This window comes from Leifsonia sp. 10N434 (assembly GCF_056394405.1).
In genome coordinates this window covers 168,878-225,858 of sequence record NZ_JBFTHV010000006.1, presented here as the reverse complement: position 1 = coordinate 225,858, position 56,981 = coordinate 168,878, and the positions used below count along the sequence as shown (strand labels likewise).

Annotated in this window: 52 protein-coding genes and 2 tRNA genes (2 of these 54 running past the window's edge); 21 read left to right on the top strand and 33 right to left on the bottom strand. The window is 69.6% G+C overall.

Annotation, left to right across the window (positions count from 1 at the left end):
• Together AC1DB1_RS16100 and AC1DB1_RS16095 are read left to right on the top strand one after the other, a co-directional pair.
• Positions 1–26 (top strand) — tRNA-Leu (locus tag AC1DB1_RS16100) (it extends 56 nt beyond the left edge of the window).
• A 192-nt stretch (positions 27–218) separates the two neighbouring features.
• On the top strand, positions 219–962 hold the full coding sequence (locus tag AC1DB1_RS16095; RefSeq protein WP_477201522.1) for a DedA family protein: 744 nt from the start codon (positions 219–221) through the stop codon (positions 960–962).
• A gap of 20 nt (positions 963–982) precedes the next feature.
• Here the strand turns inward: AC1DB1_RS16095 and AC1DB1_RS16090 are convergent, their stop codons facing one another.
• The 4 genes from AC1DB1_RS16090 to murI form a co-directional block, all read right to left on the bottom strand.
• Positions 983–1,894, bottom strand: coding sequence for a cation diffusion facilitator family transporter (locus tag AC1DB1_RS16090; protein ID WP_477201521.1), 912 nt, complete (start codon positions 1,892–1,894; stop codon positions 983–985).
• 72 nt (positions 1,895–1,966) lie between these two features.
• Positions 1,967–2,566 (bottom strand): RdgB/HAM1 family non-canonical purine NTP pyrophosphatase, encoded by a 600-nt coding sequence (gene rdgB / locus AC1DB1_RS16085; protein WP_477201558.1) that lies wholly within the window; start codon positions 2,564–2,566, stop codon positions 1,967–1,969.
• Positions 2,563–3,303, bottom strand: coding sequence for a ribonuclease PH (gene rph, locus AC1DB1_RS16080; protein ID WP_477201520.1), 741 nt, complete (start codon positions 3,301–3,303; stop codon positions 2,563–2,565). Before rph ends, rdgB begins: the two co-directional genes overlap by 4 nt.
• A 95-nt stretch (positions 3,304–3,398) precedes the next feature.
• The gene (gene murI, locus AC1DB1_RS16075) at positions 3,399–4,220 is read right to left on the bottom strand and encodes a glutamate racemase (protein ID WP_477201519.1); all 822 of its coding nucleotides are present in this window, start codon (positions 4,218–4,220) and stop codon (positions 3,399–3,401) included.
• 56 nt (positions 4,221–4,276) lie between these two features.
• Between murI and AC1DB1_RS16070 the strand changes: the two genes are divergently transcribed.
• Entirely contained in the window at positions 4,277–5,587 is a 1,311-nt protein-coding gene (locus AC1DB1_RS16070; RefSeq protein WP_271178215.1) for a nicotinate phosphoribosyltransferase, read from the top strand.
• Positions 5,588–5,614: 27 nt separating this feature from the next.
• Here the strand turns inward: AC1DB1_RS16070 and AC1DB1_RS16065 are convergent, their stop codons facing one another.
• From AC1DB1_RS16065 to AC1DB1_RS16055, 3 genes are all read right to left on the bottom strand, one after another.
• Entirely contained in the window at positions 5,615–5,899 is a 285-nt protein-coding gene (locus tag AC1DB1_RS16065) for a DUF3039 domain-containing protein (protein WP_271178214.1), read from the bottom strand.
• Between the two features lie 78 nt (positions 5,900–5,977).
• A complete protein-coding gene (locus tag AC1DB1_RS16060; protein WP_477201518.1) occupies positions 5,978–7,555 on the bottom strand; it encodes a hypothetical protein in 1,578 nt (525 codons plus the stop codon).
• Positions 7,531–8,874: an ABC transporter ATP-binding protein gene (locus AC1DB1_RS16055; protein WP_477201517.1), complete on the bottom strand. Its 1,344-nt coding sequence runs from the start codon at positions 8,872–8,874 to the stop codon at positions 7,531–7,533. Before AC1DB1_RS16055 ends, AC1DB1_RS16060 begins: the two co-directional genes overlap by 25 nt.
• Positions 8,875–9,151: 277 nt before the next feature.
• Between AC1DB1_RS16055 and AC1DB1_RS16050 the strand changes: the two genes are divergently transcribed.
• From AC1DB1_RS16050 to AC1DB1_RS16035, 4 genes are all read left to right on the top strand, one after another.
• The gene (locus AC1DB1_RS16050; protein WP_271178210.1) at positions 9,152–9,844 is read left to right on the top strand and encodes a phosphocholine cytidylyltransferase family protein; all 693 of its coding nucleotides are present in this window, start codon (positions 9,152–9,154) and stop codon (positions 9,842–9,844) included.
• Positions 9,845–9,886: 42 nt separating this feature from the next.
• Positions 9,887–10,699, top strand: a complete 813-nt coding sequence (locus AC1DB1_RS16045; protein WP_477201516.1) for an ABC transporter permease — start codon at positions 9,887–9,889, stop codon at positions 10,697–10,699.
• Positions 10,700–11,434: an ABC transporter ATP-binding protein gene (locus AC1DB1_RS16040; protein WP_271178209.1), complete on the top strand. Its 735-nt coding sequence runs from the start codon at positions 10,700–10,702 to the stop codon at positions 11,432–11,434. It abuts the gene before it with no gap.
• Positions 11,435–11,550: 116 nt separating this feature from the next.
• A complete protein-coding gene (locus tag AC1DB1_RS16035; RefSeq protein WP_271178208.1) occupies positions 11,551–11,868 on the top strand; it encodes a hypothetical protein in 318 nt (105 codons plus the stop codon).
• Between the two features lie 60 nt (positions 11,869–11,928).
• Here the strand turns inward: AC1DB1_RS16035 and AC1DB1_RS16030 are convergent, their stop codons facing one another.
• Positions 11,929–12,228 (bottom strand): helix-turn-helix domain-containing protein, encoded by a 300-nt coding sequence (locus tag AC1DB1_RS16030; RefSeq protein WP_477201515.1) that lies wholly within the window; start codon positions 12,226–12,228, stop codon positions 11,929–11,931.
• Between the two features lie 154 nt (positions 12,229–12,382).
• Here AC1DB1_RS16030 and AC1DB1_RS16025 point away from each other — a divergent pair, with 154 nt between their 5' ends.
• Entirely contained in the window at positions 12,383–13,357 is a 975-nt protein-coding gene (locus AC1DB1_RS16025) for a hypothetical protein (protein WP_477201514.1), read from the top strand.
• On the opposite strand, the gene AC1DB1_RS16020 is transcribed toward AC1DB1_RS16025, so the two are convergent.
• From AC1DB1_RS16020 to AC1DB1_RS16005, 4 genes are all read right to left on the bottom strand, one after another.
• Entirely contained in the window at positions 13,354–14,235 is an 882-nt protein-coding gene (locus AC1DB1_RS16020; protein ID WP_477201513.1) for a glycosyltransferase family 2 protein, read from the bottom strand. The genes AC1DB1_RS16025 and AC1DB1_RS16020 overlap by 4 nt on opposite strands.
• On the bottom strand, positions 14,228–15,046 hold the full coding sequence (locus tag AC1DB1_RS16015) for a CDP-alcohol phosphatidyltransferase family protein (protein ID WP_477201512.1): 819 nt from the start codon (positions 15,044–15,046) through the stop codon (positions 14,228–14,230). The genes AC1DB1_RS16020 and AC1DB1_RS16015 overlap by 8 nt, the downstream gene beginning before the upstream one ends.
• A 2-nt stretch (positions 15,047–15,048) precedes the next feature.
• Positions 15,049–16,104 carry a glycosyltransferase family 2 protein gene (locus tag AC1DB1_RS16010; protein ID WP_477201511.1) on the bottom strand — a complete coding sequence of 352 codons (1,056 nt, stop codon included), beginning with the start codon at positions 16,102–16,104 and terminating at the stop codon, positions 15,049–15,051.
• A gap of 119 nt (positions 16,105–16,223) precedes the next feature.
• Complete coding sequence (locus AC1DB1_RS16005) at positions 16,224–17,933, bottom strand: S1C family serine protease (protein WP_477201510.1); 1,710 nt, start codon at positions 17,931–17,933, stop codon at positions 16,224–16,226.
• A gap of 165 nt (positions 17,934–18,098) precedes the next feature.
• On the opposite strand from AC1DB1_RS16005, the gene AC1DB1_RS16000 reads away from it, so the two are divergent.
• Positions 18,099–19,301, top strand: coding sequence for a pyridoxal phosphate-dependent aminotransferase (locus tag AC1DB1_RS16000; protein WP_477201509.1), 1,203 nt, complete (start codon positions 18,099–18,101; stop codon positions 19,299–19,301).
• Here AC1DB1_RS16000 and AC1DB1_RS15995 read toward each other — a convergent pair.
• Genes AC1DB1_RS15995 through AC1DB1_RS15965 form a run of 7 tightly spaced genes read right to left on the bottom strand, consistent with a single transcriptional unit; the run spans position 19,271 to position 25,262 of the window.
• Positions 19,271–20,095: a carbon-nitrogen hydrolase family protein gene (locus AC1DB1_RS15995; RefSeq protein ID WP_477201508.1), complete on the bottom strand. Its 825-nt coding sequence runs from the start codon at positions 20,093–20,095 to the stop codon at positions 19,271–19,273. The two genes, AC1DB1_RS16000 and AC1DB1_RS15995, sit on opposite strands and share 31 nt — an antisense overlap.
• 4 nt (positions 20,096–20,099) lie before the next feature.
• Positions 20,100–21,875, bottom strand: coding sequence for a sensor histidine kinase (locus tag AC1DB1_RS15990; RefSeq protein WP_271178199.1), 1,776 nt, complete (start codon positions 21,873–21,875; stop codon positions 20,100–20,102).
• Positions 21,872–22,264: a response regulator gene (locus AC1DB1_RS15985; protein WP_477201507.1), complete on the bottom strand. Its 393-nt coding sequence runs from the start codon at positions 22,262–22,264 to the stop codon at positions 21,872–21,874. The genes AC1DB1_RS15990 and AC1DB1_RS15985 overlap by 4 nt, the downstream gene beginning before the upstream one ends.
• Entirely contained in the window at positions 22,261–22,416 is a 156-nt protein-coding gene (locus AC1DB1_RS15980) for a hypothetical protein (protein WP_477201506.1), read from the bottom strand. Before AC1DB1_RS15980 ends, AC1DB1_RS15985 begins: the two co-directional genes overlap by 4 nt.
• 43 nt (positions 22,417–22,459) lie before the next feature.
• Positions 22,460–23,200 carry a PHP domain-containing protein gene (locus tag AC1DB1_RS15975; protein ID WP_477201505.1) on the bottom strand — a complete coding sequence of 247 codons (741 nt, stop codon included), beginning with the start codon at positions 23,198–23,200 and terminating at the stop codon, positions 22,460–22,462.
• Positions 23,197–24,198, bottom strand: a complete 1,002-nt coding sequence (locus AC1DB1_RS15970) for an ATP-grasp domain-containing protein (RefSeq protein ID WP_477201504.1) — start codon at positions 24,196–24,198, stop codon at positions 23,197–23,199. Before AC1DB1_RS15970 ends, AC1DB1_RS15975 begins: the two co-directional genes overlap by 4 nt.
• A complete protein-coding gene (locus AC1DB1_RS15965) occupies positions 24,195–25,262 on the bottom strand; it encodes a response regulator (RefSeq protein ID WP_271178914.1) in 1,068 nt (355 codons plus the stop codon). Before AC1DB1_RS15965 ends, AC1DB1_RS15970 begins: the two co-directional genes overlap by 4 nt.
• 166 nt (positions 25,263–25,428) lie before the next feature.
• Between AC1DB1_RS15965 and AC1DB1_RS15960 the strand changes: the two genes are divergently transcribed.
• A tRNA-Met gene (locus tag AC1DB1_RS15960) sits at positions 25,429–25,502 on the top strand.
• A gap of 57 nt (positions 25,503–25,559) precedes the next feature.
• Here the strand turns inward: AC1DB1_RS15960 and AC1DB1_RS15955 are convergent.
• A complete protein-coding gene (locus tag AC1DB1_RS15955) occupies positions 25,560–26,081 on the bottom strand; it encodes an isochorismatase family protein (RefSeq protein ID WP_271178194.1) in 522 nt (173 codons plus the stop codon).
• Positions 26,082–26,191: 110 nt separating this feature from the next.
• Here AC1DB1_RS15955 and AC1DB1_RS15950 point away from each other — a divergent pair, with 110 nt between their 5' ends.
• On the top strand, positions 26,192–27,331 hold the full coding sequence (locus tag AC1DB1_RS15950; protein WP_477201503.1) for an ROK family transcriptional regulator: 1,140 nt from the start codon (positions 26,192–26,194) through the stop codon (positions 27,329–27,331).
• Between the two features lie 54 nt (positions 27,332–27,385).
• On the opposite strand, the gene AC1DB1_RS15945 is transcribed toward AC1DB1_RS15950, so the two are convergent.
• From AC1DB1_RS15945 to AC1DB1_RS15930, 4 genes are all read right to left on the bottom strand, one after another.
• Positions 27,386–27,865, bottom strand: coding sequence for a hypothetical protein (locus AC1DB1_RS15945; RefSeq protein WP_477201502.1), 480 nt, complete (start codon positions 27,863–27,865; stop codon positions 27,386–27,388).
• Entirely contained in the window at positions 27,865–29,061 is a 1,197-nt protein-coding gene (locus tag AC1DB1_RS15940; RefSeq protein WP_373877154.1) for an ROK family transcriptional regulator, read from the bottom strand. The genes AC1DB1_RS15945 and AC1DB1_RS15940 overlap by 1 nt, the downstream gene beginning before the upstream one ends.
• Before the next feature lie 185 nt (positions 29,062–29,246).
• Positions 29,247–32,159, bottom strand: coding sequence for a UPF0182 family membrane protein (locus tag AC1DB1_RS15935; protein ID WP_477201501.1), 2,913 nt, complete (start codon positions 32,157–32,159; stop codon positions 29,247–29,249).
• A 137-nt stretch (positions 32,160–32,296) separates the two neighbouring features.
• A complete protein-coding gene (locus AC1DB1_RS15930) occupies positions 32,297–33,436 on the bottom strand; it encodes a YlbL family protein (protein ID WP_477201500.1) in 1,140 nt (379 codons plus the stop codon).
• Positions 33,437–33,571: 135 nt separating this feature from the next.
• Here AC1DB1_RS15930 and AC1DB1_RS15925 point away from each other — a divergent pair, with 135 nt between their 5' ends.
• Positions 33,572–34,915: a zinc-dependent metalloprotease gene (locus tag AC1DB1_RS15925; RefSeq protein WP_271178189.1), complete on the top strand. Its 1,344-nt coding sequence runs from the start codon at positions 33,572–33,574 to the stop codon at positions 34,913–34,915.
• Between the two features lie 80 nt (positions 34,916–34,995).
• Positions 34,996–35,853 (top strand): TOMM precursor leader peptide-binding protein, encoded by an 858-nt coding sequence (locus AC1DB1_RS15920; protein WP_477201499.1) that lies wholly within the window; start codon positions 34,996–34,998, stop codon positions 35,851–35,853.
• Here AC1DB1_RS15920 and AC1DB1_RS15915 read toward each other — a convergent pair.
• Positions 35,735–37,474: an ATP-dependent helicase gene (locus AC1DB1_RS15915; RefSeq protein WP_477201498.1), complete on the bottom strand. Its 1,740-nt coding sequence runs from the start codon at positions 37,472–37,474 to the stop codon at positions 35,735–35,737. The genes AC1DB1_RS15920 and AC1DB1_RS15915 overlap by 119 nt on opposite strands.
• Positions 37,471–38,475: an NAD(+) diphosphatase gene (gene nudC / locus AC1DB1_RS15910; RefSeq protein ID WP_477201497.1), complete on the bottom strand. Its 1,005-nt coding sequence runs from the start codon at positions 38,473–38,475 to the stop codon at positions 37,471–37,473. The genes AC1DB1_RS15915 and nudC overlap by 4 nt, the downstream gene beginning before the upstream one ends.
• A 62-nt stretch (positions 38,476–38,537) precedes the next feature.
• Here nudC and AC1DB1_RS15905 point away from each other — a divergent pair, with 62 nt between their 5' ends.
• The gene (locus AC1DB1_RS15905; protein WP_477201496.1) at positions 38,538–39,614 is read left to right on the top strand and encodes a phosphotransferase; all 1,077 of its coding nucleotides are present in this window, start codon (positions 38,538–38,540) and stop codon (positions 39,612–39,614) included.
• On the opposite strand, the gene AC1DB1_RS15900 is transcribed toward AC1DB1_RS15905, so the two are convergent.
• Both AC1DB1_RS15900 and AC1DB1_RS15895 read right to left on the bottom strand, forming a co-directional pair.
• The gene (locus tag AC1DB1_RS15900; RefSeq protein ID WP_477201495.1) at positions 39,551–42,868 is read right to left on the bottom strand and encodes a UvrD-helicase domain-containing protein; all 3,318 of its coding nucleotides are present in this window, start codon (positions 42,866–42,868) and stop codon (positions 39,551–39,553) included. The genes AC1DB1_RS15905 and AC1DB1_RS15900 overlap by 64 nt on opposite strands.
• A complete protein-coding gene (locus AC1DB1_RS15895) occupies positions 42,865–45,990 on the bottom strand; it encodes an ATP-dependent helicase (RefSeq protein ID WP_477201494.1) in 3,126 nt (1,041 codons plus the stop codon). The genes AC1DB1_RS15900 and AC1DB1_RS15895 overlap by 4 nt, the downstream gene beginning before the upstream one ends.
• Before the next feature lie 108 nt (positions 45,991–46,098).
• On the opposite strand from AC1DB1_RS15895, the gene AC1DB1_RS15890 reads away from it, so the two are divergent.
• Entirely contained in the window at positions 46,099–46,323 is a 225-nt protein-coding gene (locus AC1DB1_RS15890) for a DUF3107 domain-containing protein (RefSeq protein WP_271178182.1), read from the top strand.
• Between the two features lie 10 nt (positions 46,324–46,333).
• The gene (locus AC1DB1_RS15885; protein WP_271178181.1) at positions 46,334–46,636 is read left to right on the top strand and encodes a hypothetical protein; all 303 of its coding nucleotides are present in this window, start codon (positions 46,334–46,336) and stop codon (positions 46,634–46,636) included.
• A 17-nt stretch (positions 46,637–46,653) separates the two neighbouring features.
• Here the strand turns inward: AC1DB1_RS15885 and AC1DB1_RS15880 are convergent, their stop codons facing one another.
• On the bottom strand, positions 46,654–47,370 hold the full coding sequence (locus AC1DB1_RS15880; RefSeq protein WP_271178180.1) for a ferritin-like fold-containing protein: 717 nt from the start codon (positions 47,368–47,370) through the stop codon (positions 46,654–46,656).
• A gap of 125 nt (positions 47,371–47,495) precedes the next feature.
• On the opposite strand from AC1DB1_RS15880, the gene AC1DB1_RS15875 reads away from it, so the two are divergent.
• Positions 47,496–48,959 carry a DEAD/DEAH box helicase gene (locus tag AC1DB1_RS15875; RefSeq protein ID WP_271178179.1) on the top strand — a complete coding sequence of 488 codons (1,464 nt, stop codon included), beginning with the start codon at positions 47,496–47,498 and terminating at the stop codon, positions 48,957–48,959.
• Between the two features lie 115 nt (positions 48,960–49,074).
• Here the strand turns inward: AC1DB1_RS15875 and AC1DB1_RS15870 are convergent, their stop codons facing one another.
• Together AC1DB1_RS15870 and AC1DB1_RS15865 are read right to left on the bottom strand one after the other, a co-directional pair.
• Positions 49,075–50,232 carry an aggregation-promoting factor C-terminal-like domain-containing protein gene (locus tag AC1DB1_RS15870; RefSeq protein ID WP_477201493.1) on the bottom strand — a complete coding sequence of 386 codons (1,158 nt, stop codon included), beginning with the start codon at positions 50,230–50,232 and terminating at the stop codon, positions 49,075–49,077.
• 47 nt (positions 50,233–50,279) lie between these two features.
• Positions 50,280–51,152, bottom strand: coding sequence for a PHP domain-containing protein (locus AC1DB1_RS15865; RefSeq protein WP_477201492.1), 873 nt, complete (start codon positions 51,150–51,152; stop codon positions 50,280–50,282).
• A 33-nt stretch (positions 51,153–51,185) separates the two neighbouring features.
• On the opposite strand from AC1DB1_RS15865, the gene AC1DB1_RS15860 reads away from it, so the two are divergent.
• On the top strand, positions 51,186–52,694 hold the full coding sequence (locus AC1DB1_RS15860) for an aminopeptidase P family protein (protein WP_477201491.1): 1,509 nt from the start codon (positions 51,186–51,188) through the stop codon (positions 52,692–52,694).
• A 7-nt stretch (positions 52,695–52,701) separates the two neighbouring features.
• Here the strand turns inward: AC1DB1_RS15860 and AC1DB1_RS15855 are convergent, their stop codons facing one another.
• Complete coding sequence (locus AC1DB1_RS15855) at positions 52,702–53,367, bottom strand: YflT domain-containing protein (RefSeq protein WP_477201490.1); 666 nt, start codon at positions 53,365–53,367, stop codon at positions 52,702–52,704.
• A 57-nt stretch (positions 53,368–53,424) separates the two neighbouring features.
• Here AC1DB1_RS15855 and AC1DB1_RS15850 point away from each other — a divergent pair, with 57 nt between their 5' ends.
• The 3 genes from AC1DB1_RS15850 to AC1DB1_RS15840 are packed head-to-tail and all read left to right on the top strand — an operon-like array spanning position 53,425 to position 56,402.
• Positions 53,425–54,753: a magnesium transporter MgtE N-terminal domain-containing protein gene (locus AC1DB1_RS15850; protein ID WP_271178174.1), complete on the top strand. Its 1,329-nt coding sequence runs from the start codon at positions 53,425–53,427 to the stop codon at positions 54,751–54,753.
• A complete protein-coding gene (locus AC1DB1_RS15845) occupies positions 54,740–55,267 on the top strand; it encodes a DUF1003 domain-containing protein (RefSeq protein ID WP_477201489.1) in 528 nt (175 codons plus the stop codon). Before AC1DB1_RS15850 ends, AC1DB1_RS15845 begins: the two co-directional genes overlap by 14 nt.
• Complete coding sequence (locus AC1DB1_RS15840) at positions 55,260–56,402, top strand: Mrp/NBP35 family ATP-binding protein (RefSeq protein ID WP_477201488.1); 1,143 nt, start codon at positions 55,260–55,262, stop codon at positions 56,400–56,402. Before AC1DB1_RS15845 ends, AC1DB1_RS15840 begins: the two co-directional genes overlap by 8 nt.
• Positions 56,403–56,441: 39 nt before the next feature.
• On the opposite strand, the gene AC1DB1_RS15835 is transcribed toward AC1DB1_RS15840, so the two are convergent.
• On the bottom strand, positions 56,442–56,981 hold the final stretch of the coding sequence (locus tag AC1DB1_RS15835; RefSeq protein ID WP_477201487.1) for a pyridoxal phosphate-dependent decarboxylase family protein. It continues 954 nt past the right edge of the window; the window shows 540 of its 1,494 coding nt (coding positions 955–1,494); its start codon lies beyond the right edge, outside the window — the gene reads right to left on this strand; the stop codon is at positions 56,442–56,444.

Sequence of the window (56,981 nt, the reverse complement as noted above, 5' to 3'; positions counted from 1 at the left end):
TGAGGGTTCAAGTCCCTTCTCCCGCACTCCATTCGTTGAGGGGCGGCAAATGCGCCTAAACACGCCGGATGTCGATGTGTTCGCCACCCTTCGACGACGTTCGGGGGCCCGTCAGACCACGGGATGATCTTTCGGGCGGCGCACAGGATTCGCACCGATTCCGCAGGTCGGCGCGGCTAAACTCTGAGCATCCGTCGACCCATCCGCTCTGGAGAATTTTGATCCATCACGCTGCACTCATCCCGTGGCTCGATCCGCACACCATCATCACCGGTGCCGGACCCTGGGCCCTCGTCGTAGTCTGCGCGATCGTCTTCGCCGAGACCGGCCTGCTCGTCGGCTTCCTGCTCCCCGGCGACACGCTGCTCGTGATCTCCGGCCTGCTGACCAACACGGTGCTCGTGTTCGGACTCGACATCTGGTGGGTCGCCCTCGCGATCGCGTTCGCGGCGTTCCTCGGCGGCGAGGCCGGCTATCTCATCGGCCACAAGCTCGGCCCGCGCGTATTCGAACGCAAAGAGACCGGTCTGTTCAGCATGGAGAACGTGCGGCGCACCAACAAGTTCTTCGATCGCTTCGGCGCCCTCGCCGTCATCCTCGCCCGCTTCGTGCCGATCGTGCGCACCTTCGCGCCGGTCGCCGCCGGGGTCGGGCACATGAACTACAAGAAGTACTCGCTGTACAACGCGGCCGGTGCGCTCCTGTGGGGCGCTGGCCTGACCTACTTCGGCTTCCTCATCGGGTACATCCCGCCGGTGGCCGACTTCGTGCAGAAGTACATCGACGTCATCCTGCTCGGCGCCGTCGTGATAACGCTCGTGCCGACGCTGTACCACTACATCCAGACCAGCCGGAAGGCGAAGAAGAACGCCGCCGCCCGCGCCGAGGCCGACCACGTCCCCACCGACGACGAGGTCTCCCTCGACCCGGGCATCTTCCAGAAGAAGCAGTCCGAGAGCTGAGACGGGTCGGCGCCGCGCGGTCAGCGGTGCAGTTCGTCCTCGTGCGCGGCGTGCTCCGCCGGCTCGAGCTGGAAGGTCGAGTGCTCGACGTCGAAGTGGGCCGACAGGCATCCCGACAGCTCGTCGAGCAGCTCGCCGGTCTTCCCGGAGCGGAACACCTGCGGCTCCACGACCACGTGCGCCGTGAACACCGGAGCGCCGGACGTGATGGCCCAGACGTGCACGTCGTGCACCGCGACGACGCCCTTCGTGCCGCAGATGTGGTCACGGATCTCGGCGACGTCGGTGTCGGCGGGAGCGGACTCGCTGAGCACCCGCACCACATCGCGCAGCAGTGAGAAGGCGCGCGGCACGATGAGCGCCGCGATCAGCAGCGATGCGATCGCATCCGCTGCCACGAAACCGGTGAGCATGATCACGACGGCCGCCACGATGACCGCTACCGACCCCACCAGGTCGCCGAGGACCTCCAGGTAGGCGCCCCGCATGTTGATCGATCCGGATGCTGCGGGACGCAGCACGAGCAGTGCCACCGCGTTCGCGACGAGCCCGATGATCGCGACGATCAGCATCGGCGTGCTCTGAACGTGCACATCGCCGCCACCGACGAGCCTGCCGATCGCGCCGACGGTGACGCTGACGGCCACCACGACGAGGATCACGCCGTTGATGAGCGCACCGAAAACCTCCGCGCGCTGGTAGCCGAAGGTCTGACGATCGCTGGGCGGCCGGGCGGCGACGATCGTCGCCATGAGTGCCACGATGAGGCCCGTGACGTCGCTCAGCATGTGACCAGCGTCTGCGAGCAGGGCCAGCGAGCCGCTGAGCAGCGACCCGGCCACCTGCACGACGAAGACCGCCCCGACGATCCCGATCGCGATCAGGAGACGACGGCGGTTCGCGTGGTGCGCGTGGCTGTGGTCGTGACTCATTACTTCAACGGTAAGCAGTGCCGGTGCGGCGCGCCAGAGCGCGCGCCTAGATAGGAATGAGTGCCGTTCTCATCAGCCTTCCGCGACCAGCGCGCGCAGGGCGGGGACGACGGCTGCGAACGCTCGGGCACGGTGGCTCTCGGCGTTCTTCACGGCGGGGCCGAGCTCGGCTGCGGTCGCGTCGTAGCCGTCGGGGATGAAGATCGGATCGTAGCCGTGACCATGCTCGCCACGGGCCTCCGGCGCGATCCGCCCGGGCCAGAGACCCTCGACGATCGTCTCATCGCCCTCCGGGGTCACCAGCGCCAGAGTCGCCGTGAAGTGCGCGGCTCGCGACTCCTCCGGCAGATCGGCGAGCTGGTCGAGCAGCAACCGCAGGTTGGCTTCGGCGTCGCCGTGTCTGCCCGCCCAGCGCGCCGAGAAGATCCCCGGTGCGCCGCCCATCGCATCCACGCAGATGCCCGAGTCGTCGGCAAGCGCCGGCAGCGACGTGTGGGCGGCCGCGGTTCGAGCCTTGATGAGCGCGTTCGCGGCGAACGTCACACCGTCTTCGACCGGCTCCGGACCGTCGTACGCGACGATCTCCAGCCCCGGCACGGCATCCCCGAGGATCTGCTGGAACTCGGCCGCCTTGTGCCGGTTGTGCGTGGCCAGGACGACCTGCACGGTCAGCGCCCCTCCGCGAGCACCGAGGTCTGGATGCCCGCGAGCGTCTCGGCGCCGCCGAGCGCGAGGTCGAGCAACGAGTCGAGCTCGCGACGGTCGAACGGTGCGCCCTCGGCGGTCCCCTGCACCTCGACGAACCGGCCGCGGCCGGTGACGACAACGTTCATGTCGGTCTCCGCCCGCACGTCCTCGACGTACGCGAGGTCGAGCATGGGCGTGCCGTCGATGATGCCGACCGAGACGGCCGACACGGAGTCGATCAGCGGCGTCGCGCGCTGACCGATGAAGCGGTGCTCGCGACCCCACTCGAGCGCGTCCGCCAGGGCGACGTATGCGCCGGTGATCGCCGCGGTGCGCGTGCCGCCGTCCGCCTGCAGAACGTCGCAGTCCAGCACGAGGGTGTTCTCGCCGAGCGCCTTCATGTCGACGACGGCCCGGAGGCTCCTGCCGATGAGGCGGCTGATCTCGTGCGTGCGGCCGCCGATCTTCCCCTTGACCGATTCGCGGTCCATCCGGTCGTTGGTGGAACGCGGGAGCATGGCGTACTCGGCGGTGACCCAGCCCTTGCCCTTGCCCGCCATCCAGCGCGGAACGCCGTTGGTGAAGGAGGCGGTGCAGAGCACCCGGGTGTTGCCGAAGGAGACGAGGGCGGATCCTTCTGCCTGCTTGCTCCAGCCGCGCTCGATGGTGACCGGGCGGAGCTGGTCGGGGGTGCGCCCGTCGGCGCGGGTGATGTCGGTCACGGGATCTCCTTGGTGGGGGTCTGCGGTGGGCTGTCGTGGGGTCTGCTGGCTGTGGTGGGGTCTGCTCGGCTGTCCGGATGGTGCGGCGAGCGGGGTCAGAGTCGCGGCAGCTCGATGACACCGGTCTGGACGAGGTCGACACGCGACACCTCCGGACCGATGAAGCGGTGAGCGAGCCGGAGGAAGTCATCGGCGTCGATGCCGGTCGCCTCGTACCGGATGCTCGGGGGCGCCGTGACCGTGCGCTCGAGCCCCTGCCCGACCAGTGTGCGGTACACATCCTTAGCGGTCTCGGTGTCGCTGGAGACGAGCGTGACGCCCTCCCCCATCACGTACGAGATGGCGCCCTTCAGGAACGGATAGTGCGTGCATCCGAGCACGAGGGTGTCGACGTCGGCGTCGCGAAGCGGCCTCAGGTACTCGGCGGTCACCCGCAGCACCTCGTCTCCGCTGGTCACCCCGGCCTCGACGAACTCGACGAAGCGCGGGCAGGCCTGCGTGAACAGTTCGAGCGACGGCGCGGCGGCGAACGCGTCTTCGTACGCGCGGGAGTTGATGGTTCCAAGCGTGCCGATCACGCCCACCCGGTTGGTGCGAGTTGCCGCCACCGCGCGACGCACCGCGGGCTGGATGACCTCGATCACCGGCACCGAGTAGCGCTCGCGCGCGTCGCGGAGCATCGCCGACGACGCGGTGTTGCAGGCGATGACGAGCATCTTGACGCCCTGATCGACCAGGAAGTCGAGCACCTCGAGGGAGTAGCGGCGCACGTCCGCGATCGGCTTCGGACCGTAGGGAGAGTGCGCCGTGTCGCCGACGTAGAGGATGGACTCGTTGGGGAGCTGGTCGCGGATGGCGCGTGCGACGGTGAGTCCGCCGACACCCGAGTCGAAGATTCCAATCGGTGCATCGGTCACAAGAAGACACCATACAACGCCGCGCTGAGCCCCGTCCGCCGGGCTAGGCTGAGCGGGTGACCGGCTCATCAGCGCTCTTGACCGACCGTTACGAACTCACGATGCTCGATGCCGCGCTCCTGGCCGGCACGCACGATAGAGAGTGCGTCTTCGAGGCATTCACGCGACGCCTGCCCACCGGCCGCCGCTACGGCATCCTGGCCGGGACGGGGCGCCTGCTCGATCTCGTGCAGCGGTTCCGCTTCGAAGAACCGGAACTCGAGTGGCTGCGCAGCAACCACGTCGTGCGGGATGCGACGCTCGACTGGCTCGCGGACTACCGCTTCAGCGGCACCATCAGCGGCTATCGCGAGGGTGAGGTCTTCTTCCCCGGCTCGCCCTTCCTCGTCGTCGACGCCCCCTTCGCCGAAGGGGTCATCCTGGAGACGCTGATCCTCAGCGTGTTCAACTACGACTCCGCGGTCGCCAGCGCGGCCGCCCGCATGGTCACCGCCGCCGTCGGCCGCCCCCTGGCTGAGATGGGCTCGCGCCGCGCCAACGAGGGCGCCGCCGTCGCTGCAGCCCGCGCCGCCTTCATCGCCGGCTTCAGCGCGACCTCCAACCTCGAGGCCGGACGCACCTGGGGCGTGCCGACGATGGGAACCGCGGCGCACGCGTTCACGCTGCTGCACGACTCGGAAGAGGACGCGTTCCGAGCCCAGGTCGACGCACTCGGCCCGGGAACGACGCTGCTCGTCGACACCTTCGACGTGGAGCACGCCATCGACCTCGCCGTGAAGGTGGCGGGCCCGCAGCTCGGCGCCGTGCGGCTGGACTCCGGCGACCTGCCGAACCTCGTTCGCACCGTGCGCGCGCAGCTCGACGGGCTCGGCGCGACGAACACGAGGATCACCGTCACCAACGATCTCGACGAGTTCACCATCGCGGCACTGCAGGCGTCGCCGGTCGACTCCTACGGGGTCGGCACGTCCGTCGTGACCGGGTCCGGGTTCCCGGCGTCCGGCATGGTCTACAAGCTGGTCGCCCACCGCAGCCACAACGGCGACGGCGAGTGGATCCCCGTGGCGAAGAAGTCCGAGGGCAAGGCGAGCATCGCTGGTCGCAAGCATCCGGTACGGCGGCTGAACCCGTCGGGGACGGCGATCGCCGAGGCGATCCACATCGTCGAAAACGGAGCGGCTCCCGACGACAACGGACGCTCGCTCCTGGTGCCGTTGATGACGGACGGCGAGGCGCATCCGGAGTTCTTGGGCGCGGCCGGAACCATCGCTGCCCGTTCGCACCGCGAAGCTGCGATGCGGGAGCTGCCCGATCAGGCCTTCCGGCTGGGACGCGGGGATCCCGTGCTTCCGACGATCTACGTCTAGCGGTCGACGATCTACTGCGCGTGCGCGTTACTCGTCGCGCAGCTTCGCGTAGATCTCCTTGCACGTCGGGCAGACCGGGAACTTCTCCGGGTCGCGGCCCGGCGTCCACATCTTTCCGCAGAGCGCCTTGACCGGCTTGCCGGTCATCGCCGACTCGAGGATCTGCTCCTTCTTCACGTAGTGCGAGAAGCGCTCATGGTCGCCCGGGTCGACGTTCTGGTTCTGGAGCAGCTCCTCGAGCTCGCGGTCGAGCGTTGCCGTTCCGCCGCCGTCGGGGATGCCACCGGGTTCGGAGATGCTTGCGTCGTACATGCCGTCCAGTCTAAATCGCTTGGCGCGGTCCGACGCTCGGCGCCTTCGACCGCCCGGCCGGTCGGACTGCTCGCTGCGTCAGTCGTTGCGGTTGGCGAACGCCATCAGTTCCGGTCCGCGACGGTCGAACGCCCTGGCCCCCAGATAGAGACCGCCGAAGAGACAGCCGAATCCCAGCACGATGGCGGCGACGGGCGCGATGCCGAGCCAGATCGGCGAGACGGTGAGTCCGAGCACCAGGAAGACGATGATCGGCGACGCCAGGATGATGATGGCGAAGAAGCTGATCGACTGCACCAGTGCGGCGGACGCGCCCGAGGTCTGCGGCTGGGTGAACGGGCTGTCCCCCGGCTTGGTCGCCGGATACGGGAACACCACGGATCCGACGCTGGAGAGTCCGAGCCCGATGAGCAGGATGGCCCCGCTCAGCGCGCCGACCGCCGGTAGCACCGCCCAGTCGCCGAAGACGGCAGTGGTGATGAGCGAGCCGATCACGACCACCGGGATGCCGACCAGGATCGGCGGGAAGATGCGGCCGACCCGGTCGGCGATCCCGCGCGTGCCCGAGACGATGTGCAGCCAGATCGCCGTGTTGTCATAGGCGATGTCGTTGTGGATCGTCCAGCCCAGGAACAGGCAGATCATCGGCAGCGGCACGAGCGATGCGTAATGGGCCGGGATGCCGCCGAGCGTGAGTGCCACGATGATGAGGATCGGCACGGCGGGGATCATGACGATCGCGATCCAGTACCGGGGATCGCGCCCCCAGTAGGTCATCGACCGGGCGGCGATCGCCGCGGTCGGGCCACCGCGGAGCCGCCCGAACCAGCCGAGCCCCACATAGGCCTTCACGTTCGCTTCGCGGGCGGGCGTCACCAGCATCTTCGCCACCAGCGCGGTCCAGGCGAGCCAGAGGAGACCGACGGTGGCGACGGCGATCACGAGCTTGAGCAGTGCTGCTCCCCACGCCCCTGCTGCTCCATCGCCGGGGATCGACCAGGCAGCGCCGAGCGGCGTCCAGCCGAGCCACGCCGAGAAACCGGAGACGACACCGAGACCGTCACGGCCCCAGTCGACAGTGAGCAGGAGGAACACCACGGGCGACACCAGCACGATGATCAGGATGCCGATCACGCCGCCGAACTCCCGCGAGCGACGCGTCGCGAGCGCGAAGGAGGCGAGCGATGTGGACACGCGTGACGCGAGCACGCAGGTCAGGATGATGAGCACCGCCGAGATCAGCGCCATGATCGTGGTCGCCGGGTCCCGTGACCAGGTGATGACGGTGCCGAGCGAGCAGATCGTGAGCACCAGCGACGGCACGCCGATGAGCGCGGAGAGCAGCAGGCCGGTCGACAGCTGCCTGTTCGGCATGCCGAACAGGGAGAACCGGCGGGGATCGAGGGTGTCGTCCACGCCGAAGATCAAGGGGAGCACGGCGAAGCCGAGCACGACGATCGACCCGATGACGACGAGCACCGCCTGCACGGAGGCGACGTCGGGAACGAGACGCGCCCCGATCAGCACACCGACCACGATCACCGTGATCAGGAGGCCGTAGAGCAGCCCGAACACCAGACCGAACACCTGCCAGGGGCTCCGCCGGAAGGCGTTGCCCATCAGCCTCAGCTTCAGTCCGAGAAACTGTGCAACCACTCCATGCCTTCCGCAGCCTTGCGCCCACCCGCGAGCTCGACGAAGCGTTCTTCCAGCGTCTGCTCGCCGCGCACCTCGTCGATCGTGCCCGACGCGAGCACCTGACCGCGCACGATGATCGCGACGCTGTCGCAGACGCGCTGGATGAGGTCCATTCCGTGACTCGAGAGCAGCACCGTGCCTCCGGCCGCGACATAGCGCTGGAGGATGTCGATGACATTCGCTGCCGAGACCGGGTCGACCGATTCGAACGGCTCGTCGAGGACCAGCAGACGGGGCGAATGGATCATGGCGGCCGCGAGCGCGATCTTCTTGGTCATGCCGGCCGAGTAGTCGGCGACCAGGCGGTTGAGGGCGTCTTCGATGCCGAAGGCCTTGGCCAGATCGGCGGAACGGGACCGGACGGTGTTCGCGTTCAGGCCGCGCAGCGTGCCCGCGTAGTGGAGCAGCTGTGCGCCGGTGAGCCGGTCGAACAGCCGCAGTTTGTCAGGGAGCACGCCGATGGTGCGTTTCGCCTTCACCGGATCCGCCCACGCGTCGACCCCGTGGACGACGACGCGGCCGGCGTCAGGGCGCAAGAGGCCGGTGACCATCGACAACGTCGTGGTCTTGCCGGCGCCGTTCGGGCCGACGATGCCGTAGAACGAGCCCTCGCGAACCTCGAGCGAGACGCCGTCGACGGCGATGGTGTCACCGAAGCGCTTGTGCAGGCCGGTGATCGACAGCACGCTCGGCGCGATCGGTTCCGCTGCCCGCGCCGGGGCGGGCTCGGGGACATCCGGCTGCTCGGTCACCTCGACGGCGACCTCGGGAACGACCGCCGGCGGTGTGACCACCGTGTCCACCTTTTCGATCGTCTCGACGGTCTCGACCACGATCGCCGTGTCGGCGGCGGGTGCGATGGTGTCGACCTCCGGCGCCACGACCTCGGCCGCTGTCTTCGCCTTCGGGCTCGATGTGCGCGCGCCGGCCCCACGGGCACCGGATGATCCAGCAGACTTCGTGCGCGGGCTGCGTGCCGGCGTCGTGCGCGTCGTCGATCCGGCAGCCGCGGCCGCCGTCTTCGCCGGGCCCGAGGCCGGTCGTCGTGTCGACGTGCGTGCCGGCGCGGCCGGGCGCACCCCTTCGTCGTCGCCCGTCTCTGGCGCCATTCCGTCCCCCGATCGATCCCCCACCGCTGCGTTCTTCGAGCGCGTCGGGCGGGGCTTCGACGCCGGCTTGACGGCCGCCGTCTGCGCCGCCGCGGCACCTTCGCTCGCCTCCGCGCCCGCCACCTGGTCGGGCTCGGGGCTGTCGGAAGGCACGCGCTCGGAACTCACCCCGCTAACGTACCAAGCCCTCCTCGGCTTGGCACACCCGGCAGGCAATCTGTGGAAACCGGAGCCTAGGAAAGTCCTGTGAGGAAAATAACGACCCCGCAACGACCTGCGTCAACCCCTGCCCCTCGAAAGGGTGCGCCGGTACTCTGGTGGAGGCATGAAGGGGTGTCGATACGCGTAAGTGCGGGTGAACCCTGGGTGAACCACTTCCAGATCCGGTGAATCGATGGTGATGACTCCATCGAATCACGTCCGCACGGAACTCAAGGAGACAATTGTGACGACCCAGGTAGTGATTCTGGCCGCCGGCATGGGCAGCCGCCTCGGACGCAGCCTTCCCAAGCCGCTGACCGAGCTCAGCGACGGCCGCACGATCATGCAGCAGCAGTTCGACAACATCCACGCCGCCTTCGGCAAAGACGCCAAGGTGACCATCGTCGTCGGCTACAAGCTGGAGCACATCATCGAGGCCTTCCCCGACGCCTCCTTCGTCTACAACGAGCAGTACGACCAGACCAACACCTCGAAGAGCCTGATGCGCGCCCTGCAGGCGTCCGGCAACGGCGGCGTCCTGTGGATGAACGGCGACGTCGTCTTCGACCCTGCCGTTCTCGTGCGCGCGGCCGCCGCGGTCAACCGCGACCAGACCTTCGTCACCGTCAACACGTCGTCGGTGGCCGACGAAGAGGTCAAGTACACGACCGGTCCCGAGGGCTTCATCCACGAGCTGTCGAAGACGGTCAAGGGCGGCCTCGGCGAGGCGGTCGGCATCAACTACGTCTCCAGCACGCACAAGGCGGCGCTCCTGCGCCAGCTCCAGCGTGTGGCCGATCAGGACTACTTCGAGCGCGGCATCGAGCTTGCCATCGAGCAGGACAAGATGCTCGTCGAGCCGATCGACATCTCCGACCTGTACGCGGTCGAGGTCGACTTCGCGGAGGACCTCGAGCGGGCCAATCTTTTCGTATAGTCGTACAGGCTGCGTGACGAGCATGCAGCCACGATCAATACGATGGGTTCTGTGACCAGTACATTCAGCGCGGTGCGCCCTGCGCAGCGGACCCGTTTCGCGCGCTATCGCCACTCCCTCTGGTTGCTGACGGCGCGCGATCTGCGCGTGCGGTACTCCACGAGTGCGCTGGGTTACCTCTGGTCGATCCTCGATCCCCTGGTGATGAGCGGGATCTACTGGTTCGTGTTCACGCAGGTCTTCAAGCGGGACGTGGGCGAGAACCCGTACATCGTCTTCCTGCTCGCCGCCCTGCTGCCATGGATGTGGTTCAACGGCGCCGTCTCCGACAGCACCCGCGCGTTCCTGCGCGAGTCAAAGCTGATCCGGTCGACGATGATCCCCCGTTCGATCTGGGTCAACAGGATCGTCGCGTCCAAGGGCATCGAGTTCCTGCTCGCGCTTCCCGTGCTCGCCGTCTTCGCGATCTTCAGCGGCGCTCGCGTCAACATCGACATCCTGCTCTTTCCGCTGGCGATCGTCATCCAGACGGTGCTGACCGTCGGCGTCGGCCTCATCGTCGCGCCGCTCGTGGTCTTTTTCCGCGACCTCGAGCGCGCCATCAAGCTCTTCCTGCGCTTCCTCTTCTACGCGTCGCCGATCATCTACAGCGCGCGCGACCTCCCGGCCGCGATGCACGGATGGGCGGCGTTCAACCCCCTGACCGGCATCTTCAGCCTCTATCGGTCGGCCTTCTTCCCGCAGGAGCTCAACTGGTACCTGGTGGCCGTGAGCGCGACCATGTCGGTCGTCCTCCTTCTGATTGGCTGTCTGGTGTTCAAGCGCTTCGAGCGCGACGTCTTGAAGGAGATCTAGGTGGCGCCCGTCATCGCCGTGACCGGACTCGGAGTGCGCTTCCGGCGCAATCGTGGTGGCCGTCGCTCGTTCAAAGACCTCTTCTCGAACCGCCAGCGGCGCATGCGACCCGATGACTTCTGGGCCCTGCGCCAGGTCACCTTCGACGTGCAGCCCGGCGAGTCCATCGGCGTCGTCGGCCGCAACGGTCAGGGCAAGTCGACCCTGCTCAAACTCGTCGCCGGTGTGATGCTCCCCGACGAGGGAAGCGTACGCGTCGCCGACGGCGTCGCTCCGCTGATCGAGATCACCGGCGGCTTCGTCGACGACCTGACCGTGCGCGACAACGTCTATCTCACGGCGGGCCTGCACGGGATGTCGCGGTCGCAGATCGACGAACGGTTCGGCAGCATCATCGACTTCGCCGAGATCGGCGACTTCGTCGACACCCCGTACAAGCACCTCTCCTCCGGCATGAAGGTGCGCATCGCGTTCTCCGTCATCTCCCAGCTCGAAGAGCCCATCATCCTCGTCGACGAGGTACTCGCAGTCGGTGACCGCGGGTTCCGGGAGAAGTGCTACCGCCGCATCGAGGAACTCCTGGAGGGCGGCCGCACGCTGTTCTTCGTTTCGCACAACGAGCGCGACCTGCGCCGGTTCTGCACCAGGGGGCTGTACCTGGACAAGGGCGGCCTCGTGCTCGACGGCCCCATCGACGACGTTCTCGAGCTGTACAACCGCGACTACGGATCCTGAGCCCGGATCGGCTTCGCGTCCTCCACAGACGACGGATCTTCGAGGTTCTCCACCGAGATCGGCCCTCCTCCGGCGGATGCCGGTGGAGCGTCGGACGCGGTGGTTACTTTTGCCGCATGGTTCGTTGTCGAGGTCCCCGTCGTCCGTTGTCCGTCCGCCGCTCACGCGGCCCCGCCTATCAGGTCCCGTGGCAGGTCGACCGCGGTGCACCGCCCGTCTACCGGCTGGTGAACACCGGGCCGCACGTGCTCCGCGGGGTCACCGTGAGCGTCTCCGGCCGCTCGCAGCTCCGAGTGAGCGCGCCGGCCTCGATCGCCCCGGGTGCCGCCGTCTCGGCCATCGTCACCGGCGACGACCTCGCACGGGACACCGTGCTGGTCATCCGCTGGTTCCCGCCCGACGGCAAGGAGTACCTCTGGCACGTCAGCTTCTGAGGCTCACGGGCCGGGTCCGACGATCGGTCCCGGCCCGCGGCTGGAGCCCGGTGCACGAGCTCAGCGACGCATGCTCCGTGCTCGCAGGAACTCGGCAGCCGAGAACACCTGCAGTTCCTCCGGCAGGTGCGCGGCCTTGATTCCATCGGTCAGGTGTCCGACGTCGACACCCAGAACGCCCGCGATGCGCACGATGGTGTGCAGGCTCGGGTTGGCGCAGCCGCGCTCGATCTTGCCCAGGTTGGTCACGTGCATCTGGGCGAGATCGGCCACACTCTCCTGACTTAGCCCGAGCTCGATGCGCGCGCTGCGCACCCGCTCCCCGAAGATCCGTGCAGCGTGCGAGTGTGGGACAGCCATACAACATAACTACGGGCGCACGTGCGGTGAATGCCAGAGTCGGTGAGCCTCCCGTTCCTCGACCTCGGACACCGGAGACAGACATGGCTTGTATTTTCTGGGTGTCCTCCGCATACGACCGTCGTTCGCCGACGCACGACCTAGACTCGGATGGATGGCGAAACAGCAGAAGCCGATCGTGTCGGTCACCGGCGGCCCGGCCAAGGGCGGAGACACCCCGCGCGCGCTGAACAACACGCTCGACCGCTTCCTCGCCATCCAGCGCCCTGTTGTGCTCGCACATCTGCGGAGCATCCGGCGCCGTCATCCGGAGGCAGATCCCGCCACCCTGGCCGGCATCCTCGAGCGTCGCTACCTGGCGGCGGTGACGACGGGCGGCGCTGCTGTCGGCGTGACGGCCGTCATCCCTGCGATCGGCACCGGGGTGACTCTCGCGCTGTCCGGGCTCGAGACCGCCGGGTTCCTCGAGGCAACCTCCCTCTACGCGCAGTCGCTCAGCGAGCTGCACGGCATCGCCGTCGACGACCCCGAGCGTGCCAGGGCACTCGTGCTGACCATGATGCTCGGCCGGGAGGGCTCCGATCTGGTGCGTCAGCTCGCCTCGCAGGCCACGGGCGCCGGGGGTACGCGGTCCACGTACTGGGGCGAACTCGTCACCACGAGCCTGCCCAGCATGCTCGTCGGACCTCTCGTCGACCGGCTGAAGAACGCCTTTGTGCGTCAGTTCGCCGTCCGCGGTGGCGCCAACCTGATCGGCCGGGCGATCCCCTTCGGCATCGGCGCCGTCATCGGCGGCACCGGAAACAACATCGTCGGGCGACGCGTCGTGCAGAATTCGCGTCTGGCCTTCGGCGCGGCGCCGACGAGTTTCCCCCCGGCTCTCGCACCGGCCATCGTCACAGTGCGGGTGCGCCCCGATGGAAGCATCGCGGCACGCTCTCTCAATGCGGCCGTCGGCGGAGCGCGCCGTCTCGGCAGTGTCGCAGCCGAGTCGACCGGCCGCGCCGGACGCGCCGTCCGCGGAGTGATGCCCCGCCGTCGCGCCATCGAACGCTCGGCGAGCGCCGACTCGGCCGGCACGCCGGCCCCCACCACGCCGGATGACGACGACGAGCGAGCGGACGACTAGACGATCGGCGGCCGCCCCGCGAGGGTCATCCGCCACACCGTGCGCCACGAGATCGGGCGCCGCTCGCCCGGATCGCTCCGCCACCCTTCGGCCCAGCCGCCGAACCAGGCGCGCAGCACGGCCGGCTTGCGGAACCAGCGCAGCAGCTGGATGCCCGTCCACGAGCCCACGTAGATCGGGACCAGGACGGCCGGCAGGTTGCGCCGCGCCAGCCATACCCGGTTGCGGGCGTTGAGGCGGTAGTAGTCCGCGTGCCTGGTGGGCGAGACCGCGGGGTGGTTGACCTCCAGGTCGCCCGCGTACCACGCGCGCAGGCCTTCGTCCCAGACCTTCCACGCCAGGTCGATGCCCTCGTGCGCGTAGAAGAACGGCGCTGCCCAGCCGCCAGCTGCGTCGAAGACGCTCCGGGGCATAACGATCACCGCCTCCAGCACTGAGAACACGGCGCTCGGATGCGCGGGGTCGCCCTTGCGGATGCGCGGGATCCAGCGCCGCGGCGACATCGTGCCCGACGGGTCGACGATCCGCGGCTGGATCATGCCGAGGCTGGGATCGCGGTCGAGCAGGCCGATGGCGTCGGTCAGGAAGGACGCGGACGGGATGCTCGCATCGTCGTCGAGGAAGAGCAGGATCTCGCCGTCGGCCACCGGGACTCCCCGATTGCGGCCGGCGGGGATCCCGAGATTCTCGGGGAGGTGCAGCGAACGCACGCCCGCGGGCAGCGGCGGCTCGGAGGTCGATGGGTCCCAGCCGTTGCCGACGACGACGATGTCGGTGACGACCCCGGTTTGAGCGAGCACCGAATCGATCCCGCGCCGGAGGTCGTCGGGGCGCGTCCCCTGCGTGAGGACGATGACGCCGACGTGGGGCTCAGACACGGACGCGCTTCGACGCCATGATCGTCACGAAGTGACCGACGAGCGCGAGAAGCGCCAGCGGCACCAGAGCGACGAGCAGGATGCGGTTCGCCAGCTGGTCGCCGATGAACAGCCCCACCACCGAGAACGCGAAGATCAGCATGGTCAGCTCCACCGAGTGGTAGAGCCGATGGAACGGCACGTAGCGCGCAACCCGTCGAAGCCGTGCGACCGCACCGTGGGTCGGGGCGTACTCGCTCTGGGTGTCGGCCAGTTTCGGCAGTCCGGCATTCGCGCGCGCGACGCGCACCATGTCGTTGAGCGCCTTGTTCAGCACGATGATGAGGGCGAGCAGGGTTCCGAGGTTCGTCCACAGGTAGTCGTCCGGCGTCTGGAACGGGTATCCGGCTGCCCGGATGCCGAGGGCGATGGCGATCAGCGTCTCGGTCGAGTAGTGGCCGACGTTGTCGAGGAAGATCCCGGCGGGCGACGAGGTGCCGCGCCAGCGGGCGACCTCGCCGTCGCAGCAATCGACGAGCATCTGCAGCTGACCGAGCACGAGCGCCAGAGCGGCTCCTCCGATGCCGGGGATCAGCAGGCTCGCGGCGGCCGCCCATCCGGTCAGGATCATCAGTCCGGTCACGCCGTTGGCGCTGATCGACGTCTTGAGCAGCCACCAGGTCAGGTAGGGCGACAGATTGCGCAGGTAGAGCGACGCCGTCCAGTGCTCGGCGTTGCGGCGGCCGCGCACCTCCGGCGGCTGGGCGACGGCACGCAGCTCGGCGATCGACGTCGGGCGCACGTTGCGCGCTCCGGGGACTGGGGCTGACATTGCTACCTTCCCGTGTGGGCGGTGATGTTGCGGCTGAGCGACAGGAACCCGAGCAGGAATCCGATCCCCCAGCAGAAATGAATGCACGGCAAGACTACGAGAAACCACAGGAACGAGCGAAAACCGTCGCGTCGGCCCCACACCACGGCGGAGGCCACCACGATGAGCGCGTAGAAGACGGGGACGGCGAATCCGAGGAGCAGCCACGGCTGAGCTCCGACCACCGCCTGCACGATACCGGCGATGCCGACGAGGAAGCCGAGCACGACCGCGACCACCATCGCCGGAGGCACGAAATAGCGGACGCCGTTCGCGGACGGGAAGCGACGTGCGAGTTCGCCTCGCCAGACCCCGGTCGAGACGAACTGCCGGGCGAGCCGGTACAGGTTGGGGCGCGGCCGGTAGGTCACCTTCAGCTCGGGCGTGAACCACACGGTCCCGCCGGATGCCCGAAGCCTCCGGTTCAGCTCCCAGTCCTGCCCCCGCTTGATGTCCTCCGCGAAGAGCCCGACGTCGAGCAGCCGCTGCCGCACGAAGACGCCGAGGTACACCGTCTCTGCCGGGCCCGCCTCGCCTCCGACGTGCAGCTTCGTTCCGCCGAGACCGATCCTGCTGCCGTAGGCCCGCGCGACGGCCTTCTCGAAGGGGGTGGTGCCCTGCGCGTCCATCAGCCCGCCGACGTTGTCGGCGCCGGTGGAGATGATCGTCTCGACGGCGATGCGCGCGTAGTCCGCCGGCAGCACAGAATGGGCGTCGACGCGGATGACGATGGGGTAGCGGGATGCCCGGATCGCGAGGTTCAGTCCGGCCGGGGTGGAGCCGACCACGTTGTCCACGACGCGGATGCGCGGGTCGACCGCCGCCAGTTCCTCGACCAGCTCGGTCGTCCCGTCCATGCTCGGGCCGAGCGCGAGGGTGACTTCGAACGGCCCTTCGTAGTCCTGCTGCAGCAGGCTGTCGACGGCGGCGCGCACGTGCGTGACCTCGTTCAGGACGGGCATCACGTACGAGACACCGGGAAGGGTGTTCTGTGCTGCGTCGTGCGCCATCTGATCCATTCGTCGTTCGGGACGATCGAGCTTATCAGCCGCCACTCCACGCGCCTGGGAGGGTGCGCAGAACGGCAGAGAGGCCGCCCCGCTGTGCGCGGGACGGCCTCTGTTTCGGTTCGAATGGATCAGCTCGCGGGGAGCGATCCCAGCGTGACCGTGGCGGTCTTCGTCTGACCGTTGCGGATGTAGGTCACGTCGGCCTTCGATCCTGCGGCCAGCGCGCGCACCTGGGCGGTCAGGTCGGTGGCGCTGGTGATGGGCAGGTCGTTGAAGCCGACCACGACGTCGCCGGCCTTGAGACCGGCGCCCGCGGCCGCTCCCCCGCTGGTGACGTCCTTGATCAGCGCGCCGACCGTGGTGGCCTTGCTGTCGGAGCTGGCGTCGGCGACCGAAGCACCGAGCAGACCGTGGGTCGCCTTGCCGTCCTTGATCAGCTCGTCGGAGACGCGCTTGGCGAGGTTCGACGGGATCGAGAATCCGACGCCGATGCTGCCGGACTGCGACGAGCTGGAGGTGCCGGATGCGCTCGCGATCGCGACGTTCACGCCGATCAGCTCGCCCTTGGAGTTGAGCAGCGCGCCGCCTGAGTTGCCCGGGTTGATCGCGGCATCGGTCTGCACGACCGGGAGCGAGATCGTGGCCGTCGACTGGGTCTGGGTGTCGCCGCCGGAGCCGGAGCCGCCCTGGCCGGGGAAGTCGAAGTTCCACGGGTTGCCGTTGCTGTCGCCGCCGCTTCCGCTGCCACCGTCGGTCGAGCCGTCGGACGACTTCGGGGCGGCCGATGATGCGATGCTGATGCTGCGGTTGAGCGCGCTGACGATGCCGTCGGTGACGGTTCCGGAGAGACCGAGCGGGGCGCCGATGGCGACCGCGGTGTCACCCACGTTGAGCTTGCTCGAGTCGGCGAACTTCATCGGGGTGAGACCCTTGGCGTTGTCGAGCTTGATCACCGCGAGATCGGTGGTCGGGTCGGTGCCGACGATCTTGGCCGTGTAGATCTTGCCGTCGTTGTCCTGCACGGTGATGCTCACGTTCGAGGCCTGGCCGTCGAGGGTGACCACGTGCGTGTTGGTCAGCACGTACCCGTCCGAGGACAGGACGATGCCGGAGCCGGTGCCACCCGAGCTGCTGCCCGAGACCGAGATGGTGACGACGCTCGGGGAAGCCGCCGCCGCGACGGCGGTGACCGTGGTCGCGTCGTTCGCGTTGTTGACGGTGATGTTCTGCGGGCCGGTCGCCGTCTTCACGATGGAGCTTCCTGCACCGGACGCCGCGTAGATGCCGACACCGGCTCCTGCACCGGCGACGCCGCCGATGAGGGCGCCGATGGCGAGGGTCGCGATGATGGCGCCGGTGTTGCGCTTCTTGGCCGGCTTGTCGGCGGTGACCACACCGGGAGCCGCAGCGTACTGCTGGTGGTGGGCGTTCGGCGCGTACGGCTGCTGCGGGGTGCCGGGGTAGGCGTGACCGGCAGGCTGGCCGAACGATCCCTGGCCGTAGTTCGGCTGGGGCGCGGTGGGCTGAGCCCCGGTCGGCGCACCGTAGGGCTGCGGCGGAACGGGCTGGGTCGGCTGGGTGCCCTGTGCGGCGGGCGCAACGGGCGCTGCCGACGCGGCCGGCGCAGCAGGAGCGACGGGAGCCTCGGGGGCTGCGGCTGCGGGGGCCGGCGCTGCCGGAGCCTCCGGCTGCGGCACGGTGGCCTGCGTGTCGGCCGGGGTCTCGGCGTTCGTCGCGGGGGTGTCGGGAGTGCTCACGTTCTCAGCATCCACGACCGACTCGGTGTCGGCGTCGTGCTGGGGCTTCGCGGGCTCCGGAGTGATCGGGGTGTCGGTCATGATGTGGTGCTCCTTCCAAGCACTGACAGCTTGGAACCCGAACCTGAACGTTCTATTTGCGGGTGCTGTGGGCCACCTACCGCGTGCCAATGACTCTGCATAACGTATCGAATGCAGCGCGGTCCGTCACGCCGTAGGTTGGGAGGAGGCGACGAGAGGATTCCCATGACGGTCGACGGTTCGTGGCAGCGAGCGGCGCGCGGCGCCGGTCTCCTCGGCGACGACGGCTCGATCGCCCCCACGATCTTCGCCGAGATGAGCGCGCTCGCGGTGCAAACGGGAGCCATCAACCTCGGTCAGGGCTTCCCCGACGAAGACGGCCCTGCCGCCGTTCTCGACGCCGCCGTGGCCGCCATCCTCGGAGGCGGGAATCAGTACCCGCCCGGCATCGGCATCCCGGACCTGCGGCTCGCCGTCGCCGAGCACCAGCAACGGTTCTACGGTCTGGCGGTCGATCCGGACAGGGAGGTGCTGATCACGGCCGGCGCGACGGAGGCTCTCGCCGCCACGCTGCTCGCGCTGCTGGAACCGGGTGACGAGGTCGTGACCTTCGAGCCCTTCTACGACGCGTACGGAGCGCTCATCGCGCTCGCGGGCGGGGTGCACCGCACCGTCCCGCTCCGGCTCCCCGGCTTCCAGCCGGATCTCGACGAACTGCGCTCGGCGGTCACCGACCGCACCCGCGTGATCCTCGTGAACACCCCGCACAACCCGACCGGCACCGTGCTCTCCACAGACGTGCTGCAGGCCGTGGTCGAGCTCGCCGAGCGGCACGATGCGTACATCGTGACCGATGAGGTGTACGAGCACCTGACCTTCGGTCCGCGCCACGTTCCGATCGCGACGCTCGAGGGCGCCAGGGAACGCACGATCACGATCTCCTCCGGAGGCAAGACGTTCAACACGACCGGATGGAAGATCGGCTGGGTCACGGCGCCCGCCGACCTGATCACCGCGATCCTCACCGTGAAGCAGTTCCTCACCTACGTCAACGGAGCACCCTTCCAGCCGGCGATCGCGACCGGTCTCCGCCTCGGCGACGAGTACTTCGCCGGCATCGCCGCCGAGCTGGGCCGCAAGAAGGACCTGCTCTCCTCCGGGCTCGCCTCCGCCGGCTTCGACGTCTTCGCCACCGACGGCACGTACTTCGTGGTCGCCGACGCCGCCCCGCTCGGGTACGACGACGCCGTCACGTTCTGCCGCGAACTCCCGCGGCTCGCCGGCGTCGTCGCCGTGCCGGTGTCGGCTTTCTGCACCCGCGACTACGCGGCGAGCACGGCATCCCTCGTGCGCTTCGCCTTCTGCAAGCGCGTCGAGGTGCTCGAGCGGGCTGCAGCTCAGCTGGCCGTCCTCGGCCGCACCTCGTAGCGGCGCAGCACCAGGCTCGGATTCGCTTCGCGCACGTCGCGGAGACGCGCGGCGGACACCTCGGCGACGGCAACGCCCGTCGTCTCGCCGAGTCCGGCGAGGGCCACGCCCATCGGATCGACGATCAGGCTCCCGCCGACACCGATCGGCGGCGTGTGATCCGCCGCCGCGATGTACACCGTGTTCTCGATCGCCCGCGCGGTGAGCAGCGTGCGCCAGTGCTCCTCCTTGAGCGGACCGCGCACCCATTCGGCGGGCACGAGAACCAGCTCGGCCCCGGCGTCGACGACGCGGCGGGTGACCTCAGGGAACCGGATGTCGTAGCAGGTCTGCATCCCGACGCGGATCCCGTCGACCTCGAACGTCTGCAGGGCGTCCAGGGCCCCCGCGACGACCCAGTCCGACTCCGAGGCGCCGAAGGCGTCGTAGAGGTGCTGCTTGCGATAGGTGGCGACGACGTCTCCCACCGGTGAGACGGCGACGAGCGTGTTCGAGAAGCGCTTGGGATCGTCGGTCGACTCGACCAGCCCGGCGACGATGTGGATGCCGTGCTCGCCCGCCGCCGAGACGAGCGAGCCGACGAACTCGCCGTCCAGGGGCTCCGCATTGCGCACGAACGCCTCGCCGAGCGGATCCACGAAGAACGAGGAGTACTCGGGGAAGACGACGAGACGCGATCCACGCGCTGCGGCGATCGCCGTGAACACGGCGATCAGGTCGCGGTTGTGCACGCGGTCGTCGGTCGGCGCGAACTGGGCGACGGCGACCAGGATGCCGGGGGCGGCTTCCGACATCGCGCTAGTCCCGCATCTCGATCGACGCGGACTCCATCTCGAGCGCCGCCGCTTGCAGGGGCAGGTGCAGGCTGATGGAGGTCCCGACGCCCTCTTCGCTCGCGATGTCGAGCCGGCCGCCGTGCGCGGTCACGATCGCCTTGGTGATCGTGAGTCCGAGCCCGACACCGGGCACCGCGTTGCGGGTCGCGGTGGACGCGCGGAAGAACCGGGTGGAGAGCTGACCGAGCTCGACCGCGGGGATCCCGATGCCGGTGTCGGTGACCGTGATCACCGCTTCCTCGGGTTCGGTGCGCAGCGAGACGGTCACCGTTCCGCCCGCGGGGGTGAACTTCACCGCGTTGGAGACGAGGTTGTCGATCGATTGCCCGATGCGCACCGGATCACCGGGGATCACCGTCGGTCTCTCCGGCACCTCCGCCACCAGGCTCACGCCGGCATTGGCCGCGATCGGCCGTGACGTGTCGACCGATGCGGCGATGACCGTATCGAGCTCGACCTGCTTGATGGCAAGCGGGAAGCGGCCGGACTCGACCTGCGCGGTGAAGAGCAGGTCGCCGACGAGCTTCAGGAGACGGTGCGCGTTGCGTTCGGCGACCCCCAGATACTGCAGCTGCTCGGCCGACAGCGGGTCGTCCTCGTCGTCGCGCATCAGTTCCAGGTAGCCCAGGATCGAACTCAGCGGTGTGCGGAGCTCGTGCGAGATGAGGCCCACGAACTCGTCCTTCAGGCGCGCGAACTCGCGGGCCTTGGTCATGTCCGTCGCGACGAAGATGAAGCCGACGCGGTGCCCGTTCTCGTCGAGGCGGGGCGTGGCGGCGACCTGCACGGGCACGTGCTTGCCGTCGGGACGCACGTAGGTCCAGTCGCGCACATCGGCGTACCCCGAGCGCACCGCATCGACGAGAGCGGAGAAGTCCTCCGCGCTCGAGACGGTCGTCAGCCGCGCATCCATGTCGCGGAGCCGCTCCTCGAGCTCCGAGATGAGGTGGAAGTCGACCATGTGATGGGTGCCGTCGAGCACCTGCTCCGAGGTGAGCCCGAGCATCTTCTCTGCGCCCGGGTTCCACACATCGATGAGACCGTCGAGGTCGGTGCCGATCACCGACTGCTCGGTGACCGCGTTCCAGATGCTCTGGATCAGGCGGTTCGCCGTCTTCAGCCGGGCCTCGTTGAGCGCCAGCTCGTCGGAGGCGCGCACCGCGTCGTCGAGCAGGGCTTTGCGCTGTTCCGCCGCCCCCTGCGCCGCGGCGAGCTGCTGCCTCACCCGGTGCGCGATCTCGTTGATCACGCCGGCGACGATGAGGTAGATGAGCGGCGAGAAGAACGCGCGCACCCACTCGGCAACGCTGGTCGGCTGGTCGCTGAGCAGGAGCGGCGCGAGAAGCACGAGGAAGACGCCGAGCGCGGCGATCAGCACGTTGAGGCGGCCCTCCTCCGAGGCGATCCACACGAAGGGCAGCAGGATCAGCACTCCGAACGGCGAGGCCGATCCACCCGTGCCGAGGCGGAAGAAGCCGACCGCCACCAGGGAGAGCACAGGGACGATCAGGGTCCACTCGGTGCCGATTCGCTGCCACGGGAGCGCCGCCGCGAGCACCGAGGCGACCGCGATGAGCACGATGCCCGTGACGAACGAGGGGATGTCGGCGACCGTCGGCTGGAACGGCAGCAGCATGATGATCAGCGCGAGCGCGAACCCCGCGATCGTCGGGACCTGCTTGAGCATCGGCGAGGGCGACTCGATCGAGATCCGCTTCAGCCAGCGATCGATGGTCATGCGATCGCTCCGATGCCGAGCATCTCCCGGATGCGCCCGGAGAGCGCCTTCGGACTGAACGGTTTGATCATGAAGCCGTCGGAGCGGTCCGCCACCACGCCGTGATCCGTGAGCAACTGCACCGACGCCGAGACCATCAGGATCAACGTCTTCTTCATCTCCGAGTCGGCGCGGATGCTCTCGGCGACCTGCACGCCGTTGAGGCCCGGCATCGAGATGTCGAGCACCGCCAGGTCGATACCGCCGGCGCGCACGGCGTCGAGCGCCAGCCTGCCGTTGTCGACCGCCGCGACGACCTCGACTCCGGCGCGCTCCGCCGCGATCACCATCAGAGTGCGGATGTCGGCGTCATCGTCCGCGACGACGACGCGCTTGACGACGTCCGTCACGAGAAGAACACCACCCTGACCACGATGATCGCTGCGAGCACGACCACGGCGATACCCGCATACGGAAGCAGGCGGTACTCCGATCGCCGGTTGTCATCGATCTCCTGCTGCAGCTCGGCGCGCAGTTCGCTGTTGACCTCTGCGGGACTCATGGGTTCGTCCTTCTGGCTGTTCCGCTCGCGGAAGCACCGGCCGTCATGCCGGTACCCCGGCGCTCTCGAGGATGCGTGCGACGCGGTCGTAGCGACCGACATCCGCGGCATCGTGACTGTCTGTGGAGGCGACGATACGCGCATCCGCGGCGATCAGGGCGGACACCGCGTCCGGCCCCGGGCACGCCCACTTCTCGTTCACCTCGACGATGGTGCCCGTGGCCGCCGCCGCCTTCGCCCAGGCGGTCAGGCGCTCGGCACCGAGCTGCTCTTCGGCGAGGCCCACCTTGGGCAGGATCGAGAACCAGTGGGCGAGCTGCGCGTTCGGCGTGCGCTCCATCGCCCGGATGCTGGCCGTGACCAGCAGATCCAGCGCATCGTCGGCCGCGAGACCGTTCGCAAGCCGCTCGCGGGTCGCCGACGGGGACCACGGGCCGTCTGTGCCGGGGAACTGGTGGTCGCCGATCACGACCGTGTCCACGCCACCTGCCGCGCCGACCAGCAGGTCGGCCGGGGTGTCGACGGCGCCGGAGGAATCGAGCAGTTTCGCCTCGACCCCGGTGAACACGGTCAGGCCCGCCGGAACCGCCTCCGCGGCGACGGCCGCGACGAACTCGGGCACCCAGGTGGTCCACATCCGCACATGGTCGATGAGCCGGATGCGCTCGAGTCCGACGGCGGCTGCGGCGGCCAGATTCTCGGCCAGGCTGCTGACGGCATCGTCGGAGAACGTGGAGTGCACGTGGAAGTCTCCGCGCAGCAGTCCGCTCCGCGTCACCGTCATTCTTCGCCGGGCCCCTCGCTGTGCGCGGCGTTCTCGGACACGAGCACGTCGGCGGGGTCGAGGAACACGTCTTCGAGGTAGCGCACGTTGGCGATCTCGGCGAACTCCACCTGATCGGGCACCGGACGCCCGAGCACGAGGTCGAGGAGCAGCGACGGCATGTCGACGCCTGCGGCGATCGTCAGCGGCATGGCGCCGGGGAAACGCGGATTGACCTCGAGCAGCGCCGGCTCCCCCGTGCTGCTGTATCGCAGCTGCACGTTGGCGACGCCGGTGAGTCCGATCGCCCGTGCGACGGCGGCGGCCGTCTCGGAGAGCTCGGCCCGGCGGACCGTGCGCCCGGCGATCGAGACGCCGGAGTCGACGCGCTCGCGCGAGCGCGGGACGGCGGCGATCACGTGCCCGTCGAGCCCCGCGATCACGTCGACCGAGAACTCCTCGCCCGGCAGGTTCTCCTGGATCAGGATGCTGTGGTCGGTGCCGAGCGCCTCCAGCGCCACCCTGTCGGCGATGAGCTTGACGCCACGCGAGCCCGCGCCGCTGCGCGGCTTGACGATGACCGGGAAGGTCCAGTCGGCGCCGACGCCCTCACCGTCGAGCAGGTGCGTCTCCGGCACGCGGACGGACGGTGTGCAGCGCTCCGCGAGCTGGAACTTGTCGAGGCACACGGTGAGGGTCTCGAGGCTCGGCGCCGCGAGCGCGGTGCCGACGGCCTGCAGCTCGTCCCGGCGAGCCGCCAGTCCTGGCAGCTCGACGTCGACGGTCGAGAACAGCACGTCGATGCTGTCGGAGGAGCACATCGCGATCAGCTCGTCGACGAACGTCTCCGACCGACCGGCCGGCACGATCCGCCGGTTCTCCGCCTCGACGAGGTAGAGCCCGCTGGCCCAGCCGTCCATGTCGGCGGCGAGCACTTCGACATCGTCGCGGGCGAGCAGGGATCGGATGACCGCGACGCCGGCGGGTCCGCCTGCTCCGGTCACGAGCACTCGTGTCACTGATTGTTCCCTTTGAATCGGGTGCCCGCCGTCATCGACGAGGCCGGCACGGAGATGTCTGCTGTGTCCTTGATGACTTCGAGCGGCTCGCAGTTCGTCCCGCCGCCGAACCGCGACCAGTAGCGCGCGGTCGCCAGCACGAAATCGGGCTCGAGGTAGGCGCGCAGCTCGGTCTGCGAGCGGAAGCAGTCGATGAGCGCGAGCTTCGATTCGGTGAAGCCGTCGATCGGCACGAACCGGGTGGGCCGGTAGTCGATCGTGGCCGACGGGCTCTGGTAGCAGCAGACGGTCCGCACCGACCGCGTCGCCACCAGCGTCGCCGAGTGCACGGCCCGGTGGTCCTGATGACGGTCGTGCGCCGAATGCGTGTAGACGATGTCGGGCCGGACCTCGGCGACGACGCGCTCGATGATGCTCACCGTGGGGTCGGCGGCGGAGATCCGCGTGTCCTCGAGGTCTTCGAGGAAGAGCCGCGCGCCGAGGAGTTCCGCGGCAGCGAGCGACTCGTGCTGGCGGTCGTTCGCGTCGCCGCCGCGCGCCCCGCGCGAAAGAGTCAGGATGACGACGTCGTTGCCGGCGTCGCGGTGCGCCGACAGGATGCCTCCGACGCCGATCTCCACGTCATCCGGATGCGCGCCGATCGCGAGCACGACCTGCGGCGCCTGCGCGGCCTTCCTGGTGCGGCCCTGCTCCGCGAGGCGGTTGACGATGGAGACGAGATCGGCCGAGGCGATCGGCTTGGTGAGGAACTCGTCGGCCTGGGCGCGCAGAGCCGAGACGGCGTAGTCGACCGAGACGTGCGCGGTCATGACGACGACGGGCATCCCCGGATGGCTGGCGCGCAGCGACTTGAGGAGGTCGAGCCCGGAGATGCCGGGCATCTCGATGTCGGTGATCACGACATCCGGCTCGAATTCGGCGATGCTCTGCAGGGCGATGGCCGGGGCGGTGATCGCGAGCACGACGGCGTCGGCCCGCTTCTCGAGCACCGTCTTCATGTAGAGGGCGACATCGGGATCGTCCTCGATCACGCAGACCCGGTACTTCTGCATCCCACTGACCATCGGCATTCCCCCTCTCGGTCCGACTCTATCGGCGGAACGCGATCATGTCTTTGTATTGAAACCCCGTGTGCGAGGGGTTCGCGCGCGCACCGGGCGTGTCCTGGCCCTGGGATGCGGCGCCGATTTTTCTGTTGGCCGACCTTCGTGCTAGAGTCAATTCTTGTGCCGCGGGGTGGAGCAGCTCGGTAGCTCGCTGGGCTCATAACCCAGAGGTCGTAGGTTCAAATCCTGCCCCCGCAACAAGAAAGGCCCGGATTCCCTTGGGAATCCGGGCCTTATCCTTTGGATCGGCGCCCCTCAGCGGGCGAAGACGACGTGCTCCAGGTCGAGGATGCGAACGCCGTCGGCCTCGAGTTCACGCGTCACCCGCTCCGCGATCGCCGCGGCCGGTTCGCCGTCGTCGTAGGTGGTGTGGCCGTCGCTTGGCACCGTCACGTCGAACCCGTGTGCGAGAGCCCCCCTGCTCGTCGCCTGGATGCACAGTTCGCTCTGCAGCCCGGCGACCACGACCGCGTCGACGCCCATCGCCCGCAGCACATCTGCCAGCGCCGGGTTCGCCTCGAACGTGTTGCTGACCGCCTTGCGGACCACCGGCTCGCCGGGGAGCGCCCGGAAGCTGAGCTCCCAGCCGGGAGTCCAGGGCTGGTCGGGCTCGCCGACCGCTCCATCGTTCTGCACGTGCACGATGGGCACGCCGGCCGCGCGGGCACGCTCCAGCAGCTCGAACAGCGCCGCGCGGAACGTCTCCGCCTGCTCGACGGCGGTCTCGCCCTCCAGCATGTCGCGCTGCGCGTCCACCAGGATCAGTGCGTTCCCCATCCCGCCATCTTGCGCCCGTCCAGCCGGAATCGCCACCCGTCGCTTCCGTCGTGCGCAGCGGCCGTTCGCTAGGGTCGACTGCGGGGAGAACGCGCGTCGAGGAGCGGCAAGTGGCAGAGGATCACAGCAAGGCGACACAGGCCGCCGTTCGTGAGCGCAATCTCACGAGCGCACTGCAGCTCGTGCTGTCCGGCAGCGGAACCGCCACGCGCGCGAGCATCGCCCGCCGCACCGGCCTCACGTCCGCGACCGTGTCGTCCCTGCTCAGCGGCCTGTTGGCCGACGGCCTGGTGCTCGAGGGTCAGCGTGCGGAGAGCACGGGAGGCAAGCGCGCGACCACGCTCCAGATCGACCCCTCTCGACACGTGCTGCTCTCGGTCATCGTGCAGCCCGGCCTGGTGCGCGGCGCCGTGGTGAATCTGCTCGGATCCGAGGTCACTTCCCTGTCGCAGAAGCCGGTCACGCCGGGAGCGATCGAGGACGTGCAGCTGGTCGTACGCCGCCTGGTGGCCGCGACCACCGCTCGCGTCGTCGCCGTCGGCGTCCAGGTGCCCGGCATCGCCGACGGTCCGCTGATCCGCGAGAGCGTGCAGCTCGGCTGGAGCGACGTCAACCTGTCCGACGCCCTGCGCGACATCGTCGACGCCCCCGTGCACCTCGTGAACGACGCGGACGCAGAAGCGCTGGCCGACTACGCGACCTCCGATCAGTTCGGCGCGAATCAGATGTTCGTCTCGCTCAGCACCGGCGTCGGGGCCGCGTTCATCGTCGACGGCTCCCTGCTCGCCGGCGCCGCGCATCGGGCCGGTGAGATCGGCCACGTCCCCGTGCTCTTCGGGCCGGATGCGCCGCTCTGCGCCTGCGGCAACCGCGGCTGCCTCGAAGAGGTGGTCTCGGTGACCTCGCTCGTCGGACTCCCCCACGGCACCGACCTGGAGTCAGTGGATGTCGTCGCGCTCGCCTCGACCCAGGAGTCGCGTGAGCGGATCGCCTTCGGCGCCCGCGTGCTGGCGCGCGCGCTGCTGCTCGTCGGTGCCGCCCTCGACGTGCCGAACGTCGTGCTCGGCGGCACCGCCCCCAAGCTCGGTGACGAGTTCATCGGGCACCTGCGGGCGGAGGCCGCGCGTCACACCGTGCGCGCGGCGATGCCGCTCAGCTTCCGCTATGCCAAGGTCGCCCTGGAGCAGCCGTTCCGCGGCGCTGCCCAGCACGCGTTGCAGTCGACCCTCGGGGTCTCCTGGGCCCTCTGAGGCGTTCCGGAGGCTCCGGGCGTGCTCGGGTGACCGACCGGTGACCGACCGGCCTCAGCGGGCCGTGAGCAGCCGGATGAGCGCGGCGCCGCGATCGCGGTCGAAGCCGAACGTCGCGACGTCCGCGTAGCTGTGCCCCGTGAGACGGTGGCCCATGTCCACGACGAGCACCGAGTTGCAGGATGCGCGGATCGCGTCGATCACGACTCTCGCATACGCAGTGCGCTCGTTGTCGATCCCGACCACCACGACGGGCGTGCGGGTTGCGAGCACCAGATCGGGGTCGTCGTGCGGCCCGACGGTCACCACCGGATTGTCCACCCAGCGCAGCGTCCTGTCGGAGCCGGGCTCGCCCCAGATCTCGGCGAACGTTGACCAGCGCGGGACGCCGAGCACGTCGTTGTCGATGCTCGCCAGCCGGACGACGGTGCACCGCCCGCGGAACAGGGGAAGGGACTCCTTGGCGCGCGGTGCGATCGCGAAGGACTCCACGACAGCGGTGTCGGTGTCCTCGCGCTCCAGCACCAGAGTCATCAGGAGACCCCGAGCTGCGCGGAGAGCACCATGACGACACAGCCGCGGAGCACGATGTCGCGCCCCTGACTGGTCATCCGGATCGTCGCATCCGAATGGAAACCGGCCATCGTGCGGTTGCGGAGCGTCTCCCCGACCGCCTCGAGGAGCGGCCCGTCGACCAGTTCCTCCGGCCCGCTGACGACGACTTCGGAGAGGTTGAGGGCGCCGACGATCGGTGCGAGGGCGACACCCAGCCGTTGCCCGGCCTCCCTCAGCACCGGCGCGACGGGTTCACCGGCGATGGCCGCCGCGGCGACGCGGGACTCGAGCCGGGGCACTGCGAGCCAGGCCTCAAGGCACTTCTCACGGTCGTACGGGGCTTCCGGTCCGTCGTCGGTGCCGACGATCACCTGACCGATCTCGCCCGCGGCGAACCGGCTGCCGAACACGAGGGCTCCCGCGACCAGCAGGCCGGAGCCGACGCCGTGCCCGACCTTGACGAGCATCATGTCCCCGTGCGCTCCCCCGAACCCGTGTTCGGCGAGAACGGCGACGTTCGCGTCATTGGCGACGAAGACCGGGAGGGCCGTGTGCTCGGCCACGATGCGCTGCAGGGGGACGTCCGTCCAGCCCAGGTTGGGCGCCGCCACGACGGTGCCGCTCGGCTCGACGATGCCCGGCGACCCGATGCCGATGCCGAGGATGTGCGCGCTCGTCGCATCCACCAGGCGGTCGACCAGGTCGAGCACCTTGGCCGTCGCGTCGCTCCCGCGGCTGCCGGCGAGCGCGACCTCGGCGCTCGCGAGGATCTCGCCGTCGATGTCGAGCACGGCGCCGCGGAAGACCGAGTGCTCGCTGAGGTCGATGCCGATGATCTGCGTGGTGGCGCGGTTCATGTCGAGCAGCACGGCGGGCTTGCCCGGCCGTGAGTCGTCGCGCTGGCCGAGTTCGACCACGAGGCCCTCGGCGATGAGACCCGCGACGAGGTCGGAGATCGTGACGCGGGTGAGGCCCGTCTCGCGCGCCAGGTCGGCTCGGCTCACCTGCCCGGCGCGGTACAGCGTCTGGAGCACGAGTGAGCGGTTGTGGTTGCGAGCGTGCTCGGGGAGCACCTTCGCGCTGGGGCGCAGAGCCCGCCCGGGAACCATGCCCCGATCGCCCGGATGGGGTGCGATCTCACCGAGCGCCGAGCGCCGTCCTTCGTCCACCAGCATGTTTGTTAGTAAAGTCGACAATCAAAGTTTACGCAAGCATTTCCGTGCTCGAATTCCGCCCTGGCGGGAACCGGCGGCCACCGCGCGTCGACGAGGAGCCGAACTTTGTATAGGGAGCGAACATACGCCGACACACCGACGGCCCGCACGGTTGTCCGTGCGGGCCGTCGGTGCTGATCGTCCTGCTACTTGCTCGAAGTGGAACCCTCCGCCTGCAGCGCCTGCTGCAGGGCCTTGGTGAGGCGCGCGTCGGCCAGGCCGTACGCCGTCCAGTCGCCCGCCTTGAGGGCGGCCGCACGGTCGGTCAGCGCAGCGCGCGCATCCAGGAGGGCCTGCTGCAGCGCAGCGTTGTTCGTCTCGGTCGATCCGGACCCGCCGCCGGAACCGGTGGACGGCGGAGTCGTCCCCCCGGTCGTCGGCACGTTCGTATCGCCGGCGGTCGCACCGGAGTCGCCCCCGAAGAGCACATCGAGCGCCTGGTCGAGGGTGTCCTCGAACGCGATCTTGTCACCGAACGCGACCAGCACCTTCTGCAGCAGCGGGTAACTCGTCTCGCCCGTCGACTTGACGTAGACCGGCTGCACGTAGAGCAGTCCGCCACCGACCGGCAGCGTGAGCAGGTTGCCGTTGATGACGTCGGTCTTGCCCTGTCTCAGCAGGTTGAGCTGCTGAGAGACGCTCGGATCGGAGTTGAAGCTGTTCTGCACCTGCCCAGGCCCTGGCACCGTATCGCTCGATGGCAGGGTCAGGAGTCTCAGTTTGCCGTAGCTGTCCGCCCTCACCCCCTTCGTCGACCCCGCGTTCGAGTCGACGGAGAGGTAGCCCTTCAGCACCGAACGACTGGCCTCGCTCGAGGCCTGGGGTATGAAGGTGGTGTACAACGAGAACTCCGGCGCCGTCTGACCCGGCATCTGCATCGTCAGGTAGTACGGCGGCTGCAATGTCGGGCTGCTCTGCGCGGAGACCGGGTCGTTCGGAGTGGTCCAGGCGTCTTCCCGCGAGTAGAACGAACCGGCGTCGGTCACGTGGTACTGGCCGAGGACCGAGCGCTGCACCTTGAACAGGTCGGCCGGGTAGCGCACGTGACTCATGAGCTGAGCGCTCATGTCGCTGATCGGCTTCACCGTCGTCGGGAAGATCTTCTCCCACGTCTTCAGCACGGGGTCCTTGTCGTCCCACGCGTACAGCGTGACCGAACCGTCGTACGCGTCGACCGTCGCCTTGACCGAGTTGCGGATGTAGTTGATGTCGTCGAATGCGTACGCGGGCTTCGGCGTCTCGGTGTCAGCGATCGCGTCGCTCAGGCTGCCGACGTGCGAGTACGGGAACTGATCGCTCGTCGTGTAGCCGTCGATGACCCACTTCACCCGGCCGTCGACGACCGTGGGGTACGCCTGCGAGTCGAGCGTCAGGTACGGAGCGACCTTCTGCACACGCTTGATGGGGTCGCGGTCGTAGAGGATCTGCGAGTCGCTGTTCACCGCATCCGACAGCACGATCTGCTCGTCCTGGAACTTGAGGGCGTAGACGAGGCGCTTGAAGATGTTGTCGAGCTTCGGTCCGCCGTTGCCGTCGAAGGTCGTGTACGTCTGCTGCGCGTCGCCCTCCCCGCCCGGATAGTCGAGCTCGACGGCCTTGCCACCCTTCGGCCCGCCCACGATGGAGTACGTCGGCGACTGCTGGCCGAAGTAGATGCGCGGCTCATAGGTGCCGAGCGAGCCCTTGCTCGGGATGCCCGACTCCAGGAAGACCGGCTGCCCGTCGGTGGAGCGCTGGTTGCCGTACGCGGCCACCAGACCGTAGCCGTGCGTGTACACGACGGTGTCGTTGTACCAGTTGCGGGCGCTGGTCAGACCGGACTGCTGCAGCTCGCGCACCGCGACCACGGCATCCTGATCGTTGCCGTCGATGTTGTAGCGGTCGACCGCCAGGTTGTTCGGGAACGCGTAGTACTGGCGGAACTGCTCCAGCTGGCGGAACGACGGGCTGACGACGGCCGGGTCGATGATGCGGATCTGTGCTGTGGTCTGGGCGTCCTTGCGCAGCGCGCCCTGCTCGGCCGTGGTCTTGGCGTTGTACGGGATGACGTCGATGCTGCTGAGCCCGTAGGCGTCGCGTGTCGCATCGATGCCGCGTTGCACATACGGCGTCTCGAGCGTCTTCTGGCTCGGCTCGACCTGGAAGCGCTGGACGATCCAGGGATAGATCGCGCCGACCACGAGGGCGGCGACGATGAGCAGCGCGGTTCCGACGATCGGGAAGCGCCAGCGGCCGATGAAGGCCGTCACGATGAACAGCACGGCCACGAACACGGCGATGCCGGCGAGCACCGCCCGTCCGGGGATGGTGGCGTTCACGTCGGTGTACGCCGCGCCGTTGATCATGTCGTTGACGTTGGCGTCGGTGACCGTCGCGAACCGGTCGAGCCAGATGCTCACCGCCTGCAGCAGCAGGTAGAGCGCCGCCGTCACGGCGATCTGGATGCGGGCCGACTTCGAGATGCGCACCTCGCGGCCGCTCACCCGGATCGAACCGTAGAGATAGCACGTTGCGAGCGTGGCGATGAGCGAGATGATGACGACCGCCGAGGCGAACCCGACGAGGCTGCGATAGAACGGCAGCGCGAACAGGTAGAACCCGATGTCGAGATGGAACTGCGCGTCGGTCTTGCCGTACGGCGTGCCATTGAGCCACAGCAGCACGGTCTGCCAGCGCGAACCGGCCGAGACGCCGGCGAAGATGCCGAAGACGATCGGGATGCCGTACATCGCGAGACGCCGGAGCGGCTCGATGACCTGCTGATACCGGTCGAGCTGCGTGTTGAGCTTGGCGTAGACCGGGCGGAGCCGGTAGGCCAGCTGGATCGCGAGCCAGAGCGGCACGGCCATGCCGAGGAACCCGATGAAGAACATCACTCCGGCGGCCAGCCACTGCGTGGTGAGCACGTTGAGGAAGCCCAACTGCTGGTACCAGAGGATGTCGGCGTACAGTCCCGCGAACACGAAGAAGAGGATGACCAGAGCGACGATCACGCCCAAAGTGATCCAGATGGCCGCACGGCGGCGTCCTGGTGGTCTAACGGCTGCTGTTGAACTCACGAATGGGCCCTCATTGCTCTCGCGTGGAAAGGTCAGGAACCATCCTAGGCGCGGCACGCTGCGAGATTGCTGCGCTCGGGTTCGCTGTGAGCGAGCCTATGTAAGCGCTATGAACAGACGTGCGGCGCAGGCGGGCGTCAGGAGGCCGGGCAGGTCGCGAGCTTCGCGGTGCTTCCGCCCGAGCTGACCGCCTTGAGCGCGGCGAGCGAGTCGTCGAGCGTCTTCACGGCGAAGACCTTCAACCCGCTCGGGATGTGCCCCGTGACCTCGTCGCAATTGGACTGCGGCGCGAGGAAGTAGGTCGCGCCGGCCGCCCTGGCCCCGTACATCTTCTGCCGGATGCCGCCGATCGGGCCGACATTGCCTTCGTTGTCGATGGTGCCGGTGCCCGCGATGCGCTTTCCGCCGTTGAGCTTGCCGGGCGTGAGCTTGTCCATGATGCCGAGCGCGAACATCTGACCGGCGCTCGGCCCACCGACGTTGTCGAGCTGGATCTTCACGTCGAACGGGAAGGTGTAGTCCATCCCCGCTCCGATGCCGAGCACGGTCTGACCGCCGGATTTCACCGGAGTGATCGAGACGGTGGAGGCGGCGCCATTGCGCGTGATGCCCACCTCGGCCGGCTTGGTCGTGCCGTTGGCCGAGACCAGGGTGCGCAGCGACTGCACCCCCGGCACCGGCTTTCCGTTGACGCTCGTGATCTCATCGCCGACCTTGAACACCTTCTCGGCGGGCGTGCCCTTGATCACTTGCTTGACCGCGACGGCCTCGGGAAAGGTGTAGCCGAGCTCATTGAGGGCGGCGGCCACGGCATCCTGCTGCGAGTTCACCATCAGTGCGGCGTTCTCCGCGTTCGACTGCTCGGTGGTGGTGCCCGGAGGGAACACGACGTCGACGGGGAGCACGGCCTTGCTCGGCTGGAACCACGCGCTGACGATCTCGAACCAGCTCGGGCGGTGATCGGGATCGCCGACGAGCGACACCGTGAGGAGGTCGAGGGAGCCGGCCGTCGGATAGGTCTTCTGACTCGGGATGCTGATCAGCGGCTTCGCGTCCGGGTTGTCCGCCGCGCCGACCGGCTGGTCCTTCCCGAGCGTGTTGAACACGGGCCCGGGCTGCTCGATGACGTACGGCGCCGGAACCAGGGCGAGCACGAGGGTCAGCACGAAGGCGAGGCCGACCAGCGACCATCCGATGACCACGCGGCGCGGCGGCGCAACGCGCTGCCGTTCCTCCGCGGACTGCGGCTGGAGGTCGTCGTCGGTGAAGAGGCTCACTCGATCCCTTTCGTTTGTTCGCCACGGGCGCACGTCCCGGGGCTAGAGCCTAGGCCAATTCCCACCTTGCGCCGCTGAACACGGGCTAGCGTAGATTCCAAGCCTGAAAGCCGCACCACACGAAAGAGGCAGACGATGGCCGACGACCCCAACAAGGAACCGGACGACGAGTTCCGCGACATGCTGCGCGAATTCCTCTCGGGCAACTCCTCCATCGACCCGAGCCAGCTCGCGGGAGCGGCCGGCCTGCCGAACGATCCGGCGAGCATCCAGCAGCTGCTCGGTCAGCTCCAGAACGCCATCCGCAGCACCGATGGCGGCATCAACTGGGACCTCGCGCTGCAGCAGGCGCGCACGCTGGCCTCGGATGGCGCGCACGCCGTCACCCCGGCGGAGCGCGCGACCCTCGACCAGGCTTTCAACGTCGCCGCGCTCTGGCTCGACGACGTCACCACGGTCTCCGAGCTCACGAGCCCGCCCCAGCTGATCGGGCGCGCCGAATGGGCGCGGCAGACCATGCCGCTCTGGTCGCAGCTCGCCGAACCGGTCGCACTGAGCATCTCGGATGCCCTCACCCGCGTCCTCACGGAGCAGGCGCCGGAGGAGATGCAGGGCATGATCGCCAACGCCGGCCAGGTGATGCGGTCCATCGGAGGTGCCCTTTTCGCCATGCAGCTCGGCCAGGTGGTCGGTCAGCTCGCCAAGGAGGTCGTCTCCGGCGGCGACATCGGCATCCCGCTGATGGAGGACGGCACCGCAGCGCTCATCCCGCAGAACGTCGAGGAGTTCGGCGACGGCCTCGACATCCCGGTCGACCAGGTGCAGCTGTACCTCGCGGTGCGCGAGCTCGCGCACGCCCGTCTCTTCCGTCACGCCAAGTGGCTTCGGCTGCAGCTGCTCACCCAGATCACGGCCTTCGCCAAGGGCATCACCATCGACACCGACCGACTCGAAGAGCTGGCCGAGAGCTTCGATCCGTCGAACCCGGAGGAGCTCCGCGAGGCCATGGTCAGCGGCGCGCTGATCCCCCCGAAGTCGGACACCCAGCTCGAGGCGCTCGCGCGCCTCGAGACGATGCTCGCCCTCGTCGAGGGATGGGTCGACGTGGTCACCGCCAACGCCACCACACTGCTTCCGCGCACCGGCGCCATCGCCGAGACGGTGCGGCGCCGCCGCGCGTCCGGCGGACCGGCCGAGTCGGCCTTCGCCACGCTGGTGGGGCTGGAGTTGCGCCCGCGCCGGCTGCGCGAGGCGGCCGCGATGTGGCAGGCCGTCACCGACGCCGTCGGACCCGACGCTCGCGACAACCTCTGGTCGCACCCCGACCTGCTCCCCCAGTCCGCCGACCTCGACGACCCGTCCGGTCTGGTCGCGCGTCTCGTCGCCGCGGCGAACGGCGAGGAGCCGGAGTACGACGCGGTGGATCAAGCACTCGAAGACCTGCTCCGCGGCGACACGGAGCGTCCGAAAGAGGACTAGGGAGCGGGTCGCCGACCCGTCGCACCGACGCCTGTGGATAACTTCTGCGGGACGCATGCCGTTCACGGCATGATTCCTGCATGACTTTCGCACTCGATCCGCGCATCCACCGCGTCTGGCGCACACCGCACATCCTGCAGTTCGGGGTCGACCGGCCCCTGCTCACCCTCACGGGGCTCAGCAACGCGGAAGAGCGGATGATCGTGGCCCTCGACGCGGGCGTCACACTCTCCGGGCTTCAGCTCGTCGCGCGCAAGGCGGGTGGGGACGTCGCCGACGTCGACCGCTTTCTCACCCGGGTGTCACCGCTGCTCGCGAAAGCACCCACGCCGGCCGCGCCGCCGTCGACGGTGGTGCTCGACGGCGCAGGACCCGCCGCCACGCGCATCGGCCAGGTGCTGCGAGAGAGCGACCTGGATGTGCGCGCCGGGCTGCGCTGGTCCGATCCGGCGGTGCGCGCGGCGCGGGCGGCCGTGATCGTCGCGTCGTTCGCCGTCGAGCCGGAGCGGCACGGGCGCTGGCTCCGTCGCGACGTCCCGCATCTCCCCGTCGTATTCGGTGACGACGCGGTGGCGATCGGCCCGTTCGTCGAACCAGGTGAGGGAGCCTGTCTCGGCTGCATCGAGCGGCATCGCGCCGACGCCGAGCCGGAGTGGCCGGCGATGGCGAGCCAGCTGTACACGCGGGACTCCGGACGTGAGAGCAGCCTGGTGAGCACGGCCGTCGCCGCGATCGTCGGGCGCCTCGTGCTCGAGCGCCTGCACAGCGATTCGCGCCGTGCGGCGGAGGTCAGCCTCTCACTCGACTACGCGACGGGCATCACGACGGCGCGGGGGCACTCACCGCACGCGGACTGCGGGTGCCGAGCTCTGCCAGGAAACGGGACGGCTGACGTGCTGCGGCCCGGCCGCCCGGATTTCCCGTCGCCGACCAGGTGAGCTTCAGCCGGCGTCGCGCACGGGTGATGCCGACGTAGAGCAGCCGGCGCTCCTCGTCGATCTGCTCGAACGTCTTCGCGTAGCTGATCGGCACGAGGCCCTCGCTCAGCCCCACGAGGTGCACCGACTCCCACTCAAGTCCCTTGGCCGAGTGCAGGGTGGCCAGGGTGACCGCCGAGCGGGTCGGTTCGTGCTGGCCGGCCTGACGGGCGAGCAGCTCATCGGTGAAGCGGCGGAACGTGGTGCCGGTCGGCACCTGGTCGACGAGGCCCATGATCGCGTTGAGCGATTCCCAGCGATCACGCACCGCGCCTCGCGCCTCGGGCGGGTCCTGGCTCCAGCCGAGCGAGCGCAGTACATCGCTGACCGACTTGAACAGCGGTTCGTCGCCGATGGAGACGCTCGCCGCTCGCAGCGACATGATCGCCTGCCGCACCTCGGGCAGGTCGAAGAAGCGCTTCGCTCCACGGATGTGGTAACTGATCCCCAGGTCACCGAGCGCCTGCTCCAGCACCGCGGCCTGCACGTTCACGCGGTACAGCACGGCGATGTCCTCCGGCTTCGCTCCGTCGGCGATCTCCGCGGCGATCCGCTGGGCGACGGCGCGCGCCTCCGCCCGGTCGTCCGCGAAGCCGGTCGGCGGCGGCACATCCGCCTCGGCCGCGGCATCCGGCTGATCGCGCTCGGTGGACGACCGCAGGGTCAGCGCCCCGGTCCGGCCGCGCATCAGTCGGTTGGCCGCGTCGACCACCTCCGGTGTCGACCGGTAGTTCTGCTCGAGTCGCACGACCGTGGCGCCCGCGTAGTGCCGCCCGAACTCCAGCAGGTAGGAGCTGCTGGCCCCGGCGAACGAATAGATCGTCTGGCTCGCATCGCCGACGACGCAGACATCGCGCCGGCCGCCGAGCCAGAGGTCGAGCAACTGCTGCTGCAGCGGCGAAACGTCCTGGTACTCGTCGACGACGAAGAACCGGTACTGCTCGCGCACCTGCATCGCGACGGCCGGTTCGATCTCGATCATGCCCGCGCAGACGAGCAGCACGTCTTCGAAGTCGAACTGCTTGCGCTCGTCCTTCAGGTCTTCGTAGGTCTGCTGCATCAGCACGATCTGCTCGGCCGACAGGTTGCCGGGCAGTGTGCGAGACGCCAGCGCTCCCCCGTACTGCTCGATGCTCAGGCCGGACACTTTGCGCCACTCGATCTCGGCCGCGACGTCGCGCAGCGTCGCCGTGTCCACCTTGAACCCGAGCCGTTCGGCGGCGTGGCCGAGGATGCGCCCCTTGGCGTCGAGCACGCTCGGGAGCTGGCCGCCGACGACCTGGGGCCAGAAGAAGTTGAGCTGCGAGAGAGCGGCGGCGTGAAAGGTGCGCGCCGCGACGCCGCCGGCGCCGAGCTGGCGCAGGCGCCCCCGCAGTTCGGCCGCTGCACGGTTCGTGAAGGTCAGCGCCATCACGCGGTTGGGGGCGTACGCGCCGCTCGCCACGCCGTAGGCGATCCGGTGCGTGATCGCCCTGGTCTTTCCCGTGCCGGCGCCGGCCAGGATGCACACCGGGCCCAGCAAGGCCTCGGCGGCCACGCGCTGCTGGGCGTCGAGGCCGTCGAGGAGGTTCTCCGGGGTCACGGTGCGACCGGAGGCTCGTCGAGCGATCCGCCGTACCAGTCCTCGATGAGCGCTCGCGCGATCGACGACCGGCCGGGCAGGATGACCTGGTCGCGCGCTTCCCACAACTCGTCGCGGGCGAACCAGCGCAGGTCGAGGATCTCCTCGCCGTCCGGATCGAGCGCCGCAGGGTCCTGGTCCTCCGCGAGGCGCGCGGTGAAACCGACCATGACGGAGGCCGGGAAGGGCCACGGCTGGGAGCCCTTGTACTCGGCGTCGACGACCCGGATGCCCGCCTCTTCGTAGATCTCGCGCTCGACGGCCGACTCGAACGACTCCCCCGGCTCGACGAACCCGGCCAGCAGGGAGTATCGGGACTGCTCCCACATCGCGTTCGAGCCGAGCAGCAGCCGGTCGTCGCGATCGAGCACCGTCACGATCACGGCGGGGTCGGTGCGCGGGAACACCTCGGAGCCGTCTTCGAAGCAGCGACGCACCCAGCCGGCCTGTTCTACGACGGTCGGGGTCCCGCAGCGCGGGCAGTGGGTGTGCGAGGCGTGCCAGTTCGCGATGGCGAGCGCCTCGGTGAAGAGCCCGGCATCCCGGTCGCTCAGGGCGGTCGCGACAGTGCGGAGGTTGCCCCACCTCGCCTCGTCGGGCTCGAGCTCGGCGGCTGCGGCGTCGGTGAGCACCTCGAGCACTACGGCGCTGCCGGCCGGCTCCGTCGCGGTGGCGACGAGCGTACGACCGAGGTAGACGCGCACGAGGGCGGACGTCACGCGCTCCACCGGCAGCAACTCGAGCGCAGCGATGCCGGTGGCGGAGCCCCAGCCATCAGCGGCCGGCGTTGCGGCCTCGACGCTCTCGGCCGTGAGCAGAGCGCGTCCCTTCCACAGCGCGAGCACGCGTGTGGCGGGATCGTCCCAGAGTTCGTCGAACAGCGCCGGACGCGAGCGCGACACGTGATCGCGGTCGATCGCGTGCCGCGACAATGGCAGAGCGCTGAGGGGGAAGGGCGACATCGGGGTCCTTTCAAGGCGTGGCGAACAAGCCCACGCGGGGAAGTCCATTTAACCTAGGAAACATGGCCAGATCCCATCTCACTCTAGCCGCGCTGGCCACCTCGGCTGTCGCCGGCCTGGAGGTCTCCGGTACCCGCAGCTACAGTCTGGGCGGGGCGGCGGAGTTCGACTCCGCATTGCTCAGCGGCCGGGACGGGCAGACCTGCATCATCCGCGTGCCCACGTCGCAGGCCGCCGAGACCGAGCAGAGCGCCGACCTGGTCGCCCTGCGCGCCCTCACCACCGGCATCAGGAGCCGCCTCCCCTTCGATGTCCCCAGCTACCTGGGCCAGACGCCGATCGGGGGCACCCGCGCTGTGGTCTACGACTTCCTCGCCGGCCACCACATCGACATCGACGACATCCCGCCGGGCGACGGCCTCGCCGGATCCATCGGTCACGCGATCGCCGCCATCCACACGCTGCCGACCAACTTCGTGGGCGAGGCCGGCCTGCCCGTGCTCAGCGCCACGGAGTGCCACACCTCGACCACCTCACTGATCGAGTCCTCGGCGTCGACGGGGCTGCTGCCGAGCGCGCTGCGCGACCGGTGGCGCGACGCCGCGGCAGACCATTCGCTGTGGCAGTTCCAGCCGACCGTCATCAACGGCGCGCTCACCGTCGACTCCTTCCTCGTCGAAGACGAGAGCGTCACGGCCGTGCTCGGCTGGTCGGCGTTGCGCGTCGGCGACCCGGCGCGCGACCTGCACTGGCTGCTGGCGATGAGCCCGGATGCCACCAGCGGCGCCCTCGGCGCGTACGCCTCGACCCGTCAGGTCGCCACCGACCGGCAGTTCACGCAGCGCGCGATGCTCTATGCGGAGCTGGAGGTCGCACGCTGGCTGCTGCACGGCCGTGAGGTGCGCAATCAGTCCATCGTCGATGACGCCGTCGAGATGCTCGACGGTCTTGTGGACCGCGTGCACACCAACTCCGCGACCGCGCTCTCGACCGCCACGGGGCCGATCCTCGCGATCGACGACGTCGAAGCGATGCTCGACCGCACCCCGGGCGACCGTCGCTCCGACGAGTACGGTCACGCCGGCGGGATGAAGCCCGTGGTCGAGGACCAGAGCGAGCGCAGCTCCTCCTCCGAGTAGAGACGTTCGGGCCGGATGACGAGGTCGTCGGCGACGAAGTAGAACACGGCGTCGATCCGTTCGGGCTCGATGCCGGCGTACCGGGCGTAGGCGAGCCGGTAGAGCGCGAGCTGAAGCTGCTTGCGCTCCAGGTCGTCGGCATCGCGCGGCGCCTTGCCGGTCTTCCAGTCGACGATCTGCACCGTGTGCGCGCCGTCGTCGGCCGGGTAAACCGCGTCGAGCTTGCAGACGACGACGTGGCCGGCGAGCGTGACATGGATCTCCAGCTCCACCTCCCGAGGACGTCGTGCCGCCCATTCGCTGGCCGCGAAGGTGCGCTGCAGCGCCTCGAGAGCGTCGGCCTCGAGAAGCTCCCCCGCGGGGTCGTCGAGTTCGGTGGCCGTCGCGTCGATCACGTCGGAGCCGCCGGCGATCGTGCCGTAGCGCTGCTCGACCCAGCCGTGGAACAGCGTGCCGAGCCGCGTCTGCCGGTAGGGGCGTTCCGGCATCGGTCGGCGCAGGGCCGCCGCGACGGAGGCGGGGTCGGTGACGTAGTCCTTGAATCGCGATGCGGGGATGCGCGCCGGAAGCTCGACGAGGCCGGCGTGCGCCGCCGCGGTCGCTCGCTCGGCGAGCAGCAGATCGATGTCGTGGGCGTACACACCCCCCGAGCCGGTGCCGCGCTCGGCGGCCGCCAGTACAGCCGCGGCGGCCGCCTGCACGCGCGAGCGACGCGATCCCAGCGGATCCAGCGGCCACAGCACGGTTTCGGACGACAGGGTCAGCGGATTCTCCTCCGGCTCGTCGCAGTCGGGGAACGCGTCGGACGCGATGAGACCGGCGGCCTGCAGTTCGAGGAGGAAGAGGCCGGGGCCCCGTGGCTTCGTCTGCGTCGACCAGTACGAGCCGGAGAGCAGCAGGCTCTCCCGCGCACGCGTCACCGCCACGTAGACGAGCCGTCGCTGCTCGGCCGCGTGCCGCTCGACGATCTCGTCCTGGAAGGTCTTCACCGCCTCGTCGACGTCCTTCTGCGTCTCCGCGGTGCGCCAGGCGAGCATCGGCAGCTCCGATGCGTCACCTCGGAACTCGAACGGGAGCGCGCCGAACTCGAGCCAGCCGCGTTTGCTGAGCGGACCGCCCGGCAGCTCGCCGTCCACCATGCGGGGCACGGCCACGATGTCCCATTCGAGCCCCTTCGACCCGTGGATCGTGAGGATCTGCACCGTTCCCGGCTCGGGCTCCTCGCTGCGCGGCGCGAGGTTGTCGCGCTGCTCCGCCTCGGCGAGCCACGAGAGGAAGGAGCCGAGCGTCGCCTGGTCGTCGCTCGCGAGGTACGACGACACCTGCTCGGCGAAGGCGTCGAGGCTGGCCTGGCCGAGCTGTGCGGTCTCGTTGGCGGCGACCTCGATGTCGAGCAGCAGCTCCTGCTGAACGAGGGTGACGAGGTCGAGCAGGTCGAGGCCGACCCGCGAACGCAGGTAGTCGAGCTGACGCCCGGCGGCGCGCATCCGCTGGAGGCCCTCGGCACTGAAGCCCGTGAGCTGGGTGTGCCCCTCCGGTGCCTCGACCACGAAGTCGAGCGCGTCGACGAGCGATGCCGACTCATCGCCGGCGACCGACTGCCGCAGCCGTTCCCGCACGGCCGGGTCGAGCTCGCGGAAGCGGTGGTCGCGCGCGGCCAGCCAGGACGCCACGCCGCGCAGGGTCGCGATGTCCTTAGGGCCGACGCGCCAGCGTGCGCCCGTCAGCACCCGGATGAGCTCCGATCCGGCGGTGGGGTCGTGCATCACGCGCATCGCGCTCACCAGGTCGGCGATGACCGGCTGCTCCAGCAGGCCACCCAGACCGAGCACGTGGTACGGGACGCCGTGCCGGGCGAGCGCGCCGGTGAACGCGTCGATCTTCTTGATGGAGCGGCACAGCATGGCCGCACTCGGCGGCAGGCCGTCGTCGTCGCGCCGGGACAGCCGCTGAGCGAGCCAGCCGGCGATCTCCTCCGCCTCATCGGCGACGGTCTGTTCGAAGCACACATCCAATTCGCCCGGTGTCGCCCCCGGCCGGGCGCCGAGACGCTCGACCTGCACGGGCGACGAGGCCGACAGGGGCTCGACCAGGGTGTTGGCGGCGTCGAGCACGTGTGTGGGATTGCGCCACGAGGTGGAGAGGGCGTACTGCCGCGCACCACCGCGCGTGCCTGTGAAGTCCAGCGAGAAGCGCCCGAGGTTGGCAGCGCTCGCGCCGCGCCAGCCGTAGATCGACTGGTGGGGATCGCCGACGGCCATCACGGCCTGGCCGGAGAAGAGCCGGGCGAGGAGCCGGGTCTGAACGACCGAGGTGTCCTGGTACTCGTCGAGGAGGATCACGCGGTAGCGCTGCCGGTAGTCGTCGACGACGGCGGGGAGCCGCTCGCTCACGCGCAGCGCGAGCGCGACCTGGTCGGAGTATTCGACGAAGCCACGGCGCACCTTCTCGGCGGCGAACTGCTCGGCGAGCGCGAGGAGCGGGGGAAGCGAGCCGACGGCGGCGACCGCCATGCGCACCGATGCGTACACGTCTTTCACCCGGCCGCTGCCGGTCGGCAGCTCGGTGAGCGCGGCGAACCGCTCGGTCATCCGCTCGACATCGGACGCCTCGACGACGTTCTCGCTCAGCGCGCGGCTCAACGAGATGACCGCGCTCGTCACCTGGTCGACGCTCTTCTCGAGCTCGACCAGGCGGTCGTCCGTGCTGGTCACGACCAGCCGGCGCGCGAGCTGCCAGGCGGAGGCTTCGCTCAGCACCGCCGATTCGGGCTCCCGGCCGATCAGCAGCGCGTTCTCGCGGAAGATCGCGTTCGCGAACGAGTTGTAGGTCGCGACGGTCGGTGCGTCGAACGGGTCGAAGGCGACGTCGGTCAGGCCGGAGGCGACGAGCTGCTCGATGCGCTTGCGGATGCGCACCGCGAGTTCCCCGGCCGCCTTGCGGGTGAAGGTGAGGCCCAGGATCTCGGAGACCCCGACGTGACCGTTGGCGAGGAGCCACACGACGCGGTTGGCCATGGTCTCCGTCTTGCCGCTTCCGGCGCCGGCCACCACGATCGCCGGATCGAGGGGAGCCTCGATCACGGCCTGCTGCTGGAGCGTCGGCGTCGGCAGCCCGAGGGCCTCGGCGATCTCGACGGCGCTCACCCGGCGCGCCGGGCGCGCCGCCTCTTCTGCCAGGGCGAGTTCGACCAGGTCCAGGGTCGCGTCGTCGACCTCCCACTCGAGCAGGCCGTCCCTGTTCTCCTCGGTCATGCGCTCACCGCCGGGACCAGGTGGATGCGGTACTCGTACTTCGCATGCGGGTCGCGTTCGTCGAGGTCGAGCACAGCGACGAAACTGTTCGCGGCCATGCCTCCGGCTGCGGTCGCGACGCGCTCGCGGAGCCGGTCGAGGCCCTCGGCGTCGAGCCGTTCCTGGGCCGCCTCGCGGTAACGCCTGCCGCCGGTCCCGCTGCTGACGAAGAGCAGCTTGGCACCACCCGATTCCAGCCCGGACTCCCTGGCCTGCTCGACCGCGTCGTGTGCGAGGGCCAGTTGGTACGCCCCGAGCTGCGCGTGCTGCGCGACCTTCGCCGCGGTCGGCACAGTCTTGCCCGTCTTCAGGTCGACGATGACGATGGTCCCCTCCGGTGTGCGCTCGACCCGGTCGATGGTGCCGCTGACGGTCGCCTGCCCGAGCTCCAGCGTGAAGGCGCCCTCGGAGCCGAGCAGCACGCCGCCCGAGCGCTCGAAGTCGCGCAGGTACTCCGACACCCCCTCGGTGAGCCGCCGAGTGCGGCGCCGCTCCTTCTCTTCGAGCCACGGCGACTCGAAGCGCAGTTCCCCCCAGCGCTCCTCGACGCCACTCCACAGGTGCTCGACGCTCAGATCGGCGTCGGGCTCGGTGCTCACCTGCTCCATCACGGCGTGCACGACCGTGCCGATCCCGGCGGCCAGCCCGCTCGGCGACGAGGCCATCGCATCGACGAACCAGGCCAGCGGGGACTTCTCGAAGGTCTCGAGACGGGAGGGCGAGACGCGAACCCGGGCATCCGGATCATCGAGGTCGACGAGCGGCTCGTCGGTCGACGGCTCGATCAGGCCGTACCACTCGACCGGGTCTGCGCCCTGCACCTCGGCGACCGCGAGGCGAGCGAGCGCTTCGGCCGCGTCGGGCGATCCCGTCGTGACGAGACGGCGGCGAAGGCGCCCCACCATGCCGCGCAGCGAGAGCGGATGCGCGGCGTCGTCGGTGTCGTCGAAGGCCAGCTCCGCCGCGAGCCGCAGGAACGGCGACGGCTGCTCGTCGTCGTTCGCCGTCGCGGTGAGGATCACCTGGCCGCGCGCCCGGGAGACGGCGAGCGCGAACATCCGGAGTTCGTCGCCCATCACCTGGGCGCGCTCGTCGACAGTGCCGGATGCCGTGCCGTCCACGGCATCGCCCAGCTTCTGCGGATGCAGCAACGAGCCGCGCAGCCGGAGGTTCGGCCAGACGCTCTCCTGGAGGCCGGCCACGGCGACCACCTCGAACTCCATGCCGATCGTCGCGCTCGGGGTGCAGACCAGCACCGCCTCCGCGGCCGTCTGAGCGGCGAGCGTGTCTTCGGGGACCTCGGCCTTGAGCACCTCGTCGACGTAGTCGGAGGCCGGACGTTCGGGCGAGCGCTCGACGAACCGCCTGGCCGAGGTGAAGAGCGCGACCACGCCGTCGAGGTGGCGGTTCGCCTCGTCGGCGACGATCCCGCTGCGCTCGGACTGCTCGAGCCAGCGTTTCGCCAGCCCGCTGCGTTCCCAGGCGTGCCAGAGCAGCTCCTCCACCGTCGCGCCCGCTGCGGCCTTCTCCCGGCCGGCATGCAGCGTCTCGGCGAGCCTGGCCGCACGGCGAGCGGGCGCCGAGTCGATCGTGGCCAGTCGCCCGGGCGCACCGAGTGCCTCGACCAGCAGTTCGTCGCCCGACCGGTTGCCGTCGCCGGCCAGTTCCTCCTGCCGCAGCGCCAGGCGGAGCCGACGCAGACTCACGCCGTCGAGGCCGCCGAACGGGCCGAGCAGGAGGTCTGTGGCGACCGAAGCGGTGAGTTCGACCGCGTCGAGCTCGACGCCGATCACCGTGATGAGCTGCCGGGCGGCGTAGTCGTCGCGCAGGGCACGCCCGGCGACCGACGTCTTGGTGGGCACCTCGGCGACCGCGAGTGCCCTGGCGAGCGCCGGCACGTGCGCTCCGGAGCGCACGACGACCGCCATCTCGTTCCACGGGACGCCGTCGAGCAGATGCCGCTCGCGCAGCCGGCGGGCGAGCCTGGCCGCCTCGGCCGGGGCCGAGGACGCCTCGATCCGCACGATGGGCTGTGCGGTGGGAGCGATCGTGCTCTCGGACGCGGCGGCCAGGCGCTGCATGCCGGCGGCGGCTGTGCCGATGCGCTCCGTCACGAGCGACGTCAGTCGCCGCAACGGAGCGCTCTGGCGATGCGCCGTTGCGAGCACGAACCGGCTGACCGGCACCCCGAGGCGCGCCTGCAACTGCCCGAGTGCTGCCGCCTCGGCTCCGCGGAACGTCGTCGATGCGACATCCGGATCGCCGAACGCCACGATCGCGACGCCGCGACCGGCGAGCGCCCGCAGCAGGCCGACCGTTGCGACCGTCGCCTCCTGGATGTCGTCGACCAGCACCAGTCGCAGACCGCTGAGACCACCCCCATTGCGCACGACGGCGACCGCCTCGGCCACGAGCTCCGCCGAATCGACGAACGCGCCGCGATAGCTGTCGACGACCCCCTGATACTCCGCGATGAACCGCGCGGCGGCGCGCCACTCGTCGTGCCCCGTGATCGCGCCCAGCTCGGAGAGCCGGCTCGGGGTCACACCGTGCTCGACGCACCGCGCCATCAGCTCGCGCAGCTCGGTGCGGAAGCCGCGGAGCATCCTGACCTCGGAGCTCAGCGGATCGGGCCACGCGGGGCCCGTGCCGTCTTCGAGGTGGCCGGCGAGGAGCTCGGCGATGATCTGGTCCTGCTCGCCGCCCGTGAGCAGCCGAGGGGCGTCCCGCGCCTCCGACCGCGCGCGCTGACCGACGAGCTGGAACGCCAGGGAGGTGGCGGTGCGGGCCAGCGGGCCGTTGCTCGGCACCCCGATGCGGAGCGCGATGCGGTCGCGCAACCGCGTCGCGGCCGACCGGGACGCGCTCAGTGCCAACACCTCGTCGGGCGCGTACCCGCGCACCAGCACGCGCTCGGCGATCGCCTCGACGAGCGTGGTCGTCTTGCCCGTGCCGGGCGCGCCGAAGACGGCAGCGGACGCTCTGTCTTCGAGCGTGAGGACGGCGAGCTGCGAGTCGTCGAGCGAGAGGTCGATCCGGTCGCTGACCGCCTGTCGGCGGGGCCGGAAACCTCGGATCGTCATGATTCACACGGTACCGGCGTCCGCCGACAGAGAACGCGGCGCAGCGCCGATGGCTGCGTGTCGTAGTCTGAACTCACATCCGCCGGTCAGATTCGAAAGGCACCACACGTGGAGATCCGCATCGGAATCGTCAACGCTCCTCGCGAGCTCAGCTTCGAGTCGACGCAGTCGGTCGACGAGATCGCCGAGCAGGTTCAGTCCTCGCTCTCCGGCGGCACGGGCTTCCTGCGGCTGACCGACGACAAGGGCAAGGTCTACCTGATCCCGACGGCCGGTATCGCCTACGTCGAGATCGGCAGCGACGAGGCTCGCCGCATCGGCTTCGTCGGCTAGCGACACCGCGGTGGAACTCCTCTTCATCGCCCTCGGCGGCGCCATCCTCGGACTCGGCGCCCGTTACCTGCTGCCGCACCGCCACACCCACGGCGCCGTGCTGGTCCCCGCCATCGGCGTCATCGCCGCCAGCGTCCTCTGGGTCGCCCTCACCTGGGCCGGCCTGAAATGGAACGGCGGATGGATCTGGTGGATCACGCTCGTCGGCACGGCCGTCATCGTGACCGTCGCCGACCTGGTGATCGGGCGCGTGCGCACGAGCAGCGACGACCGCCTGCTCGCCCAGCTCACCAAGGGCGCGGTCGCCCGCTAGAGCGGTGGCGCGCCGCGTCAGGCGGTCAGACCCAACGCGTCCATCCGACGGGTGTGCGCCGCGATCAGTTCGGTGAAGATCGGCTCGATGCGCTCCTCGTCCGTCCTGGTGTTGCCGGACAGGTGCAGCGCGGACCGGGCCACCAGCAGGGTGTCGCCGACGAGCCGCCGCCCCCACATCGCGAGGCGCGACGCCAGTTGCGGATCCGCGCCGATCTCCGTGCGCAGCACGTCCATCACGCCGTCCTGACCGCCGTCCGACCCGAGAAGGGCCGCGATCCGCGGGCCGACGTCGCCGGGCAGCCCCGCCGCGAGCCGGATGAAGAAGTCGTCGAGCAGCCCGCTCGTCACCTCGACGGCGAGCAGGGTCTCGCGCCAGTCCGAGCCGGTCGTGAGAACACTGAACCCGTCGATCGCGTCGGCGAACGGCTTCATCACGTCGGCCGGGTCGTCCCCCCGTCGCCGGATCTCCGCGATGATGCCCTGGTGCTTCGACAGCGACGCGCCGGCCGCCAGCGCGACCTTCTCCTTGGCGGAGAGGTCGTCGACCTGGCCGACGACGCGGGACAGCGCCTGGAACGACTCGAGCTGCAGGTACGCGGCCTGGCCGAGATACGGCAGCAGGTCGGGCATCACTTCGTGCAGGTCGACCCTGGTCGCATGCGATGGGGTGTCCCGCGGTTTGAGTCGGGGAAGCTCGACCGGGGGCCGGCGTCGGGATAACCAGGATGCCACGTACAGCAGTGTAACGGGGAGGTCCAGTAAGCTTGACCTGCCGTCGGCGTTGGATCGACGGCCCTACGCCTGCGATGAGAGACAGGGCGTAGACCTTTCACCTCTATTCGAACAGGCATAACTTCGTGACTTTCTCCGAACTCAATATCGATCAGGACATGGTCGACGCTCTGGCCGCCAAGGGCATCATCGAACCGTTCCCCATCCAGGCGCAGACCATTCCGCTCGCCCTCGACGGCCAGGACATCATCGGCCAGGCGAAGACCGGAACGGGCAAGACCTTCGGCTTCGGCCTTCCCATCATCCAGCGCCTCGGCCTCCACCCGGAGCCCGGCGTCCAGGCGCTCGTCGTCGTCCCCACCCGCGAACTCTGCGTGCAGGTCTTCGAAGACCTCTCGCAGGCGGCCGCGAACCGCGACACCGACGTCGTCGCCATCTACGGCGGCAAGGCGTACGAGGGCCAGATCGCCCAGCTCAAGTCCGGCGCCCAGATCGTCGTCGGCACGCCGGGTCGTCTGCTCGACCTCGCCGGCCAGCGGCTCCTCAACCTCGGCAATGTGCGCGAGATGGTGCTCGACGAGGCCGACAAGATGCTCGACCTCGGCTTCCTCGCCGACATCGAGAAGCTCTTCGCCCAGACTCCGGCGACGCGCCACACCATGCTCTTCTCGGCCACGATGCCCGGCCCGATCGTCGCGCTCGCCCGCCGCTTCATGACGCGCCCGATCCACATCCGCGCCACCGACCCCGACGAGGGTCAGATCCAGGCGAACATCAAGCACCTCATCTACCGGGCGCACTCGCTCGACAAAGACGAGGTCGTCGCCCGCATCCTGCAGGCCGAGGGTCGCGGCAAGACCGTGGTCTTCACGCGTACCAAGCGCGCTGCGGCCAAGCTGGTCGAGGAGCTGAACGACCGCGGCTTCAACGCGGCCGCCGTGCACGGCGACCTCAACCAGGAGCAGCGCGAGCGCGCCATGGCCGCGTTCAAGGCCGGCAAGAAAGACATCCTGATCGCGACGGATGTGGCGGCGCGCGGCATCGACGTCGAGGACGTCACCCACGTGATCAACCACACGATCCCCGACGACGAGAAGACCTACCTGCACCGCGCAGGACGCACCGGCCGTGCCGGCAAGACCGGCATCGCCGTGACGTTCGTCGACTGGGAAGACCTGCACAAGTGGGCGCTCATCAACCGGGCGCTCGAGTTCGGGCAGCCGGAGCCGACCGAGACCTACTCGTCGTCGCCGCACCTGTTCAGTGATCTCGACATCCCGACCGGCTCCAAGGGCCGTCTGAAGCCGACGCCCGCCGTCAAGACCGAGTCCGCTCCGCGCGGCACGCGTTCCGAGGGCAGCGGCTCGCGCTCCGGGTCGTCCGAGGGCGACCGCAACCGCAACCGCAGCCGCACCCGCGGCGGGCGCCCGGCCGGCTCCCCCGCCGGCGAGACCGCGCCGTCCGGCGACGTCTCGCAGGCCGCGGGCACCCACGACGGCGGAGGCACCGAGCACCACGACGGCAACAGCGCCCCGCGCCGCCGCCGGCGTCGCTCGCGTGGTGGCGCCCCCACCACTCCCGCCAGCTGACGCACCAGCGAAGCACCGAGCCCCGTCCTCACCAGGACGGGGCTCGCTGCGTTTGGGGCCGCTACGCCCATGCGGCGCGGGTCAGTACCAGTCGCGAGTCAGTGCCAGTCGCGGGTCAGTACCAGTTGTGGGACACTTCGTGCGCCCAGGCGCCGCACGGGGAGCCGTAGGCGCGGCTGATGTAGTCGAGACCCCAGTTGATCTGGGTGTTCGCGTTGGTCATCCAGTCGGAACCGGCCGTCGCCATCTTGCTCGCCGGCAGCGACTGCGGGATGCCGTACGCGCCGCTCGACGTGTTGTAGGCGTCGGCACGCCATCCGGACTCCTGGTTCCACAGCCAGATGAGGCAGCTCATCTGGTCGCTCCCCCAGCCGTAGGCGCCGAGACGACTCGCCGCGTACGACTGCGCGGCGGCGGGGTCGGACGACACACCTCCCGGCGGCGCCCAGCCGTCGGCGCTGCCTCCGCTGTTGGCTGCGGCTGCGGCAGCGGCGGCGGCAGCAGCCGCCGCTGCGGCAGCGGCAGCCGCCTGGCCCTCCTGGTAGGCCTTCTCGACCGACGCCGCTTTGTGCTGCAGCGCTGCGAGTTGTGCGTACAGCGTCGTCGCGTGCTGCTTCTGCGTCGCGAGTTCCGCGTCGGCCGCCTCCTTCGCCGCCTTGGCCGCCTCCAGCGCCTTCTGCGCCGCCACCGCCAGCTGGTCCCGGATCTTCTTCGCAGCGGCGGCCTGAGTGCTGAGGGACTGCGAGAGGTTCTTCTGCGCGCTCGCCTCGGCGAACAGGGCGCTCGACTGGTCGGTCAGCTTCGACATCGTGCCGAGCTGGTACAGCAGCGCCGAGGATCCGCTCGCATTGTTACCGGTGAGGAAGAGCCGCAGAGAGAGCTCGGTCTCTCCCGAACGAGTCAGCTGCGAGGCGAGCGTCCCGCTCTGAGTCCGCAGCGACTCCGCCTTCGTGGTGGCCGCCTTCGCTCGCGCGGTCAGGTCGTCGGACTTCTGCGTGGCCGCGCTCAGCGCCGCCTGGGCCTGGCCGTACTCCCCCGCGCGCTTCACAGCGAGGTCGCCCGCCGCGTTCGCGGCCGTCTGCAGACCGGCGAGCAGGGTGTTGATCCGATCGACCTGGGCTTGACTGGCGGAGGCGCTGGACTTCGCTGCCTGCACATCGTCCCAGGAGGGGTACGACGTGGCAGCGGTCGCCGGTGCGGCACCTCCCGCGGCGATCAGTGCGGTGACGAGCACCACGGACGCAGCGGCGGCGGACCAGTTCGATCGCCTCACGCAGTCACCTCCCGTTGCTTTCCCCGGTCCAGGCTAAGCGCGGATCGTCAGGACGCGTAGAAGGGCGCCGCGCCTGTCGCTTCTTCGATGATCCGGTCGAGGACGTCCGGCGAGGTGGTGTTCTCGCCCAGGCGGTTGGGCTTTCCCGAGCCGTGGTAGTCGCTTGATCCCGTGATCGCGAGTCCGTATTTCGCTGCGAGTTCGTGCAGCCGGAGCTTTCCGTCCTGCGTGTTCTCGCGGTGATCGATCTCGAGACCGAACAGCCCGGCGTCGACCAGGCGGGCGAGCCTCTGCTCGGGGATGACGCGGCCGCGGCCGCCCGTCCCCGGGTGCGCGAGCACGGGAACGCCCCCGGCCTCGCGGATCAGCCGGACGCCGGTGAGCGGCTCCGGAGCGTAGTGCGGCTGGTAGTAGCCGCCGCGCCAGTGCAGGATGCCCGCGAAGGCGGCGCTGCGGTCGGGAGCGAATCCGCGGGCCACGAGCGCGTCCGCGATGTGAGGACGGCCGACGGTGGCTCCGGCGGTCGCCTGAGCCATCACGTCGTCCCAGGTGATGTCGTAGTCTTCGCCGATGCGCCGCACCATGTCGGCCGCGCGGCGGAGCCGGCCGCTGCGGATGCGCTCGGTCTCGGCGACGAGCGCTTCATTCGCCGGATCGAAGAGGTACCCGAGCATGTGCACGCTGGCGAACTCGACGCGGGTGCTGAGCTCCATCCCCGGGATGAGCGTGACGCCGACCTCGGCCGCGGCGACGGCGGCGTCCGCCCAGCCGGCCGTCGAGTCGTGGTCGGTGAGCGCGACCGTCCCGAGCCCGGCGACGGCAGCGGCACGCACCAGTTCGGCGGGCGTCTCGGTGCCGTCGGAGACGCTCGAATGGGTGTGCAGGTCGACGGGACCCCGGAAGCGTCGCGCATCAGCCATGCACTCCATCCTAGGAGTGGAAGAATGGGAGCCATGTCTTCGCAGTCGACCAGTGAGCAGACCACCTCAACCCCCGAACCCCGCGCGACCTCCAATCGCTCGACGACGCCGGGCTCCGACGGGTTCAAGGAGTACATCGGCAGCGGCTGGGCCGACCGCGCCGAGCCGATCCCGGAGGCGCGTCGACAGGCCTCCTTCGCCGCGGCGCGGCGCTCCCGCATCTCCGAGCTGTACCCGGGCAAGCGCCTGGTCATTCCTGCAGGCCGCCTGAAGCAGCGCTCGAACGACACCGACTACGCCTTCCGCGCGCACTCGGCCTTCGCGCACCTCACCGGCTGGGGTTCGGACTCGGAACCGGGCAGCGTGCTCGTGCTCGAGCCGACCGCCTCGGGACACGAGGCCACCCTCTACTTCCGTGAGCGCGCCGGGCGCGACTCCGACGAGTTCTACGCCAACCCCGAGATCGGCGAGTTCTGGATCGGGCCCCGTCCCTCGCTCGCCCAGGTCGCGGGCGACCTCGCCCTAGAGACTCGTGGCATCGCCGACCTCGTCGCGGTGATCGACACCGCAGACGCCTCCACCGTCATCGTCCGCGAGGCCGACAGCGAGCTGACCGACCAGATCGACACGGGCCGTCTCGTCGCCGCCGGCGACGATGCGACGGCGGAGGACCACTCCGAGGACGACCAGCTCGGCCGCGATCTCTCCGAGCTGCGGCTCGTCAAAGACGAGTACGAAATCGGCGAACTGCGGGCCGCCGTCGCCGCGACCGCCAGCGGGTTCGACGACGTGATCGGCGACCTCGAGCGCATCACGGCGCACCCGCGGGGCGAGCGGCTGGTCGAGGGCGTCTTCAACGGACGTGCCCGCGCCGACGGAAACGCGGTCGGTTACGACACGATCGCCGCCAGCGGGCCGCACGCGTGCATCCTGCACTGGACCCGCAACGATGGTCCCGTCGTGCCGGGCGACCTCATCCTGCTCGACGCCGGCGTCGAGGTCGACAGCTACTACACGGCCGACATCACGCGCACGTTCCCGATCGACGGGACCTTCTCCCCGACTCAGCGCCTGGTCTACGAGACGGTGCGGGAGGCGGCCGATGCGGCGTTCGCGATCGTGCGCCCCGGCATCCGGTTCCGTGAGATCCACGCGACGGCCATGGAGGTCATCGCCCGCCGCACCGCCGAGTGGGGTCTGCTGCCCGTCAGCGCGGAGGAGGCCCTCCAGGCCGACAATCAGCATCACCGTCGCTACATGGTGCACGGCACCAGCCACCACCTGGGACTCGACGTGCACGACTGCGCCCAGGCGCGTCGCGAGCTCTACCTCGACGGTGTGCTGCAGCCGGGCATGACGTTCACGATCGAGCCCGGGCTGTACTTCCAGCCGGACGACCTGACGGTGCCGGAGGAGTTCCGCGGAATCGGCGTGCGGATCGAGGACAACATCCTGGTCACGGCCGACGGCGCGGAGAACCTGTCGATCGCCATCCCGCGCACGGCCGACGACGTCGAGGCCTGGGTGCAGCGACTGAAGTAGGGGCCGCTCAGCGCTGGCCGTCGGCCGGCGGCTCGCCGACGACGGGCGGCGCCGGCTGCACCGGCGGCACGTCCTGCACCGGCGGGGCCGGCGGCGCCTCCTGCACCGGCGGCGCGGGCGGCGGATCCGACGGATGCGCTGCGACCGGCGGGTCGGACGGGTGCGCGTACGCGGCATCCTGCCCGCCGTTGCCGCCGTGCATCAGGTTGCGCGCGCGGTTCGCCAGGTCGGGATCCACCAGCACCGAGTAGCTCGTCGCGATCACCTGCATGACCGAGGTGTAGTCGCGGCGGCGGCGGTTGATCGCGTACGAGACGATGCCGAAGAGCATGCCGAAGCCGGCGCCGATGAGCACGGCGGCGACCACGAAGCCCAGATTGGTCGCCGGCGAGAAGATCACCAGCAGCAGCCCGAAGAAGATACCGAGCCAGGCGCCGGAGGCCGCACCCGCCAGAGCGACCCGCCCCCAGGTCAGCTTGCCCGTGACGCGCTCGACGCTCTTGAGATCGCTGCCGATGATCGACACCTTGTCGACCGGGAAGTCGGCCCGGGCCAGCACGTCAACCGCCTGCTGGGCCTCCGGATAGCTCTCGAAGGTCTCGACGACCTCGCCGCGTGGCAGCGTGGGGAACAGGGCGCGGTTGCGTCCGCCAAGCGGACTCGGTGTGCTCATCGCCCTATTCTTCCACCCGGCGCGGTACGGCGGCTTGCAGGGCTTAAGTTATTACATGTGAGTGCCACGAGAGTGTTCGTCGCCCGCTTGGCCGGGTGCACCGTCTTCGACCCGCTCGGCGACCGCGTCGGCAAGGTGCGGGACGTCCTCGTGGTCTATCGCAAGAACGATCCGCCCCGCGTCGTCGGCCTGATCGTCGAGATCCCCGGCAAGCGCCGCGTCTTCGTCTCGATCGGCCGGGTCACCAGCATCGGCAGCGGCCAGATCATCACGACCGGCCTCATCAACGTCCGCCGCTTCGAACAGCGCGGCGGCGAGGTGCGTGTCATCGCCGAGATGCTCGGTCGCAAGGTCGAACTGACCGACGGCACGGGCGAGGCGACCATCGAAGACGTGGCGATCGAGGAGTCGAGCACCGGCGAGTGGGCGATCAGCCAGCTGTTCGTGCGCCGCCCAAAGACAGGGCCGTCGCCGTTCGGCAAGGGACCGACCACTTTCGTCTCGTGGAGCGAGGTGCGGGAGAAGCAGGCACGGGGTGAGGCGCAGTCAGCGGAGCAGCTGATCGCGACGTACTCGGAGCTGAAGCCGGCCGACCTGGCCAACACCCTCCTCGACCTCCCCGCGCAGCGGATGCTCGAGGTCGCTGAGGAGCTCCCCGACGACCGGCTCGCCGACGTGCTCGAGGAGATGCCCGAGAGCGAACAGGTGCAGATCCTCGCCCAGCTCGACGACGACCGCGCCGCGGACGTCCTCGACCAGATGCAGCCCGATGACGCGGCCGACCTGATCGCCCAGCTCTCCGACGAACGCGGGGAGCACCTCCTCGAGCTGATGCAGCCGGAGGAGGCGGAGGACGTGCGCATGCTGCTCACGTACGCCCCCGACACCGCCGGTGGGCTCATGACGACCGAGCCGATCATCGTCTCGGCCGACGCCACCGTCGCCGAGGGGCTCGCGCTCATCCGGCGTCACGAGCTCGCGCCCGCGCTCGGCGCGGCGGTCTGCGTCACCCTGCCGCCCTACGAGGCTCCGACCGGCCGCTTCCTCGGCCTCGTGCACTTCCAGCGGATGCTGCGCTATCCGCCGCACGTGCGGCTCGGCACGCTGCTCGACCCCAGTCTCGAGCCGGTGACGGCCGACACGAGCGCGGCCGAGGTGTCGCGCATCCTGGCGAGCTACAACCTCGTCTCCCTGCCCGTCGTGGACGACAACCACCGCCTGGTCGGGGTGGTGACCATTGACGACATCCTCGACTACCTGCTCCCCGACGACTGGCGAAGTCGCGACGACGAAGACGACGAGCCCGTGAAACGCGCGCCCGTCTCCGATCAAACCGGCAGTATCCGAGTCGCGAGCGGAAGGAGGAGCGGCAATGGCCCGAGGTAAGCAGGACACCAGGCTCGACGCCCCCAAGGGTCTGCGCACGACTGTGCTCCCCCGGCGCGGCACCGGGGTGGAGCAGAGCGACCGGTTCGGCCGCTTCACCGAGTGGATCGCGCGCGCCATGGGCACCCCGTGGTTCATCCTCGGCCTGACGATCTTCGTGATCTTCTGGATGGCGTGGAACACCCTTGCTCCAGTCGCCTGGCGGTTCGACTCGATCGCGCTCGGTTTCATCGCGCTGACCCTCGTGCTGTCGCTCCAGGCGTCGTATGCCGCACCGCTCATCCTGCTCGCTCAGAACCGGCAGGACGACCGCGATCGCGTGCAGATCGAGCAGGACCGGCAGCGCGCCGAGCGCAACCTCGCCGACACCGAGTACCTCGCCCGCGAGGTCGTCGCGTTGCGGCTGGCGGTCAAGGACATGGCGACGAAGGACTTCATCCGCGCGGAGCTGCGCTCCCTGCTCGAAGACCTCGAGAGCCGCGACGACGAGGACGGCGAGACGGCGCGTGCCTGACCTCGCCGCCGCGATCGGGCGCGCCCTCGGCGGCGTTCTCGATCCGGAGATCCGCAAGCCCATCACCGAGCTCGACATGGTCGGCGACGTGGTCGTGGACGCGGCGGGGAACGCCACTGTCGGCGTCAAGCTGACGATCGTCGGATGCCCGGCCGCCGACACGATCGAACGGGATGTGCGCGCCGCCACCGCCGCGGTCCCGGGGGTCACCGGCGTCTCGGTGGAGGTCTCGGTGATGTCGCGGGAGGAGCGCAGGGCGCTCACCGAGAAGCTGCGCGGCGGCCGTGCGGCTCGGGCGCAGCAGTTCGGACCCGATTCGCTCACCACCGTGTACGCGGTGACCAGCGGCAAGGGCGGCGTCGGCAAGTCGACGCTCACGGCCAACCTCGCCGTCTCACTGGCCGAGCGCGGCCTGCGGGTCGGAATCGTCGACGCCGACGTGCACGGCTTCTCGATCCCGGGCATCCTGGGGCTGGTCGACGAGAACGGCAACGCCCCGCGGCCGACCAGGGTCGACGACATGATCCTGCCTCCCGTCGCCTACGGCGTGAAGGTCGTCTCGATCGGCATGTTCGTCGACTCGCCCTCGGCGGCCGTCGCGTGGCGCGGCCCGATGCTGCACCGAACCATCCAGCAGTTCCTCGGCGACGTGTTCTTCGGCGACCTCGACATCCTGCTCCTCGATCTGCCGCCGGGCACCGGCGATGTCGCGATCTCCGTGGGGCAGTTGCTGCCCAATGCCGAGGTGCTCGTCGTCACGACGCCCCAGCCGGCGGCCGCCGATGTGGCCGAGCGGAGCGGGGTCGTCGCGCGGCAGACCGGCCAGCGCGTCGCCGGCGTCATCGAGAACATGGCCGGGCTCCCCCAGCCGGATGGCAGCATGCTCGAGCTCTTCGGGTCGGGCGGCGGGGCCGAGGTGGCCCGCCGGCTGTCGGCCGGACAGGATTCGCCCGTGCCGCTGCTCGCCTCCGTCCCGCTCAGCATCGCGCTGCGGGCGGGCGGGGATGCCGGCGCCCCGATCGTGGTGACGGATCCCGCCGACCCGGCCGCGGCCGCCATCCGGTCGATCGCCGATCATCTGGCCACCCGTGGCCGCGGCCTGTCCGGTCGCAAGCTCGGTCTCAGCGTCTCGTAGAGGCGTGCCGGAGGCGTTCCCGGAGGCGTTCCGGAGGCGTCAGCGCGACGGCGGCTCCACGATGCGCGCGAGCAGTTCGACCAGCAGTCGCTCCGTGACTTCGTGCGGCAGCGCCTCGATCAACGCGAGGAACGGGGCCATGTCGTCGGGGAGCCGCGCCCCCGACGGGTCGTCGCTGTCGCCGGCCAGTCCGATCGCCTGCAGGATGCCCGCGGCGGTGTCCGAGTCGAGGGGGCCGTCCACCAGTCCGGCGGGAAGCGCGCCGAGCACGGCGGACGGATCCGCCGCCGGCTCACCGCGCACATCGTCGGCCGATGCACGCAGCGCCGCCTCGAGTTCGTCGAGCAGCTCCTCGGTCACCGGCGTGATCGTCAGGTGCGTCGTGTGCGGCAGGTGCGTCTCGTCGGCCTGGGCGAGCCCGGGCTGCAGCTGAAGGAGCCAGCCGCGACGGCGCGCCCGGTCGGCCCAGTGGTGCGGGTCGACGCGCCGGTGCTCGGGGACGCTCTCGTCCACCGCGACCGCGAGCAGCGGACCGACCGGGTCGCCGACCACGCGCAGCCCGTCGATGTCGCCGATGAT

Excerpts from the sequence above, each read along its gene's own strand:
- AC1DB1_RS16000 (WP_477201509.1), top strand. The coding sequence starts at position 18,099 with ATGACGGTCGACGGTTCGTGGCAGCGAGCGGCGCGCGGCGCCGGTCTC.
- AC1DB1_RS15845 (WP_477201489.1), top strand. The coding sequence starts at position 54,740 with ATGGCCCGAGGTAAGCAGGACACCAGGCTCGACGCCCCCAAGGGTCTG.
- AC1DB1_RS15990 (WP_271178199.1), bottom strand. The coding sequence starts at position 21,875 with ATGACCATCGATCGCTGGCTGAAGCGGATCTCGATCGAGTCGCCCTCG.
- AC1DB1_RS15895 (WP_477201494.1), bottom strand. The coding sequence starts at position 45,990 with ATGACGATCCGAGGTTTCCGGCCCCGCCGACAGGCGGTCAGCGACCGG.
- AC1DB1_RS15940 (WP_373877154.1), bottom strand. The coding sequence starts at position 29,061 with ATGCTGGTGGACGAAGGACGGCGCTCGGCGCTCGGTGAGATCGCACCC.
- AC1DB1_RS15975 (WP_477201505.1), bottom strand. The coding sequence starts at position 23,200 with ATGACGGTGACGCGGAGCGGACTGCTGCGCGGAGACTTCCACGTGCAC.
- AC1DB1_RS15945 (WP_477201502.1), bottom strand. The coding sequence starts at position 27,865 with ATGACTCTGGTGCTGGAGCGCGAGGACACCGACACCGCTGTCGTGGAG.
- AC1DB1_RS16090 (WP_477201521.1), bottom strand. The coding sequence starts at position 1,894 with ATGAGTCACGACCACAGCCACGCGCACCACGCGAACCGCCGTCGTCTC.
- AC1DB1_RS15995 (WP_477201508.1), bottom strand. The coding sequence starts at position 20,095 with ATGTCGGAAGCCGCCCCCGGCATCCTGGTCGCCGTCGCCCAGTTCGCG.
- AC1DB1_RS15865 (WP_477201492.1), bottom strand. The coding sequence starts at position 51,152 with ATGGCTGATGCGCGACGCTTCCGGGGTCCCGTCGACCTGCACACCCAT.
- AC1DB1_RS15925 (WP_271178189.1), top strand. The coding sequence starts at position 33,572 with ATGGCCGACGACCCCAACAAGGAACCGGACGACGAGTTCCGCGACATG.
- AC1DB1_RS15855 (WP_477201490.1), bottom strand. The coding sequence starts at position 53,367 with ATGAGCACACCGAGTCCGCTTGGCGGACGCAACCGCGCCCTGTTCCCC.
- AC1DB1_RS15980 (WP_477201506.1), bottom strand. The coding sequence starts at position 22,416 with ATGAGTCCCGCAGAGGTCAACAGCGAACTGCGCGCCGAGCTGCAGCAG.
- AC1DB1_RS16030 (WP_477201515.1), bottom strand. The coding sequence starts at position 12,228 with ATGGCTGTCCCACACTCGCACGCTGCACGGATCTTCGGGGAGCGGGTG.
- AC1DB1_RS15920 (WP_477201499.1), top strand. The coding sequence starts at position 34,996 with ATGACTTTCGCACTCGATCCGCGCATCCACCGCGTCTGGCGCACACCG.
- AC1DB1_RS16035 (WP_271178208.1), top strand. The coding sequence starts at position 11,551 with ATGGTTCGTTGTCGAGGTCCCCGTCGTCCGTTGTCCGTCCGCCGCTCA.
- AC1DB1_RS15860 (WP_477201491.1), top strand. The coding sequence starts at position 51,186 with ATGTCTTCGCAGTCGACCAGTGAGCAGACCACCTCAACCCCCGAACCC.
- AC1DB1_RS16025 (WP_477201514.1), top strand. The coding sequence starts at position 12,383 with ATGGCGAAACAGCAGAAGCCGATCGTGTCGGTCACCGGCGGCCCGGCC.
- AC1DB1_RS16015 (WP_477201512.1), bottom strand. The coding sequence starts at position 15,046 with ATGTCAGCCCCAGTCCCCGGAGCGCGCAACGTGCGCCCGACGTCGATC.
- AC1DB1_RS16010 (WP_477201511.1), bottom strand. The coding sequence starts at position 16,104 with ATGGATCAGATGGCGCACGACGCAGCACAGAACACCCTTCCCGGTGTC.
- AC1DB1_RS16005 (WP_477201510.1), bottom strand. The coding sequence starts at position 17,933 with ATGACCGACACCCCGATCACTCCGGAGCCCGCGAAGCCCCAGCACGAC.
- AC1DB1_RS15900 (WP_477201495.1), bottom strand. The coding sequence starts at position 42,868 with ATGACCGAGGAGAACAGGGACGGCCTGCTCGAGTGGGAGGTCGACGAC.
- AC1DB1_RS16065 (WP_271178214.1), bottom strand. The coding sequence starts at position 5,899 with ATGTACGACGCAAGCATCTCCGAACCCGGTGGCATCCCCGACGGCGGC.
- nudC (WP_477201497.1), bottom strand. The coding sequence starts at position 38,475 with ATGTCGCCCTTCCCCCTCAGCGCTCTGCCATTGTCGCGGCACGCGATC.
- AC1DB1_RS16045 (WP_477201516.1), top strand. The coding sequence starts at position 9,887 with ATGGGTTCTGTGACCAGTACATTCAGCGCGGTGCGCCCTGCGCAGCGG.
- AC1DB1_RS15905 (WP_477201496.1), top strand. The coding sequence starts at position 38,538 with ATGGCCAGATCCCATCTCACTCTAGCCGCGCTGGCCACCTCGGCTGTC.
- AC1DB1_RS15965 (WP_271178914.1), bottom strand. The coding sequence starts at position 25,262 with ATGGTCAGTGGGATGCAGAAGTACCGGGTCTGCGTGATCGAGGACGAT.
- AC1DB1_RS15955 (WP_271178194.1), bottom strand. The coding sequence starts at position 26,081 with ATGGGGAACGCACTGATCCTGGTGGACGCGCAGCGCGACATGCTGGAG.